This is a genomic window from Bacillus sp. ok061 (assembly GCF_900108285.1).
In the GTDB taxonomy this organism is placed as follows: domain Bacteria; phylum Bacillota; class Bacilli; order Bacillales; family Bacillaceae_G; genus Bacillus_A; species Bacillus_A thuringiensis_S.
Genome location: NZ_FNUW01000008.1, coordinates 173,015 through 217,182, shown reverse-complemented (window position 1 = coordinate 217,182; position 44,168 = coordinate 173,015). Strand labels below are relative to the sequence as shown.

Genomic DNA, 44,168 nt, shown 5'->3' with positions numbered 1-44,168 from the left:
TTTAATCTCTTTTTCCAATTGACGCTCCGAACGAATACCGTAAAAATATCCAATAAACATCATTTTAAATAAAACGATAGGATGGATTGAAGGACGTCCATTGTTTTCACAGTAATAAGGGCGTAACTTCTCTTCAATAAAATCAAAACTAATTGTCGCTTCGATCGCACGAAGGAAATGATCTTGTGGAACCAACTCTTCTACAGAAACAGATACACGTTCATCACGATGATTTTTTAAAGCACCCATCATAAAAAATCTCTCCTTTACCTCTTTTTATCAGTGTTGACACATAAAAAGAGGTTCAGACACAAAAACAGGCTGTGGAGAAGACTTTCTCCACAGCCTGAGAAACTATTAAACATAGTTTCTGTTTTTCATTTCACCTCACAACAGTAAGATTTTTTATACTGTTTGCATGATAAATAAATTCCTTGTAAAAAAACACCGCTCATTTATTTCTTATACTCGTAATAAAATAAATAGAATGATTCATAGCCAATAATCATGTTTAAATTTATGAAAAAGGGAGGTAACGGAATGGACCGAAGCAATTCAAATCATACATATAACGGACCTTCCAAAGCACTGCCTCTCTCCCTATTCGATGTAAAAAATGAATTGAAACAAAAAAGCAAGCTTATTCCTTCTGATACCGTGTATAAATTAACGAAAGAAGAGCAACTCATCATCAACAAAATAAAAATACAAACAGAACAGCTAAATAAAAATAATGTTACAAGAACACGCGCATACTACCAATTTTATATTCAATATCCAGAAATACATTGGGCACTGCTTGGACATATGGTATCACGTAACGGCGGTTGGAATATGACTGATTTAAAGGGCGATTTATATACGAGAATTTTATCAGAGAAAGATCAATTCATATTTTTTTCTTTTTTAGAAAGAGGGAATTGGCTTATTTTCCAAGATGTATACCCTCAATTTTTACTTTACGAACAAAGTGTAAAGAGATCACAAAAGTTATTTCACCTTCTCCCTCACCTAAATGTTTCTACATTTATGGAAACGATGTGGAACGATTTTTGGAAAACAGGCAACAAAAAAACATTAGCGATTGCAACTATTATTAATGAACAAAACTACTTAGAAAAAAGAGTGATTCAAAATGTACAATTTAAAAAGACTGTACTAAATAGTATTGGATTTAAACTCTTTGATTTCTTTCAGTTTAATCATATCCTTTTCCCATTCTACGAAAATGATAAGAAGCAAAAAGTATTACTATTTGGTGATACAATGAAACATTTCACTTCCTTACATGAACGGATATTAATTGGAAAAAGATTGTATTCATTATTATTTCGAGATACACATGTTTTATCTCAAATAATAAGCTGGGCCCAACACCATCCGCATACGGGATCAAGGAAAGATTACTGGCCCCATTTATTTTCAAGTGTAAATGAATCTTTTTCCCGTGAGTTTTATAAGCGCCGAATAAAGAAATGCCAGTTACGAAATGACGCTTATCGCATATACAGTCCTGCACTCATCTATGCATGGCGAGATATGAAGCATGAGGAAGTTGACAGTGAAGATTGGTTTACCGATTGGCAAGTTGTACATTACTTAGTTAATAAGGAGGAAAATATAAATGGACAAATTACAGAAGACTACTGCAAAACACTCGAAAAAATTGAACTCGCAATTCTCGCAAAGAAAAATGTCCTCCTCCGAGAAGAAGAATGAGTTTCTAGCATTAGTAGTTACAATCTTTCTCTCTTCTATTATTGGCACTTGTTTAGATGCTTTTTTTGTTCATAAACAAATATATTCCTTTCCAGCTAGGCCCTTCTCATCCATATTTTCGGTTAATATAGCTTTTACATTATTAGTACTGCCGATTTTAACAGTTATCTTTATACACATTTCAAAAAAATTATCTAAAGTTTCTAGAATTCTATTTATTATTTCAATTGGTATTTGTGCTAGCCTTTTTGAACAGATTGCTGAAAGTTTAGGTTTATTTGTACATAGTACGAATTGGAACCATACATATTCTTTATTTGGTTATATGATTTTCCATTCTTTTATTTGGAACATATATAATTGGATAAAAAAATAAAGAGACCATTATAGGTCCCTTCTTAAGCATACTCTTCCATTATTGCTAATGGTGCCAGTGTTTGTAGGCTTTTAGAGCGTAAACGATAGGCAACGACTTTCTTCTTATATTGCTTAATGACATCAATATGTTCCTCATAGCTATATAGAGAAAACCTAATCTCTTTATTCCCTTTCTTCGTATCAATGACTATTGGTGTCCCTTCTCCGTGCGGCGGGAAATAATGTTTATCTAAAAACAAAGCCTCATTAAATTCATGAATAACTTGTAGTTTCATTTCTCCCTCTATATTTTTTCCATCTATCGATATAGAAGTATTTTCTGTCTCAAGCTTTTGATGCAATTCAAATTTACTAATAATTGATTCTACAACAGAAGTGGGCATACTAGAAACTAATACTTTAATAGCTCCAAAAACAAATAATGTAACTATAAACCATGTTGTCATCGTTATCATCTCCATTACATTTAAAAAATAAATTTCGTTCCATACGGTATTAGTATACTAATGAGTATTCCAGTTACAATCATCGTTACCGAACCGATAGTCGCTTCTTTCTCGCCTTCCTTCACTAAACGACTCACACCGATAATATGTGATGCACAGCCCATTCCAACTCCTTTTCCAATCGTACTTGTTATACTGAAAAACTTAAGTACTGTCGGTCCGACAATAGCACCTGTTATCCCTGCAACAACTACAAAACTAGAAGTCATAGATGGAATACCACCAATTTGATCCGCCAATGAAAGGGCAATAGGCATCGTTGCTAACTGTGGTAAAGTAGTTAATATAAGTTCCTTATCTATATTTAAAATTCCGCCAATCACTACATTCATGCTCGTCACAGCCACTATACCTATCACTACTCCGATAAGTATCGATAAAAAATTTTTCATAAGTATCTTTCGCTCTTTAAATAGAGGTATGGCCAATGCTACAATTGCAGGGCTCAATAAGCTTGAAAGAATGTCTCCCCCATTTTCCCTATACTCATGATGAGAAATACCAAAAAGCAAAAATAAACAAATCATAATTGCCGTAACTGTTAACACCGGTAACGTAAATGCAAACGTAAATTTTTTATATAGCTTTGTCGCCAAGAAATAAATTGCTACAGTAATAATAATTAAGACCATTTGAATCGTGCACCTTGTCGATTTTATTTTTTTGATGTTACTAATAATTGACTTATATAACCTGAAATAATCAAAGTTACTATAGTACTTGCAACTACTAAAAGGAATATAATACTCCCCTTACTTAAAAGAAACGACCCGTATTCCATCAGCCCTGTTGTCGAAGGGATTAAAAATAACGGTAAAAACACGATTAACTTTTCCGCACCTAACTCAAACCATTTTAACGGTAAAACGCGAGTGGAAAGGAGCAGGAACAGTATTAACATCCCTATTAAACTTCCCGGTATTGATAGATGGAATATTTCCTGAATCCACGTACCCACTAAGCTAAATACATATAGCACGCCTACTTGAAGTAAAAGCGTCACGTACTTCATTTATTTCCCTCATTTCACTATCACACATCCATATTATGAAATCTCATTTAGCGTGTCGGCAAACCGTTTAATTCCAAGTTGAATTTGTTCTATATTCGCTCTACCAAACGTAAATCGTATATATTCATTTTTCGAACCTAAAACACTGCCCGGAACAAATGCGACACCATTCCGTATAGATTCACCTAATAAGTGATATTCATCAAACTTTCCTTTCACTTTACACCATACATGTATTCCACCCTCTGGCACGAAACATTCAACTCGGCCTCCCAATGTTCCTTCAAGCTCTGCAATTAATTCATCTCTTCTTTGCTTCAATTGTCCACGAAGTGTCGTAATATGTGTATGAAAATCCTTTGATTCTAAAAATTGATTTGCTACCCACTGCGTAAATACACTATGACCAAAATCAACTTGTTGCTTTGCATCTGCTAAACGCTCAATTACGCGTGTAGGACCAATTATCCATCCAATACGTAATCCTGATGCAACAATTTTTGATAATGAACTTATATAAAGAACATTTCCATTTTGGTCCATTGATTTTAATGTCGGGTTCACTTCTCCATTAAAAGAAATTAAACTATACGGATCATCTTCTACAATTGGTATACCGAACTCAGAAGACAGTTCTAAAATCTTTTTACGTCTCGCTAATGAAAGCACAGTACCCGTTGGATTCTGATAATCTGGATTCAAAAATACCATACGAATGCGATGCTTTTTGTGCAAATCGATTAAGTCATCTGGATTCATTCCATGCTCATCAACAGGTAAATGAAATATGTTTAAACCGGCCGATTTAAACATTGGAAGCGAAAAACAATACGAAGGATCTTCAATCGCGATCGCATCGCCAGGTTTTAATAAACATTGAACGATAAGATTAAGCGCCTGTTGTGCTCCAGACGTAATAAGAATAGAGCTTGAATCTGCTTCAATTTGTTTATATTGCTGAACATGTGCTGAAATTGTTTTTCTCAACATCTCATTTCCAAGTGGATGGTCATAACCGAGGTTTTCCATAAATGTTTTCTCCGACAAAATTGTTCGAAATCTATCACTTGGAATTAATTCTGGTGACAGTTCACCACTTGCTAAATTAATTAAATCATCTTTTTGTGTTTCCGTTCGAATTTGTTGAACGAGTGGTACGTTAGGTAAGAATGATCCGTCCTCCACGTACCTACCCCAGTTTGGTATTCGTTTATGTGAGACACCCCATATGTCTGTATTGACCCGTGTTCCGCTTCCCTTTTGTCGTTCTACTACTCCAAGTGATTTTAATTCTTCATACGCAGCTACTATTGTACTCCGGTTCACCTGTAATTCCTTTGCCAATATACGCTCAGAAGGTAACTTACTATCAGAAGGAAATTCACCTGAAGAAATGCCTCTTTCAATATAATCAGCAATTTGTTTATATACAGGTGTCTTATCTGCACGATTTGGTTTCCATTCCATCTAGTTCCCTCCTTTCAAAACGAACTATTCTCATTTTTTACTAACAGTATTCACCGTAAAAATAGTATTAATTAGTCACATTTTCTTATCCGTAAATGGATATATCCAAAATAGTTCTCTTTCTGATTACTCAATAGCTTCTGAAATTCCAACTTCATACTCTCATTTCAGTTCTTTCACAAACTATCAAATCATTACCACATACCATGTTACCCCAACCAGTAGAACAAAAAGAAGAAGAATATAGATTGCAGATAAGTTTTTCACATTTCTTTTTGTAGACTTGCCGTAATTCTCCTCCACGTTTCTTGCAACTAGTACAGTCCCAAATAGCGATACAATTACAATAATAACGACTAGTGAAATTGCAAAACTCATTGTCTTTTCACCTCTCTAAGACCCATCTATTTTAATTAAAGAACTTACATAAAAACCTTCCTCTTTAAAACGCTGATAACATACTACCTTTCTTCTCTTATCATAATAGATGTTTGTAAAAAGCGGACCAACCACTTTCGCGTTTTTTTGCTCATCCACTTTAAAAATAAAAAGCAGCTGATCACTTAGGACCAGTTGCTTTTTCGCAAGGTTAATTATATTCATTTTTCACTTGAAATTAATCCGATTTAAAAGTTTGATCTTTTCATAATGAAAAGTATCGTTCACACCATTTATAAAAAAAGAACCTATGAAGGTCCTTTTTCAAATTGTACAACACAGCACTATGTTGAATATCTTAAAGTTTATACTAATGATAAAGTGAAACTTTAATCAGCCCTCACCAATCGAGCTTTTACGGGCAGCAGGGCCCCCACCTAACTTCTTTGCTTCCGCTGAATTTTGAGGTAGAGGTCTTACTGCCCGGCAAATAGCGGGATAAATGTTAATAGACTTATTCTTCAATAATGAATTGTGAAATTAGCATTTCTAAATTTTCGACTTTCTTTTTCATTTCATTAGATTTCGTCGTTATTTCTTGAATCAATGTGGCTTGTGCTTGAATTGATTGTACCGTTCGATTCGTTTCTTGTGCGACTTGTGTTGCAGTTTCAGAAACTATTGACAAAGAGGCATTTACTTCTTCTGTCCCAGCAGACATTTCTTCTGTGGCAGCAGACACTTCTTGAATTTGGGTCGTTATTCTATTAATATCTTGCATAATAGATGAAAATGCGAGTTCTGCCTTATGCGCCGCTTCTTTACCACCACTAGCCTGTTGTTGACCTTTTTTCATTACATGAACTGTATCCTCTGTATCTTGATGTATAAAACGTATTAAATTATTTATATCATTTACAGATGTTTTAGATTTCTCAGCTAGACCTCTTACTTCAGCTGCAACTACTGCAAATCCTTTTCCATTTTCTCCAGCACGTGCTGCCTCAATTGCAGCATTTAAAGCAAGTAAATTCGTTTGTTCCGCAATATTAGTAATAACATCTAACGCTTCTTCAATTTGTTGTGTACGCGTAACAAGTCTATCAATGACCTTAGAAGTTTCTTCGACAACTTCATTCACGCTATTCATTTGACGAATAGATTGTTTTATAACTTCACTACCAGAATTTGCTTGGTCTATTGTTGCAACAGCAACTTCAGCAACCATCGCTGAAGATTCAGCTACTGTTTGAACACCAGTTGCAATTTCTTCCATTGAAGTTGAACTTTCTTGAATACTAGTCACTTGTCCCTCTATTTCTTTATTTATTTCAGAAGTAGTTCGAACAACCTCGTTTGATATATGTGCTGCCGTTTTCGTCTCTTGTAGCATATTTTCAGTTGAAACAATCACTTCTTTCGCCGTAACCTTCACCTGACCGACTAATTGTTGCAAGTTATCTAACATACTATTAAAGGATTGTACAATATGGCCTAATTCGTTCTCGGATTTATAAGAAGTTCGAATTGTTAAATCTCCAGCAGATACTCGTTCCATATCTTTTTGTAATAATACAATTGGTTTTTTTATAGCATTTTTTGTTATAAAACCAATAAAAATGATTATTATGATTCCAACAAATGAAATAATTACAAATGTTATAATTGTATTTTTCACACTATTAACATTCTCTTTTTGTAGCTGTTCAGCAGCATTATTATTATATAAAATAAGTTCACGAATAGACTGAATTGTTTTTTTCATATTAGGATCAATTTCTTTTAAATAATAGCTATAGGCTTCTTCATTATTAGTCAGTCCCAAATCCTGTGCTTTTTTCATTTGTACTCTTAAATCTTTAAATTGACTTTGAAACGCATTATACAAATCTTTTTCTTTATGAGAACTAATTCTAGTTTCAAATTGTTTTAACAGCTCATCATTTTCTTTTCTAGTCTTATCCATTTCTATTATGAGTTCTTTCATTCTTTTTTCATCTTTCGATATCATAATCTCCATAAAATTCATATTAACATGGTAAAAATTCGATTCTACAATTCCTATCCATTCAATTGGTAATAGTCTTTCTTCATACATACTAGAAGATGCATTTTCACCTTTTTGAAGTCCTAAAAACCCGAGTGAAGATAACATGATACAAGCCAAACTCGATATAATGACTAACACATTTAATTTCGTTCCAATTTTACTATTTTTAATAAAAGACAACAAAATCACTCCATCTATATATTATATTTACTTGTTTTATATTACAATAATTATCGACATTTATCGACATTTTTTTATTAATCTTATAATTATATTCGAAGAACTTGATTCTCATACTATCAAATACTAAAAAGTCTTATGGGAATTCCACAAGACTTTTAATAGAGTTATATTGTTTCTATGAAATTATGATAAAAATTAAAGCGACTTATTAGTTCTTATAACTTCTTGATAGAGAATCGGTGACCACTTATCACTAACATAATCTTGGATAACCCAACCAACTCTTTTTGGATTCTCTTGTTTAATATATGCCGCGATCTCGGGATTTATATAAGACGCATAATAATATGGACTATTCCATGCTGTACCACCAGAAGACAAGCTTGTAAAATTAATATATAGATGATTTAAATCCTCGCTATTGTTCATCGTTTCATTGATTGTATCTTTAATAGATTTTATTTTCTCATCATAACTCACTTTATATTTATCTTGTACTGTTATATTTACATTTTGGTTTACAGTTGTGGTAAATGTCTCATTATCTGGCCAATAAAAATTATTATATCCTCCAGATTCACTACTACCACTATATCTTTTTAGTAGGACAATTTTCCCACGAGCATCTCCAAGTTTTATATTTCCTTCTGTTTTTAAAAAGATAGGATCAACAAAATAATTTTTTTCAAACGTACTACTAAATGAACCTTCTGCCCCTTTCATATTCTCATACTCTTTTTTTAAAGACATAATAATTGTTTCACTCGGGTTATCTTTTAAAAATTGTTTTGCTTCATTTATGAATTCATGCAGTGTTACATAAAGATATAATGGCCCATGATGAAGAACTATCGTATTATCATCTGTTAAACGTCCTCTTATATCAAAAATGCGAGCTCCATGGTCCATTTGATAGCGAAAATCATATTCTTGCGTCATTCCCCACACTTGCTTAATCGGATTTTGCAACTTGAACGTCCCACTATCGTGTGTTCCTGGAATTGAAATTCGTGCTAACGGGATATTATCAGGTATAGGTTGCATCCATTTTGACCAATTTTCAAGCTCATTAATAGAGCTAGCTGCAACTACTTGCTTATCATGTAAAGCAAATACAAATGTGATAAATATTGTACTACATATGAATAATTTCAAAATTAACTTCTTATTGCTCATTATTATCCCTCTCTTTTTCTGTTTTTATATCAAACTTATTGAATATAATATAAGCTAGTTCATAAAAAATAAATAACATTTCATCAATATGAAATATTGCATAGAAGTAAAGTTAAAAAATCATTCACATATACTAAATTAGAAAAATTTAAAGGAACTTCATCTGAAGTTCCTTTGGCTTATTTTATGTTCAATACATATGAACCATCTTTATTCTCATATTTATAGACGTATAAATAATATTTACCTGGCTTTGCATTATAAATTCCTTTAACTACATTTCCTTCATTTTCACCATATGCTACATAGTTATTTAAATCTGATTCATGATGAAGTACCCATGTCATTCCGATATTTTGTTCATTTATTAGAGAAATATTAATATTTTCCGGCGAGTCAATTTGGAAAGTAAATACATCTACTCTATCACTATTATGTAGCGTTCCTTTCACCGGTGTATGAAAGTTAACTTTATTTGCCTGTCTAGGCTCATTATTTGGTTCATTTTCTGTTACTTGTAATTCATTCCCACCGTTTGGTTTTCTTTGTTCATAGCCTAAGTTTACTAGTATAGACTTCATATCTGGTAAAACACCAATTTTATCTGCATATGGATCTTTAGATTTTGTTCCTGTGCTCTGGTTGCTTAATATTGCTCTTAGTTCACTTGGTCTATATGGTTGTCCTAAATTTTCTTTAGCAATGCTTTGTACTAAAGTCGCTGCCCCAGCAATAATTGGCGAAGCACTAGATGTTCCGCTAAAGCTTGAAGTATAAAGATTTACGGCACTTCTACTTTGCTCAGCTGTAGTTGTATCTACATTTTCTCCCCATCCGTACACATCAATACGGCTTCCATAATTCGAAAACCACATACGTTCATGAGGGAAAGATGAAGAGCCAGCTCCTACCATAATTGCACCCGAATCTTTAAAATCTTTACTATTACGATTTAAGACTTGCTTACCCTTTCTATCTTTGAACTGATCTAAATCATTCCACCCATTTGCTCCGGCCTCTATAATTACAATCCCCTTATCTGTACCAGCACGAATTGCATCAAAGATATCTGGTTGTACTTCAACAGGTAAATATTTATCACCATATCCATCGAAAGATGCTTGCGCCTCTAACAATAAAACATCCCCAGCTTCTAACTGATTTACAGCACTTAATATTGCATCAGCTGTATTATACTGTCCGTTATCTCTTATTTGAGAGATAACCTTTGCTTTCGCTTTTGGCGCAATCCCAATATTCCCGACTTCATTGTCCTCAGAGGATACAATTCCTAGTACAGACGTCCCATGACCGACATGCTGATCTATATTTCTTCCAGACATTAATTCAATATTTTGATGTAATAAATCCTCATGATTTATTAGCCATCCGTATTCCATATCAACAAAAGTGATACCATTTCCATTACCGCCTTGAATTCCCCAGGCGAAAGACGCATTAATACCGTATGGGGCTGCTTCAAGATAACCTTGTTTTTTAAATCTAGGATTGTTATTAGGATTAAGAGCTACACTTGATGATTGCACTTCAGGTGGCATTATTTTCTCTTGTTTCTTCATATACGCATCTTCTATTAAAGAAGATGCCTTTAACTTATCTATTATTCCTTCTTCATATCCACTATTTTGATTTTGAAGAATATAGTAGTTTAATAAACTTGTAGATACATGATTAGGCGCTTTCACTTCAAGGTTTTGTATTTGTTCCGGGCTTACAGATGTGAATAAACGAGTAAATGTTACATCTGGATATTCTGTCAAAAAATCTTTTATTACTTTATCATTCGTTTGAGATTGTATTTGTTTTTCAATACCATCTTCATATGGGAAATCCAAATCCGCTTTAAATTTTACAATGATTTGCTTATCTGTTTCTTGTTCTATCCCTAATTTACTCTGCTGTTCTATAGAATCAGCATGTACACTATTGACAGTGCCTCCTGTTCCTAAAAGTGTTGTAATGATTACAGTTGACGCACACATTTTTTGAAATATTTTCATTACATCAATCCTCCTATTAATAATCATTAATCATTATATTAATCTATAATGTTTTCACCTATAACGTATTCCCTTTCTACTAAATAGATTATAGTAATCAGAAATATGAACTTCAATGTATTTTCATATGCAATATTTCATATTCGGACTCTACACGAATATGAAACTTATAGTGATTATTTATTTTATATGTGCTAATATACTTACATTAATATATTACGCGTATACACATTTAAAACTACATTACTTAATAGTTTCACCTTAATTTTTTCTTAGGAGGATTTACAATGAAATTACTAAAAATCAAACATATAATCCCTTTATCTGCGGCTGCAATTACATTCGTATGTAGTCAAAGTACAGCTGAAGCTTCTACCATTCATACAGTAAAAAAGAACGATACACTTTGGGGCATTAGTAAACAATACGGAGTTTCAATACAATCCATTAAACAGGCTAATAATAAAGGAAACGATCAAGCCTTTATTGGCGAACAGTTACATATTCCAGGTTCCGTGAAATCAAATGAAATCACTGTTCCTCAAAACGCCAAGCCTGCGAACATTTCTGGACAAATTATTTATCAAGTACAACCGGGAGATTCATTAGAAACGATAGCAAAGCGTTACAATGTAACCGTCCAATCTATAAAACAAATTAACAATACAGTCGGAAACAAGCTTTATACAGGACAACATTTAAAAATCAACTCAATCATTTCACAAAAAGAAAAAGACTTAATGGCACGCTTAGTTACTGCTGAAGCAGGTGGCGAATCCTATAAAGGAAAAGTAGCAGTAGCGAAAGTTATACTAAATCGTGTAAATGCAAAAGGTTTTCCAAATACAATAACAGGCGTTATTTATGAACCTATTAAATACGGATATGCATTTACTCCTGTTACAGATGGAAGAATTAATCAGCCTGCAAGCGTAGAGGCAAAAATGGCTGTAGAAGAGGCTATCTCCACAAATGGAGTACATTCTGACTGGCTTTATTTCTACAATCCAAAAACATCAACAGACAAGTGGATTACGACACGTCAAACAGTAGCAGTAATTGGTAACCATGTGTTTGCTAAATAAGATTTAAAATCATTAACAGACCTCTTCACTTAAAAGGTCTGTTTTTTTCTATGTAAGATGTTATTAATCATATGACATAGTGATTTTTTAAACTATTTCTTCTTTCAAATAAAAATTTTTGTATTTACTCCACCACTCGGAGAAATTAATAAAGCATCAAGTTCAAAAACTCTCACTTTATTAATAAAAGCTATTTCTTAACTTCATAAAATTGTTATACACTAGAAAAATAAAAAACAAACTATTCGTTAGCAGGTGAAAGAATATGTATGATGTTACAATTATCGGCGCTGGAGTAAGTAGCATTTTTATGGCTTATTCACTAGCTAAAAGTAACAAAAAAGTTTTAATTCTTGATAAAGGTAAAGCGCTAGAAGATCGCCATTGTCCTTTAGACGAAGAAAAAGTGTGTAATTGTACTACATGTGATAAATATTTCGGGTTTGGTGGTTTAGGAAAATCTGAAGGGAAATTTAATTATACAAACGGATTTGGCGGAGAACTTGAGCAAAAAGTCGGTAAAGAGGGCTTTATACAACTCATGGCTGAAGTAGATGAAATTCTATGTCAGTTTGGTGGAAGTTCGGTTTCAAAATATTCTACTGAAAATTCAAGTCTCACTAAAAGAGCTCAAGCGTCTGGTTTACAAATGCTAACAACAGAAGTAAGACATCTTGGTACTACACTTTCCAGTAATATTTTTCAGCAGCTCTATGAATTTTTACTGAAAAAAATAAAGATCCAATTTCATATAGATGTACAACATATTCTGAAACAGGAAGATCATTTTACAATAGAGACAAATCAAGGAACAGTTCAAACTAAGCAACTAGTATTTGCAACTGGGCGCTCTGGGGCCGATTGGTTAAAAGAAATGTGCAGTTCCCTAAATATTTCTCAAGAGCAAACACGTGTAGATTTAGGAATTAGAGTAGAAATGAAAGAACATCAATTACGTTCTATATTAAAAGATACTTTTGAAACAAAACTTTCTTATCAAGGTGAGCATTTCACAGCAACTACTTACTGTATGAATCCAAAAGGACGCATCATTCGAAAGTACGAAGAAGGTTTAGTTATGCCTGACGGTCAAAATTTTCGAGAGCAAGGAACTGGCACTTCTAACTTAAATTTCACTTTATTTATTCCTCGCCATTTTCCAACTCTCAAAGAAGCAAATGTATACGCAAGTTCAATTATTAAAGGCATTAACCAAGGACGAGATCGGATTGTTATACAGCGCTTAGAGGACTTACTAAAGAAACAACCTACGGCGGAAAACAGCATGGAACATAATCGTATACAGCCTACACTACAGGGGGATTATGGAGATTTGAATCAAGAAATTCCTCAATTATATATTGAAGGGCTGAAAGAATTTTTATTACGTTTAGAACAATTTATACAAGAGCCTATTGATCAACATACTTTACTATATGGAATTGACGGAAAGTTCTATGCTCCTACGATAAAAATTAATAATCATTTTGAAACTAGTATACATGGGCTATTTTTAATTGGAGATTGTTCAGGCGTTACGCATTCATTATCTCAAGCAGCTGCAAGTGGTCTGTATGTTGGAAAGTACTTATCTGACATTTATTTCTATCATTAAGATGTCAGTCAAATATTTTCAATTTCAAAACACTTTTACTTATATATAGTAAAAGTGTTTTAATAACCCCTCCTATCCTTCCCGGCTAATGATTAACTGACAAAGAATCGGAATTTTACAAAATACATATATAACATAACTGTATATTTAAAACGATTGGCATTCAATTTTAATAAATTGAATGTCAACAGTTTTAAAAGTCTCTATCCATTTTCACTTTCATTTGTTCAATATTTTGTAACATCATCATAGTGTTTAATATGGTAGGATGTCTATAAGTCAATTTCACTACAACAATGACTTGTTCTGCCCGTTTCTCAAAAAGAGTTATATTTATGCTACTACGCTTTAAAAATCCCCATTGTATGTATATGAATACTTCAAATTATTCCCTTTAGAAAACAGAGTCTAAATGGTTCATTACACTTTAATAGTTATAAAAACATAATATATAACTTCAATTAAATAAATTGTATAAAGAAGGTGTAAAAATGAAGAATAAAATAAATTTACAAATACAAAATATAAGCTTTGTTATAATAATGGCTTTAGCAGTATGGTTAAAAACATATCTTATTACGCGATTCAGTTTTGATTTAAAAATTGAGTCATCAACGCAAGAGCTTATTTTGTTTATTAGCCCTCTAGCCGCATCATTAGCATTTGTTGGATTAGCATTATTTGCAACTGGTGAAAAGCGAAATTATATAGCGCTATGTATTAATTTCTTATTAACGATCGTGCTTGTTGGAAATGTAATGTTCTATGATTTTTATAGTGATTTCGTTACATTACCAGTACTTGGACAAACCTCAAACTTTGGCCAATTAGGCGGCAGTATTATAGAAATATTAAACTACAAAATTATACTCGCATTCGTAGACATTGTTTTCTTCTTTATTTTATTAAAAAAGAAATCATTGGTCTTTAAAACAGAACGTGTAACTCATTCTACACGCTTGTTATACTTTCTTTTAACGATTGGTGTATTCTTTGCGAATCTACATCTTGCAGAAAAAGAGCGCCCTGAATTATTAACGAGATCATTCGACCGGGTAATGCTTGTCAAAAATTTAGGCTTATATACTCACCAAGTATATGACTTAACACTGCAAGTAAAAGCTGGGTCACAAAAAGCACTTGCTGATAGTAGTAAATTACAAGAAACTGAAAACTACGTAAAAGCAAACCAAAGCGAGCCAAACCCTAATATGTTTGGTGCAGCGAAAGGAAAAAACGTAATTGTCGTCACTCTTGAATCCTTGCAGACCTTCTTAATAGGCGCATCAGTCAATGGGCAAGAAGTTACACCATTCCTAAATGAATTCATAAATGAAAGTTATTACTTTGATAACTTTTTCCATCAAACTGGTCAAGGGAAAACATCCGATTCTGAATTTCTAATCGATACGTCGTTGTATCCATTAAATCGAGGGGCTGTATTCTTCACACACGGTAACAATGATTATACTGCGACTCCAGAAATTTTACGTCAGCAAGGTTATTTCACTTCTGTATTCCATGCGAATAACGCAACATTTTGGAATCGTAATATTATGTACTCTGCTCTTGGTTATGATCGTTACTATAATGAGCTTGATTACAAAATTACGCCAGAAACAAATTTAAATTGGGGATTAAAAGATATCGAATACTTTGATCAATCAGTAGATATATTAAAAACTGTTGATCAACCATTCTATGCTCGTTTCCTTACTTTAACAAACCATTATCCGTTTACGTATGATGAAGATACAAAATTCATTGAACCATACAACTCTGGTAATGGCGTATTTGATCGTTACATCGTAACTGCACGTTACTTAGACGAATCAATTAAAAAATTTATTGAGCGTTTAAAGGCCGAGGGAATGTATGATGATTCTATTATTGTGTTATACGGTGATCATTATGGCATTTCCGAAAAACATAATCGTGCAATGGCGCAGTTTTTAGAAAAAGATCAAATAACAGAATTTGATACTTTAAATTTACAACGTACACCTTTATATATTCATATTCCTGGACAAACAGAAGGTCAAACTATTTCAAAGCCTACGGGACAAATCGATATGAAACCTACTATTCTAAATTTATTAGGTGTTGATTCTACGAATGATATCCGTTTTGGCCATGATATGTTTTCAGATGAATATACTGGCTTTGTTGTTTTACGCGATGGTAGCTTCGTTACAGATAAGTATGCATACAAAAACAACACTTTCTACGACCGTATAACAGGTGAAATTGTAGATTTACCAAAAAAAGAAGCTCAAGCCCTCATTAAACGTGCACAAAATGAATTACTAATGTCTGACAAAATTATTGAAGGCGATTTATTACGCTTCTCAGAAAGCAATAAAATTAAAACTGGCGAAGTGCAAACTAAAATTAAAGAAACTGAAAAATAATCTATATATGAAAAAGGAGCAACTTATTACAGTTGCTCCCTTTTACTTTCTTATAACACATCATGCAATTTCATATGAAAAATCTGATGTATTTTACTTTTATTCTACACTTGTTTCTAAAGCTACATCCGTATAGGTATTATCATCACCTATATTTAAAATCACTTCACATTGACGCATTCTCAATTCAAAGAGCATGATAGAATCATGATAGATTTCAGGGTTTGATTTCATCTTATGTAATATCTCTTGTTTTTCTTTTATTTCTAAATGCGTGTTTTCTACAGCTTGCTTCAAGGAGTTAAATGGATTCCTAAAGAATATATTTATATCTCGCTCTTGTGTGTTTTCAAACAGCTCAAATTGCAAGAAAAATTTCTTCATAATAGAAGCCGTTACTTCAGTATAATCTTCATTTTCTACATACTGTTTGTATTTGTTATATAGCATAGATTTATTTTTAGGAAGAACTCCAAATAATTTACCGGCACTTTTCAGTAAAAATTGTGCTGGCGTAAATCGACGTAAAATATTTACTTCATCCATTTGTATTCTAGTCGTCATTCTGTCAGTATCCCTGCGCCAGTCATCAAGCACTTTAAAGTCACATTCTAACTGTATTCTATTTTCTCCAAATAGTGAATTAAGCCCTTCACTAAGTTCTTCTAAATACGTTTGACTTTGAAGAAGCTCATTATTAGAAGTTGCAATCCAATTTTGCATAGAAAGAGCAAGATTAGGTAATACAGTTTGTTCTAAATATTTATGCACTCTTTTATTCATTGCTTTATTTAGTTCCGTATCCATGTGCCCGAAATCACTTTCTTCACTAATTAAATTAGAACAGCTCTTTAATATCTTCGGAATATTTTCAGTAAGATCATTTGTAATTTCAGTTTTCATTGAACGATATGATTGTGTAATGAGATGAATTTTTTCCCTCTCAAATGCAGTAAGGTTATTAATGCTACCGTTTAGTTTCACTAGCATATCTTCATTCCAATTAATAGCATCCACTAGATTGTTTTCTTTCTCAACACGTTTATCCAAAAGATATGTAATTGTTTTTCGAATGAAATATAATAACTTTTCAGTACGTTCTGCATCTATATGTTTATGATTAAAGTTAAAATGAATAAACTCAGTTAAATCATTTAATTGTTGACTACTTGTATATAACGAAGAATAAGGGAAAATTCTCGCATGCGGGAAATATGTGTTTATTCTCGCTGCCGTATCATGTAATACCCTTTTTACTTCTGCTTCACTGTAAATGTTATCGATTTTATTTAATAAGAAATGAATTTGTAAATTTGGTGTATGTTCTTGAATACTTAATAGAATGTCACGTTCTTTATCAGTAAAAGGTGAATCCGCATTCAATACGAACAGTAATTTGTCTACAGAATTTAAATATTCGAATATCTCATCTCTAGTGTCGTTATTCCTATTAAAGCCCGGTGTCACTACAAATGTAAGTTTATTATCATTTAAAAATCTGCATGGTAATTTAAATTCAACACATGCTCTATCTCTATATGTTTGATAGTGCTGAGACATCATATTATGGTAATCAGAGACATCTTCCGTTGTTGTAATTGCTGAGTCTGTTATAGCGTTTATTTCTATATGAGCATCATTTTTTAAAACTACTACATTTGAAATTGATTTTTCTAATATATTTTCTCCTAATATAGAGTTAATAAATGTAGTTTTTCCGTTTCCTGAAGTTCCCGTTACTAAAATACGATTTGTTCTTAAATCTGCGAGCTCGTCAACTAGCCATTTAAATCGGTGACCTATTTCTATATTGTGCTTTTGTGCCCATTGTGTAATAGATTCAAAAAGGTGTAAGCTGTACTCTAAGCCATTTACATGATTAATAGAATGTGACAGTAAGTTTTCCGCATGTTCTATATTTGCTGAATCTATTTTGGAAGGGAAAATCTCATCCCATGCCAATACAGCTGCAGATGGAAATACAGCATAAGATGGATTGACCACCTTTAACCAATTTGCTAACAGATTTGGTATGATATCGTTTAATTGTCTAAGCGTATATTGACCTTGAATTAATGCAAAGTACGTTTCTTCGTAAAGAGCAGAAACTTTGTTCCATATATCGGACGAATGTATTTCAATATGTAAGAAAAATTCATTTATTGTGTTAAGCCACAATAAGTAATTTTTTTCATTTTTATAACTGTTCCAGAGTGATGAAACCATTTGCGTAAATTGTACTTGATCTACATTATTTAATGTAGCTAATGCATCATAAAAATAGTCTGGTGAAATATGTTTAGTAAACCCTTTATCGATATATCCTTTTAACACCTCAAACCAAGGATACGATTCTATGCGAATTAACTCATTCACAGCAAGCTCTACTGCACTATCAAAATCTTGCTGTTCCTCATAAAAGGAACGGGCAATTTTTGTGACATTCGGATAATCAGGATTTAAAGAAACTGCTTCTTTAATAACACCGAAAGCTGAGTCAAAATTATTTTGCTCAATGTAAAGAGAAAGTAATTGTAGTCTAATTTCGGTCATCAATATTTTATTATCAGTAGTAATGGAAGTATAAATATTTTCAGCATATGATAATTGATTAAGTTCGAAATAAGCATCCGCAATATTTTTTTGTGCCCATGGTGCTAATTCATTACTAACCTTCTCCCATTTAAAAATAGCTGCTTCAAAATCTTGATGACGATAATAAAATTCACCTTGTGCAAAACGAATATAAGACCCATCAGAAATCTCATTTTTTTCTTCGTTTACATAAGCTTGTCCAAGTACGTCAAGAGTTGGTTTTGTTTCATTCTCCATTAGGAATGTTTCATAATACATCTTTTTTATTAATTGTTTTTCTAATCTCATCTTTTCCCCCACTATATCTTGAAAATACATTTTTAAGATATGTCAATACTTTTTGTATGTATGCTTTTTATCTTAACAAAGAATATCTTTTGGAAAATTTCATTTTCCTTTCATTTTTCAAGTTAGATTGAATTTTTATGAGAAAAGTTTCAGTTTTTTTTCAATTCCCTTTCAGTTATGAAACAGCATTAAATGTTCCTAATAACCTAATAAGACTATAATCTCTTGCATTATATTATCAAGAAAAACCTATATGAATCATATTATAAAAACAATTTATAACGAATATATATGCAAAATTAACTTCAACTATATATAAAAGAGATCGTCACATAGTACTTGTTAGATAGACCGATATGGTACGTGAATTTCAAATACACCATAATAACTTAAAACAACAATAATAGTGAGCGGCTATTCATACAATATCTTTCTCGAATTGTTTTCCTTTAAAATACTTCAGTAGTTACATAATTAAATTCCATTAACCTCTATAAATAACTAGTCCAAAAAAAATCTATATGCATATCATGTTATAGTAAAGAATTCAGGAAATCCTAAAAGGAGGCATTTTCATGTTTGAAGATAAATCTAAAATCAACTACCCATATGAATTTACAGAAACTACAACAATCCCTCTAAAGAACCCCATTGATAAAAAATTCAAAAACGGCTCTGGTACACATACTTTCCCAATTAAAAAACACTATAAAGAACAGGTGTTATATACGGAAAAAATTAATAATAATAAAAATAAATAATCGTATAGATCCTTATGACAATTAACCAAATACGAATCAATATTGGGCCATGCATAGTTATGTCTTTAATAATGTAAAAATCTTCATTATACAATTCATGCACCTTTTAAAAAGTGCTGTATACAGCGCTTTTTTATACATAGATAAATGTAAGCTAACGCAGCCAAGAAATAAACTGCAAAATTACTTCACCATATTCTCGTTTAACAATTAAATCTACATATTAAAAGGGAGCAACAGTAAATGTTGCCCCCTTTTGAAATGTAATTTATTCACTCTACATAACCCTCTTAAACATCTTCTCCAATTCATAAGTAGAATGATGCACAAGAATCGGTCTTCCATGCGGACATGTGTATGGGTTTGTTGTTGTACGAAGTTCTTCAAGTAAAGCAAATATTTGATCGTTCGTTAAATATTGATTCGCTTTAATCGATGCTTTACAGCTCATCATAATAGCTGCTTCTTCACGTAATTTTTTAATATCAACTTTTTTTAGTTTGACGACTTGCTCCATCATTTCATCGATAATTTCTGTTTCTTGTCCTTTCGGGAACCACGTTGGGTGCGAGCGGACGATAAAAGATTGATGGCCGAATTGTTCTAAGAATAGACCAACTTTTTTCAGTTCTTCTAGCTGCTCTTCGACACGTAAAAATTCAGTAAGAGATAAGTCAATACGGTACGGTACAAGTAGTTCTTGTACTTCTTGCGCTACCCTTCCTACTTTATCACGGAAATATTCATAGTTGATACGTTCCTGCGCAGCATGTTGATCAATCATATATAAGCCTTTATCATTTTGAGCAAAAATATATGTTCCATGCATTTGTCCAATTGGGTAAAGCGGTGGTAAGTCATTACCGTTCATTTCAATCTCTTTTATTTCCTGAACTTCTACTTCTAATTCCTCTAGTTCAAAATCCTCTTCGTTACTGTCCCACGATTTTTCTTCTCGAATCGGTTCTTCCATTATCGGTTTAGTAGATGTTTGCCAACTTTGCTCTTCTCTTACTAGCGACTGTGGTGGTTGCCAATGTTGTGCTGGTTGTTTCACAGCCTGCGGTTCTTCTTGTTTTTCATCCATACCAGTCGGTAAAACGATGTCCGGCATGGATGATTCTTTCGGCTTCGCATGCTCAAACTGGAATTGTTCTTGCACACTTTCATCTTTTTCTTTTTTCTTCGTTGTTACACCTGCATCTGGGATGAGCTGTATTTTTTTGAATGCAGCTTGCAATGTTTCTTCGATAAGCTTTAGCAATTCTTGTTCTTTACTAAAACGAACTTCTAATTTCGCAGGATGTACGTTAACGTCAACAAGCATTGGATCCATTTCAATCGATAAAAATCCGATTGGATATCGTCCGACTGGCAGTAATGTATGATATCCTTGCTGAATTGCTTTCATTAATACAAAGTTTCGAACGTAACGGCCATTTACGATTGTTGACATATAATTTCGAGATGCTCTCGTTACTTCTGGTAATGTTACATAGCCTGTAATTGTGAAATCTAAAGATTCAGCTTCAATCGGAACAAGTTTCTTCGCAACTTGAATGCTGTAAATCGATGCAAGTACTTGTCTTACATCACCATTACCTGACGTATGAAGCAATTTTTTTTCATTATGAAACAGCTTTAACGATACTTCTGGATGTGACATTGCAATACGATACACAATATCTGTAATATTCCCAAGCTCTGTATGAATGGTTTTCATATATTTTAGACGAGCTGGTGTATTAAAGAATAAGTTTTGTACTGTAATATCTGTTCCTTTTCGGCTCGCTGTTTTTTCTTGTTTTATAATGTCTCCACCTTTAATAATAAGGTGTGTACCAGGTGCATCACCTGTGCTAGTGATTAATTCTAATTCACTAACTGAGGCGATACTCGGCAATGCCTCACCACGGAAACCGAGTGTTCTGATGCGAAACAGATCGTTTTCATCTTTAATTTTACTTGTCGCATGTCGTTCAAAAGCTACGATGCAATCTTCTTCTGCAATGCCATCTCCATTATCAATGATGCGAATTTTCGATAAACCAGCTTCTTCTAAGTGGATTTCAATAGATGTACTATTCGCATCGATAGAATTTTCCACAAGTTCTTTTACGACTGAAGCAGGACGCTCTACTACTTCTCCTGCCGCAATTAAGTTAGAGAGTTGGTCATCGAGTTTGCGAATTTTCCCCATCTACTTACTCATCCTTTCTTTAACTTTTTCTGTAAGCGATACAGTTCGTTCATCGCTTCTAAAGGCGTCATATCAAGTAAATCAATTTTTTTAATTTGCGCCAGTACTGCTGTTTCTTTTTGATCTAACGCAAGCTTGTCTTGTTTCTTCGAAGACTGTTCTCCTCCAAAGAAAGATAGTTGTGATTCTTCCTCAGTCTCTACTTTCGCCTCTGGTACTTCTACTGGCTCTTCTTTTACAACTACAGGTTCTGGAATAACTTCTTGCTCCTGCACTTTCACTTCTACACGCTTTGGAATAATAATTTCTTCTTGTCCTTCTAGTTGTGCTAACACTTCTTTCGCACGGGCAATTAAGCTATCTGGAAGCTCTGCAAGTTGCGCAACGTGGATTCCGTAACTTTTATCTGCTGCTCCATCTTGAATTTTATGAAGGAATACTACTTTACCATTCTCTTCAATTGCTGAAACGTGTACATTTTTCAGTTGATCTAAACTTTCTTCTAGCACCGTCAATTCATGATAATGCGTAGAGAATAACGTTTTCGCACCAATTTGGTCATGAATATGTTCAATGATTGCTTGCGCAAGTGCCATACCATCGTACGTAGATGTACCACGTCCAATTTCATCAAATAAAATTAAACTTCTTTCTGATGCGTTTGCAATTGCATTTTTCGCTTCTAACATTTCAACCATAAATGTACTTTGACCTGAAATTAAATCATCTGCTGCACCAATTCTCGTAAAGATTTGATCAAATACAGGTAATACTGCTTCTGTTGCTGGTACGAAACAACCGATTTGCGACATAACAGTTACAAGTGCTAATTGTCTCATATACGTACTTTTACCAGACATGTTCGGTCCTGTAATTAAAAAGACATCCATCTTCTCTGGCATAATACAATCATTCGGTACATACAATTTCCCGTTCAATACTTTTTCAACGACAGGATGACGACCATCCTTAATAAAGATTTCACGCTTCGTTGTTAGTACAGGTTTTACAAACTGTTCTTCTTCACTAACTGTCGCAAAACTTTGCAGTACGTCTAATTCACTAATTACTTTTGCTAAATGTTGTAATTTCGGAATAAATACTTTTACTTCTTCACGAAGCGCTGTAAATAAATCGTATTCTAGTTGTACAATTTTTTCTTCTGCTTCTAAAATTAACGTTTCTTTTTCTTTCAGTTCATCTGTAATGAAACGTTCAGCATTAGCAAGCGTTTGTTTTCGTTCGTAGCGGCCTTCTGGAAGTGCTGCAAGATTCGCCTTCGTCACTTCAATGTAGTAGCCGAAAATACGGTTGTACCCGATTTTTAACGATTTAACTCCTGTAATATCACGCTCTCGTTTTTCAAGCTCAGCGATCCACGTTTTTCCGTTTTTACTAACGTAACGATATTGATCAAGCTTGTCATTATAACCGTCTTTAATAATATCTCCATCTTTAATAGAAAGCGGTGGGTTTTCTTGAATACTTCTTCCTAGTAATTCAGTTAAGCTCTCACATGGATCCGCCCCTTGAATTAACCTTGCTGCATAAGCATTATCTAACAAACTAATCGCTTCTAAAATAGCTGGTACTTGAAGTAAAGATCGTCTTAACTGTAATAAGTCCCTTGCATTGACATTACCAAATGCAACTTTTCCTGCTAAACGTTCTAAATCATATACTTCTTTTAATTTTTCTTTTAAATCTTCACGTAAGAAGTAATCATTTACAAATGTTTCAACCATTTCTAAACGCTCTTCAACTTTTTCTTTCTGAATAAGTGGACGTTCCATCCACTGTTTTAACATACGACCACCCATAGCTGTTTTTGTTTTATCCAATAGCCATAATAATGATCCTGTTTTTTCTTTCGTTCGAAGTGTTTCTGTCAGCTCTAAATTTCGCTTTGAATGCACATCAATTTTCATAAATTGATTCGTATAATAAATTTCTACAGGTTGTAAATGATCTAATGAACGTTTTTGCGTTCTTATCACATAGTTAAATAAGCGTCCAATCGCTTTAATTAACTTTGCTTGCGAAACATTTTTCACAAGATGTTCTAATCCTTCAGGAATTGCCGTTGCATCTTCATATGAAATTGTCATTTTTAACGTTTCAGTTAATTTATTTAATTCATCTTTAGAAAATGAAGAATCTACAACAATTTCTTTCGAACCAGTTGCATACACTTCCAATAAAATATCTTCTACTGAACCAGTTAACAACGTTACTGTATTTTGTCCAGTCGTTAAATCATTACAAGCTAAAGCATATGATCCATCTTCAAAATGTGTTAATGCGGCTAAGAAATTGTTTTCTTTCTCATCAATTGTACGCCCTTCCATCATCGTTCCTGGCGTAATTAGTTGTACTACTTCACGGCGCACTACACCTTTAGCTGTTTTTGGATCTTCCACTTGCTCACAAACAGCAACTTTATATCCTTTTTCAACAAGTTGTTCAATATAGTTTTTAGCTGCATGATGCGGTACACCGCACATCGGTATACGATCACTACTGCCACCATCTCGGCTCGTTAATGTAATCTCAAGCTCATGAGCTGCTTTTACAGCATCCTCAAAGAACATTTCATAAAAATCGCCTAAGCGAAAAAATAAAAAGGCATCTTGATAATCTGCCTTAACCTTTAAATATTGCTGTATCATAGGGGTATATTGCGTCATACTTTTCCTCCATAATTCTTACATAATAATCTATATTCATATATGTCGCATTTCACGAACATCCATATCTCCTATTTCAGGAGTCTTTCTTCATTATAACATATTTCATAAAGAATCATGTTCATTCAGCGCCACTTATATAAAGTAAAAAGCTAGGAAGAACTTCTCCCTAGCTTTCTATTACTCTTCTTCTGCATCAACGATAAAGTTCGGATCTAATTCTTCAAATTCATCATCAGCAATTTGAAAATCATCATCTGATTCTACGCAGCCTTCAGGATTTACACTTACACAAATTTTCGTTTCTCCAACTACTTCTGTTACAAATTCACGTTCTACAGTTACAACAATTTTATTACCGTTTGGTGATACAAGCGCTTCTAAACAATTTGGTGGCTGAATAACACGAGCAATAATTTCTAAATCGTCACCAGAAAAGTTTTTATCACGATAACCAATGCTTACTTCGTCCGTGTAGTTCACACGTTCTGTTACAACTTCAGTCTTTGTATTTCCATCAAATGAATACCAAGTGTTCACATCATAGAAACCTTCAATTTCCACATGCTTCCCATTCTTTCTTGCTTCGTACGAGTGGTTAATTACCCAGCACCCTAAAATACTTGTTGGTTCATTATTCGATTCACATGTATGCGTTGACTTTGTATACTTACGTCCTTTTCCAACCACTGCTTTTGTAATAATCTCTCTAAATTCGGACATTCGTAACCCTCCTCAATCACTATTCACTTAATCATATGCGTGACAATAGCGGAATGTGTCATTCTTTTTTTGAGAAGAACTTACGTTTAATCCACAAAAAAAAGAGATGTCAATATGACATCTCTTTAACAACCACAATTTCCTTTTTTACTTTCTACCGCTGCGCCAGTTTCACCCTTAAGTACATCGCCACCAGTTGAAATTAATATTTCATCTGTTACGTTGTTAGAAATTGTACTAGCAACTAACTGTAATAAGTCATTTACGTATGTTTGTGAAGATTTAAATTCTTGTACGACTGGAATACTGTCTAACTTATCTTGCAATGCATCAATTTCAGCTTCTACCTTTTTTAAAGCTTCCCATTTCCCGTAATGTTGCAAGTTTACTGCTTGTTTTTGCAGTGCTTTAATTTCATCGATTGCGCGCTTTACATTTTCATTTTTATGAATTTGCGCCTCTGCTTTCTTAAAAAAATCAACCTCTTCTGTTTCAGAAATCATTTTTGCTAATTCTTTCGCTTGTTCAACAATTTCATCTTTCGAATATGCTTTCATCAATTATTTCACCTCAATCGGCTCTTCAACTAATTCCCCGTTAAGAGACCAAGTTTTTGCTTCCGTTACTTTTACTTTCACAAGCTGACCAATTAAAGATTTTGAAGCGACGAAGTTTACAAGTTTATTCGTACGAGTATAACCTGCAAGTACTTCCGGATTATTTTTACTTTCCCCATCAACTAACACTTCTACAATTTGACCTTTATAACGACTATTCTTTTCAATTGCCAACGTATTTACTAGTGTATTTAAGCGTTGAAGACGTTCTTTCTTTACTTCCATCGGTACATTATCTTTCATTTTTGCAGCTGGTGTACCTTCGCGAGGAGAATAAATAAATGTAAAGGCAGTATCAAATCCTACTTCACGATATAACGACATCGTTTCTTCAAATTGCTCATCTGTTTCATTTGGGAAACCAACGATAATATCTGTTGTTAATACTGCATCTGGAATTGCTTCTTTAATTTTTCTTACAAGTTCTAAATAATGCTCACGCGAATATTTACGCGCCATAATTTTCAACATATCTGTACTTCCAGATTGAACTGGTAAATGGATATGTTCTACTAGGTTGCCACCTTTGCCAAGTACTTCAATTAAGTGATCATCGAAATCACGTGGATGGCTCGTTGTAAAACGAATACGGGCTATATCAACTTTACGAAGTTCGTCCATTAAATCACCAAGACCGTATTCTACATCTTCAAAGTCTTTACCATATGCATTTACGTTCTGTCCAAGTAATGTAATTTCTTTATAACCATTCGCAGCTAAGTGACGAATCTCTTGGATAATATCTTCTGGACGTCTACTTCGCTCTTTTCCGCGTGTATACGGTACAATACAATACGTACAGAACTTATCACAGCCATACATAATATTTACCCAAGCTTTAATATCACCACGGCGTACTTTCGGAAGGTTTTCAATTACGTCCCCTTCTTTTGACCAAACTTCAACTACCGTTTCCTTCGAGAACATCGCATCTTTTAGAATGTACGGTAATCTATGAATATTATGCGTTCCAAACACCATATCTACATGCTGATTTTTTTGCATAATTTTATTTACAACAGATTCTTCTTGAGACATACAACCACATACACCAATTAAAAGGTCCGGATTTCTTCGTTTTAATGACTTTAAATGGCCTAGTTCACCAAACACTTTATTTTCAGCATTTTCACGAATCGCACAAGTATTTAATAAAACTACATCTGCATCCTCAGTTGAAAAAGTTGGTTCATATCCAAGCGTTGTGAAAATACCTGCCATTACTTCCGTATCATGCTCATTCATTTGACAACCATATGTACGAATATAGAACTTTCTTCCTGTACCAAAATTACGAAACTCTTCAGGTAAGCCAAAATCCCGTTCAATTTTAACTTCTTCTTTCCCTCGCTTTTTCGCATCCTTTAAGGAAGGTGGTTGATATACACTTTCAAAGTATTTACTATAATCTTTCTCTTCTTTTTTCGTAGAGGAATTTGCTTGTTGACTTGCTAATCGTTGTTGCTCGTTCATCGGTAATCTCCTTTCACCCTTAACTATACACACTCTATAGTCCATTTTAATGCGCTTAGACTCACCTCAAAAATGGTTAGATAGCTTGGAGATAACTTGTCCTTTGAAACTTGAGTAATCAATCTAATCATTCATAAGAATGAAGTCTTCCCCACGCAAATAGACATTCCCTTTTTATTATTTCTTGTTGTCCTACCCAAAAGCATATTGCTTTATCCCTATAAACATTACCATAGTATGACGTGTTTCGCCAATTTTAACAATCCAGAGGCCCTTTATTATCTTACATTTCATAAGCAATGAACTTGCCATTTTCATACAACGATTTACATATTATTTTACCATTCTGAATTTTCTAAGTAAATAAAACTACCCTATATTTTTTGCACATAAAAAAAGGTTACCAAATCGGCAACCTCCTCTTCCTACATTACATAAATTCAGCAACAAGCTCATCAAACATTTTCTGATCCATATTTAAATCAGATTTCACTAAAGGCTCTTCACTATAGCCTTTAACAAGTTCTTGATATGATGGTTGCTTAGTATTTTGATAAATTAAACCTGTTACTAAACCGTTATTTTCCATTAACGTTTGCATAGCCATCATGCGATTAGATGGATCATATCCCTCTACTGTGCTTAGTTTCGTTAAGTTCTCTTTAAACCAATCGTAAGTATTTACTTTATTGTAAGTAACACATGGGCTAAATACGTTAATTAATGAAAATCCTTTATGGTTAATACCAGCTTCAATAATTTGTGTTAATTCTTTTAAATCACTCGAAAAGCTTTGCGCCACAAATGTCGCACCAGCTGTTAAAGCCATTTCCATTACATTTAGTGATGGTTCAATTGAACCTTGTGGTGTGCTTTTCGTTTTAAACCCAGCTTCACTACGTGGTGAAGTTTGCCCTTTTGTTAACCCGTAAATTTGGTTATCCATTACGATGTACGTAATGTCGATATTACGACGAATAGAATGGATTGTATGTCCCATACCAATCGCAAATCCATCACCGTCACCACCTGAAGCGATAACTGTTAAATCACGATTTGCCATTTTCACACCTTGTGCAATCGGAAGGGCACGACCATGAATACTATGCACACCATACGAATTAATATAACCTGAAATACGGCCTGAACAGCCGATACCAGAAATAACAGCAAGTTCATCTGGATTTAAGCCAACGTTAGCTGCCGCACGTTGAATTGCAGCTTGCACCGAGAAGTCTCCGCAACCTGGGCACCAGTTCGGCTTTACACTGTTACGAAAGTCCTTAAATGTTGCCATTTAATACAACCCCTTTTTTGCATTCGTTGTAAATCTCTTTCGGCAAGAATGGGTTTCCATCATATTTTAAAAGACTAGAAATTTTCTCACCATTACCAAGATTCATTTTCATAATGTTAGCAAGCTGACCTGTTGCATTGTTTTCTACTACTACAACACGCTTCGCCTTTTTCACAAGTGGATCGATTTCAGCTGTTGGGAACGGGTGAATTAAACGCACATGAGCATGGTTTACTTTCATACCCTCTTGTTCTAAACGCGTCATTGCCTCTTCGATTGCACCACGAGTTGAGTTAAATCCAACAAGCAATACGTCTGCTTCTTCATGCTTAACATTTTTATAAACAGGGGTATTAAACTTCAAGTTCTCCATTTTACGGAAACGTTTGTCCATTTGATCTTTACGATTTATTGCTGATTCAGATGGTTTCCCAGTTTCATCATGTTCTACACCTGTAACATGGTGAACACCATTTTTCATACCCGGTAAAACACGCGGCGAAACGCCATCTTCTGTTACTTCATAACGCTTGAAGTATGCTTTATTTTCACGTTCTGGTAATTCCGCTTCTAAATCAAGCTTACCACGACGAATTTCCACTTTATCTAATTTAAGTGGTTCTACTGTTTGTTTTCCTAACGAAAGCTGTAAATCTGTTAAGAAAATAACAGGAACTTGATATTCTTCAGATAAGTTAAATGCTTCTACAATGTCATAGAAAGCTTCTTCAACTGTACTTGGCGCCATTACGATTTTTGGAATTTCACCATGCGTACCGTAAATCATCGCCATTAAGTCAGACTGTTCTTGTTTCGTTGGTAATCCCGTACTTGGACCGCCACGTTGTGTATCAACAATTACTAATGGGGTTTCTGTAATACCTGCTAAACCAATTGCTTCCATCATTAATGAAAGACCAGGACCAGCAGATGCAGTTAATGTACGAACACCTGCATAGTTTGCACCGATTGCCATTGTACAAGCTGCGATTTCATCCTCAGTTTGGATTACTGTTCCGCCGACTTTCGGTAATTTTTTAATTAAGTATTCCATAATTTCTGATGCAGGTGTGATTGGGTATGCTGACATAAAACGAGCACCACCAGCTACCGCACCAAATGCGATTGCATCGTTTCCAATCATAAACATGCGTTTTTTACCATCAGCTTTTTCAAGCTGCATCATGTTTACTTTCTCACCTAGTAATTCTTTCATATATTGAGAGCCGCGTTTAATTGCGTCCATATTCTTTTGAACGACTTGCTCTCCTTTACGACCAAAGATTTCTTCAACAACATCTAAATAAGCTGTTTCGTCTAATCCTAATACTGCACTTGATGCTCCAACAGCAACCATGTTTTTCATTAATGATGTGCCTAATTCTGAAGCAATATCTGTAAACGGTATCACATATAGATTTACATCTGTATTATCAGGTATTGTTGGATTAAATTTCGCATCCGCAACTACAATTCCACCTGGACGTAGTTCGTGGAAGTTAAAATCAATTGTTTCTTGGTCAAAAGCAATTAAAATATCTAAATCATCTGAGATCGCTCGTACTTCTGTTGTACTTACACGAATTTTATTATTTGTATGGCCGCCTTTTATACGTGATGAGAAGTGGCGGTAACCGTATAGGTAATATCCTAATCGGTTTAATGCAATACAGAAGATTTCTCCTGTACTTTCAATTCCTTCACCTTGTTGGCCTCCAACTTTCCATGAAAGTTGACTAATCATCTCCTACACCCCTTTTGGCTGCATTCATTGTAGTGTATTTTTTTACAGTAATAGTTTAGCATTTTTTATGCAAATAAACTACAACGGACGCAAATTATGCCTCTTCTGATTTCCCTGAATCTTTAGTATAAAGCTATTTTGTTTTTCATTCTAGTATTAGGTCTTAAAAAAAGCAATAAAATCAAATGAATTATTTTTGATTATTCTGAATTTTAAACCAAAAACTTAAAAACTCATATGTTCAACAAAATTATCATATAAAAATCTTTCTACAGTAGATGCAGCATAGTATTTATAAAGCTCATTCATGACATTTTCATAATCTCCGTAGGCAGATACATTGACAACCGTATCTACAATCCCATCAAAATCTGAACCAAACCCTATATTGTTTTCTCCACCTAGCAAGCAAATATATTCGATATGTTTTACTATATCTGTTATATTTGCTTGTCTTTCACTTGTTAGAAACTGCGGTACAAAAGTAACACCGATTATGCTATTTCTCTGTATAAGCGCTTTAATTTGTTCGTCATTTAAATTGCGTGGATGCTCACACAGTTTATAACAATTTGAGTGGGATGCAATTGGGTTATTTGCAATTTCTATCACATCCCAAAAACTTCTCTCATTTAAATGTGATAGATCCGTCCATAATTGCAAAGTATTCAACTCTTGTACAACTTGTCTACCAACAGTAGTTAAACCTGCTCCACGCGTCTCTAGCGCCCCATCAGCTAACAAATTCGCATAGTTCCATGTTAATCCGAAAGAACGTACACCTAACCGATAAAACAAACGTAATTTCATCGCTTCTTTGCCAATTGCTTCGCACCCTTCTAACGTTAATAGCGCGCCAACCTCGTCTTGTTTTAATCTATTTATATCCTCTTTCGTTCGGATAAATCTCACACCTGGTAGCGATAGAATTTCATTATAAAAAATATCTATCATTTGTAATGCCGCTTCAAATCGTTTTTCATACGTCACTGTTTCTGGCACATATACAGCAAAACATTGTATACTTCCTTTTCTTTCTTTTAACTGTTCAAATGTAATATGTAATTGCGGATCGTTTTTAAAATTCTTTTTTCCCTTTGCACTCCATAACTGAAAGAGCACATCACAATGAGCATCAAAAATTTTCATTTTCATTCCTCCATTATAAAAACAACCTGTTTGCATACTGCAAACAGGTTGTTTAAACTTAACGAGGTTCTACAATTAATTTTATTGCTGTACGCTCTTCGCCATCAATCATAATATCTGTAAACGCTGGGATACAAATCAGGTCCAAACCACTAGGCGCTACAAATCCTCTTGCAATTGCTACTGCCTTTACCGCTTGGTTCAATGCACCTGCACCAATAGCTTGAATTTCTGCTGTTCCGCGTTCGCGAATAACACCTGCAAGTGCACCAGCTACAGAATTAGGGACCGACGTTGCTTTAACTTTTAATATTTCCATTCCGCGTTTCCTCCTCGTTTCTTTAAAAAGTATTAGCAATTATTTCACTTTAACTTATATTCACGAGGAATGGCGCGTATTCCTGCTAAATTTTCGTAATTTATCTAAAAAATTAAAATATAATAACTTATCTAAAATTTAACGGAAATTTACTCAAAAAATGGTTGATCGTCATTAATTAAAATGCGCTCAATTTTCTTTGCTTTTCCTGTATTTGGATCCACATCAATTAACACTGCACTTAATTGCGTTCTACCACTTGTTACTTCAAATCGTACCGGTAAGTTCGTTAAAAACTTCTTCAATACTGCTTCTCGGTCCATACCTAATATTCCATCATATGGCCCTGTCATCCCAACATCTGTAATATATGCCGTTCCGCTTGGTAAAATACGGTTATCCGCTGTAGGGACATGCGTATGCGTACCTACTACTGCTGTAGCACGTCCATCTACATACCAACCTAACGCTTGTTTTTCACTTGTAGTCTCCGCATGGAAATCAATAAAGATAATATTCGTACGTTTTTTCGCAATATTAATTAATTCATCCACTTTACGGAATGGACAATCAATCGGAGGAAGGAAAGTACGCCCCTGTAAGTTAATAACTGCAACTTCTGTTCCATTACAGTTCACAAAGATAAGTCCTTTTCCTGGAGTTCCTTCTGGGAAGTTAGCTGGTCTTGCAAGATATTTTGCATCATCGATGAATTCAAATACTTCACGATTATCCCAAGCATGGTTTCCAAGTGTAACTGCTTGTGCCCCACACTCTAAAAAGTTTCGATATATTTTTTCTGTAATCCCACGGCCACCTGCTGCGTTTTCTCCATTAATGATTGTTACTGTAGGTGTATATTTTTTCTTTAATGCCGGTACGTACTGTTGAATCATACCTCTACCAGGAGATCCTACTACATCCCCAACAAATAATATTCTCATATGTCTTACCCTTTCTATGTACTGCATTTTTTATTGCTGTAGCATCAAGTAAATTCCTTATAATATGTTTATTATAAGTTTGTTTCACTTTTATGCTAAATAACTAACTGTCTTTATTTTATCCAATTCCAACACAAAAAAATAAAGTGGTGTTCACCACTTTATTTTGCGTATTCCACTGCACGTGTTTCACGAATAACAGTTACTTTAATATGTCCTGGGTAATCCAGTTCATTTTCAATACGTTTTCGGATATCACGAGCTAAACGATGAGCTTCTAAGTCATCAATTGTATCTGGTTTTACCAAAATACGAACTTCACGTCCTGCTTGAATTGCAAATGATTTTTCAACGCCTTCATAAGACTCTGAAATCTCTTCTAACTTTTCAAGACGACGAATGTAGTTTTCAAGCGTTTCACTACGAGCTCCCGGTCTTGCAGCTGATAAAGCATCTGCTGCTGCAACTAAAACTGCAATGATAGAAGTTGGTTCTGTGTCACCATGGTGAGATGCGATACTGTTTATAACTACAGGATGCTCTTTATATTTCGTTGCGAGTTCAACACCAATTTCAACGTGGCTACCTTCTACTTCATGGTCAATCGCTTTTCCGATATCATGTAATAGACCAGCACGTCTTGCTAGTTTTTCATCCTCGCCAAGCTCTGCTGCCATAAGTCCAGTTAAATATGCAACTTCCATAGAGTGTTTTAAGACGTTTTGTCCATAACTTGTACGGTATTTTAAACGACCTAAAATTTTAATTAAATCTGGGTGTAATCCGTGAACACCCACTTCAAACGTTGTTTGCTCTCCGACTTCGCGAATATACTCGTCCACTTCACGTCTTGATTTTTCGACCATCTCTTCAATACGCGCTGGGTGAATACGTCCGTCCTGTACTAGTTTATCAAGAGCGATACGAGCTGTTTCACGACGAATTGGATCGAATCCAGAAAGGATTACCGCCTCTGGTGTATCATCGATAATTAAGTCAATACCCGTTAAAGTTTCTAACGTACGAATATTACGACCTTCACGCCCGATAATACGTCCCTTCATTTCGTCATTTGGAAGATTTACAACCGAAACGGTTGTTTCAGCAACATGATCAGCTGCACATCTTTGCATTGCAAGAGATAAAATCTCTTTTGCTTTCTTATCCGCTTCTTCTTTCGCGCGAACTTCACTTTCTTTTACCATAACAGCGATTTCATGAGAAACTTCATTTTCTACTTTACCAAGAATAATTGCTTTCGCTTGTTCGCGTGTCAGATTGGAAATGCGCTCTAATTCTGTTTGTTGCTTTTGAACTAACTCTCCCACTTTGCTTTCCAACTCTTCAATCTGTTGTTGTCTCGCTAAAAGAGAATCCTCTTTCTTCTCTAACTGCTGCTCGCGTTTATCGAGCGTTTCGTCTTTACGATCAAGGTTCTCTTCTTTTTGCATTAAACGATTTTCTTGTTTTTGTAATTCGCTTCTACGGTCACGAATTTCTAATTCAGCTTCTGTACGAAGTGTATGAATTTCATCCTTTGCTTCTAAAAGCGCTTCTTTCTTAAGTGCTTCAGCCTCACGATTCGCTTCGTCTAGAATACGTTTCGCTTCATTAGCCGCACCATTAATCTTCGCTTCAGCAATAGACTTTCGAACAAAAAAGCCAACAACTGCACCGACTGTTGTTGCAAGCAAAATGGAGATGAGTATCCAAACTGTACTACTCATGATTTCACCTCCCCTTGCTATGAATGAAAAAAGACTGTCGGCATGTACATTAAATTACAACATACAGCAAAGACCGTCGTCCCGCTTTTTTAAGGGACTTTCTTCATTTCACAATTAAAATGTCATATTATTATTTCGGTAAGATTTAAACCTTACTCCGAATATTACTTCTCTTCTTGAGAAGAGTATATCGTATATAAGAAAAAATATACATTCTCATTGTATCTATCGTAATTTTCATTGTCAAGCGTTGTCTACTTTTACTTTCTTTACCTTCAGTCCTGAATGTTATCTGAATTTGAAAAATTGATAGCATATTATCCTGGAAAACCTTAGTAAATACCATTTTATTCCCTTAAAACGTATGAATATTCCTCTTTACACATCCCATTTGAGTCAAAAAATATTTTAACCACTACGATAGATGCCCCTTTAATAGAAAGTAAAAAAATAAAAGACACGGGACCCGTGTCTTTTATTTTTTAATCTTGAAGAGTTGAATCTTCCGTGTCTTCCACACCAGAATCTTCACCAATTCCGTGATGATCACGAACAAAGAAGGCAATTTCCTCTCTTAAGTCCGTATTCTCTTTTAAGAATTGCTTCGAATTTTCACGACCTTGTCCTAAACGTTCTTCATTATAAGAATACCAAGCACCGCTCTTTTGAACGATATCAAGCTCAGAAGCCATATCCAAGATTTCACCTTCTCTTGAAATACCTTCTCCGTACATAATATCAACTTCAGCAACACGGAATGGTGGCGCTACTTTATTTTTCACTACTTTTACTTTTGTTTTATTACCAACGATGTCGTTACCTTGCTTTAATTGCTCCGCACGACGCACTTCAAGACGGACAGTTGAATAGAATTTCAACGCACGACCACCTGGAGTTGTTTCTGGCACTATCTATAGATTTTCCATCTCTATAGTCCGGACTATCTCTTCATCTCTTTACAGAGAGCCTTGCACTTCCAGCAGTAGCCTATCATCTGCCGTACCCTACTCAGTTAACTAAAAGTCCTTTTCGGTAGTCTCTACACCTTCCCCATATCACTATGGAGCTTGGCACGGTATTACCCTAAATAATGGTGGGCTTCACCGTTAGCAACTATATGGATAGTTACACCCTTAGGCAATAAGGTTCACAAGGTTTTTTAACATGCTATCACTAGCAAGGGAAACCCATGGTAAACTCCTTAATCTTTTCGATTAAGCAACTTGTAGTTGATTTCCGAACATAACCCCAACTTTTTCACGAATTTGGTTAATAAAGATTGCAATTGTTTTTGATTTGTTGATTGCTCCTGAAAGCTTACGAAGTGCTTGTGACATTAAACGTGCTTGTAAACCTACGTGTGAGTCACCCATGTCGCCTTCAATCTCTGCTTTCGGTACAAGAGCTGCTACAGAGTCAATTACGATAATGTCAACCGCACCACTTCGTACAAGTGCTTCCGCGATTTCTAATCCTTGCTCCCCTGTATCAGGCTGTGATAATAGTAATTCATCTATGTTAACGCCTAATTTTTGTGCATATACAGGATCCATTGCGTGCTCCGCATCGATGAATGCTGCTTGTCCACCTTGACGTTGCACTTCTGCAATTGCATGTAATGAAACTGTCGTTTTACCTGAACTTTCAGGTCCGTAAATTTCGATAATACGGCCACGTGGGTATCCGCCTACCCCTAGTGCCACATCAAGTGCTAAAGAACCACTTGAAATTGTAGAAATTCTACGTTCCGCTTGTTCTCCTAATTTCATAATTGAACCTTTACCGAATTGCTTCTCTATTTGTTTTAACGCCATATCTAATGCCGCTTGACGATCACTCATTCAAAATTCCTCCTTAACTGAATTGCTAATCTTATTATACCTATTTTCAATTCAATTTGCCAACAAAAATCGAACATTTATTCGATTTTTTTATTTTCCATTACATAAATACGGAATTTAACTATAAAAAAAGCTAGAAGAACTTATATCTCTTCTAGCTTTTTATATAAATGATAAAATCCATATTTTGTCGAGCGTTCTCTAATTTGTTGACGACTTCCACTTAAATTAAGAGGAAAGACTGCAGTTTGTTCACCTTTAATCGCCAATCCAACAAATACTGTTCCTGGCTCTTTCTGTTCTGAAGCATCTGGCCCTGCTACCCCAGTGAAACTAATTCCGATATCCGCTTTTAATAAATCCTTAACATTTTCAGCAAGATAACGAGCACATTCTTTACTAACTGCACCATCAGTATGCAACACTTCTTCAGGCACACGTAATACATGTTGCTTCACATCATTATGATAACAAATGACACCGCCTTTAAATACAGAAGAAACACCAGCATTTTCAGTTACTTGATTTCCAAAAAGACCACCTGTTAAACTTTCTGCACATGCTAAAGTTAACCCTTTTCTCTTCAATAACTCGATTGCCTTATAATGCAAAAATTCTTGGTCATATCCGTAGAAAAATTCTCCTACTCTTTCTAAAATCAAATCTTCCACATGTTGAATTAGTTTCTCCGCTTCGCTAACATTTTGATGCTTAGCGGTTAAACGTAATGTCACTTCTCCATCATTTGCTAGCGGGGCGATTGTTGGGTTTGTTTGTCCATCAATTAAATCTTGAACTTTCACCTCTAATTGGGACTCCCCAATACCGAAGAAACGAAGCACACGAGAATAAATGTTTTCTCCTGTTGTAAAATTACGTAAAAAAGGCTCCACGTAACTTACATACATTGGTTTCATTTCTTTTGGCGGCCCTGGTAATAAAATATAAACTTTTCCGTTCTTATTTATCCCCATACCAGGCGCCATACCGTGGTCATTTGCAAATACTGTTGCTCCATTTAAAACGAGCGCTTGCTTTTTATTATTCTCCGTAAATTCACGGCCTGTACGCTTAAAGTAATTACTTATTAAGGCTAATGCCTTTTCATCATACACAAGCTCTTCATCTAAACTAGCCGCTATCGTTTCTTTCGTTAAATCATCTTTTGTCGGTCCTAATCCACCTGTAAAAATAAGTATATCAGCACGTTCTTCCGCAGCTTCAATCGCCTTTTGCAGTCGCTTATTATTATCACCAACAACAGTATGATAGTACACGTTAATTCCAATTAAAGCTAACTTTTCAGATAAAAACTGGGCATTTGTATTTGCAATTTGTCCAAGTAATAATTCAGTTCCAACCGCAATAATCTCAGCATTCATCCCAATTCCCCCATAAACTTCTATTTTGAGTTTACAAAAGCAGCTCTATTTTTCCAGAAATAATCCCATCCTGAAATAACAGTAAAGATTAATGCAATCCATATGAAGATATCAGCAACTGGAATATGGATTAAATTTAAAGGTACATCGTGTAATAAATATGCTGCAATCGCAATAATTTGTGTCCATGTCTTAATTTTCCCTAGCTGATTTGCTGCAACTACTTCCCCTGTTCCAGCAAGTACAAGACGTAAACCCGTTACAGCAAACTCACGACTGATAATTACAATAACAATCCAAGCCGGTACATATTGCATCTCTACCAATGTAATAAGTGCTGCTGAAACAAGTAATTTATCAGCTAACGGGTCAAGAAACTTTCCTAAATTCGTTACAAGATTATACTTTCTTGCGTAATGTCCATCAATCCAATCTGTAGCTGAAGCAATGATAAAGATAAGTGCCCCTACTAAATGTTGAATTGGCAAATCAACATCACCAATTTTGTATGAACCCCAATCAAAGGGCGCTAACATAATTACCATAAAAATTGGAATTAAGAAGATTCTAGATATTGTAATTTTATTTGGTAAATTCACAGCTATTCCTCCATCATATCAAAAACATTTGTTCATCGAAAAAAAGTCATCGAAGCGATGACTGTTATTGTGCAGGTTGCTCTATCCCTTGGTTTTTAATCACCAATCTTTGGTGATATTCTTTTTGTGGATCTAACGGGAAAGCAAGCACTTGGCCATTCAGTTTAATTTCAACATTCGGTGCACTTCCAATATTAAGTCGTACTTCTTTTAATGTTGATACATCGCGTTTCTCTGTTTGACCGCTTTGTACTGTAGTGTTTAGAATTTCGTTACCCGCATCATCCTTAACATCTACATAACTTGCACCCTTCGCTGAAATTTCTAATTCTAACGTTTTATTATTATGAATTTCCAAAGTAGATACCTTACCAGTTGTTCCAACTACTTTCACTTCTTGCTGTCCAGTTGGTGGTGCTGGCTGCTCCTCTTTCTTTGGTTCTTCTTTCTTTGGTTCCTCTTTTTTTTGCTCTTCCGCTTTCGCTTCATCTTTCTTCGTATCTAACGGAGAATCTTTCGCTTTTTGAACTTCAATTTTCTCACTTTGAGCACTCGGAACTTTTTCATCATCTTTTCCAGTTAACGCTTGAAACACAAACCAGATTACGACTCCAACCGCGATTACTAACAGCGCAACTAAGATTTTCGGCATGTGATCTGCAACTGGCCATGATGAAGATTTTTGCATTGTTTCTTGTGTTTTTTGTCCCGTTGATACTTGTGGAACTTCACGCTTTTCAGATTGTGGTATCGTACTCTGATGCTCTACAAGCAGTTCCTCTCCATTTAATCCAACCGCATCTGCGTACTGTTTAATGAATGCACGCGCATAAAAAGCTCCTGGCAATACATCATAATTGCCTTCTTCAATTGCCACTAAATGGCGTTTTTGAATTTTTGTAATCTCATGCAGCTGATCAATAGACAAGCCTTTCGCTTCTCTTGCTTCTTTCAGCTTTTGTCCCAATTCCGTCACTACTAACACCTCAATATTTCTTTAAAAGTCAAACATAGAGAAATTATTTTGCGTACCTTGCTCAATTTCATCTACTAAATTATATTGAATTTCTTCATCATAATCGTTACGCAACTCGATAATATAATCAAAATCATCCAATGTGTATTCTGACTGACTCACAAATACATCAGGATGTTCCACAACTTTCGTTGCAGGCAATCTCATAATTTCACGAACGAGCTGCCAATGTCTTTCGTTGGCACGCTTCGTTGACACAATTCCATCTAGGATGAAAATATTGTCATCGCTATACTCATCTTCAATTAATTGACTACGAACAGTTTGCTTAATAAGAGTAGATGATACAAATAACCACCTTTTATTTGCACAAACACTTGCAGCAACAATGGATTCTGTTTTTCCGACACGAGGCATTCCGCGTATCCCAATTAGTTTATGGCCTTCTTTTTTCATAATTTCTGCCATAAAGTCTACAAGTAAGCCTAATTCATCACGCACAAATCGAAATGTTTTCTTATCATCTGCATCTCGTTGTATGTACCTACCATGCCTAACCGCTAGCTTATCTCTTAGCTTTGGCGGACGATATTTCGTTACCGTTATGTTATCCATCGTATTTAAAATTGATTCAAGTCTAGAGATTTGCTCTTGATTATCACACATAAGAAGTAACCCACGTCGTGCATTATCTACACCATTAATTGTGACAATATTAATGCCGAGCATACCGATTAACGAAGAAACGTCACCAAGCAAGCCAGGTCGGTTTTTATGTATTTCATATTCAAAATACCATTCAATCATCCAAGATCACTCCCCTTGCTTACTTTACACCTACGTACTATATTATATGATTTCACCTTAATAGGGAAGCTAAATGTATAATCTATCCTGTGTAATTATTATACAAAAAAAGTAGAGAGGAGAATCTCCTCTCTACTTTTACTTATGTTGTACAAACTTAACCATTAAGTTTGCAATTGTATGTTGCTCCTGTTCATCAGCAACTTTCCAAAGCTCAGCTAATAATTTCTCTTGGTCATTGCGTCCTTCTACTTCATTAGCAAGGTAGTCGCCAACACGAAATGCCATATCTGATACCGCACCGCCGTCTAAACCTTTTCCTTGCGCTTGCTCTAAACGATCTCCTAAAAAGCTCTTCCACTGATCAAAATTATCTAATACTGACATAATTAAGCACCTCACTATTGAGTAATAAAATCATGCTTAATTTGTGCAACTGTTCATTTTTTATGTAAGAAATTTTTAGCAGTGCCAACCGCCATTCACTCCGATGATTTGTCCAGTTATGTAAGATGCTCCTGGTGATACGAGGAATGAAACTGTTTTTGCTACTTCTTCTGGTAATCCAATTCTACCTAATGGTATATCTTCAGCAATTCCCATTTTATCTTCTTCAGAAAAAACACTTAACATTTCCGTTTCAATTGCTCCTGGTGCTACTGCATTCACACGTAATCCACTTAAAGAAACTTCTTTCGCTAAAGCTTTCACATATGAATTTTGCGCCCCTTTTACCATTGAATAAAGCACTTCACAAGAAGCCCCTATTTGTCCCCATATAGATGAAACAATTACAATATTACCACTTCTCCTCCCGATCATAGGCGGAAGTGCCATTGAAAGTAATTTATATACGTTCTTCACTTGAAGTTCTACCATATAATCCAATTCTTCGTTTGTTACATCTGTTACTAGTCCAAAAATACTCTTCCCAGCCGCGTATACAATAACATCAATAGGATGTTCAATTTGTCTCCACAATTGCTCTGCTCCATCACTAGAAGCCAAATTCGCTTGAACAGGGATAACTTCTCCCCATGCTTTCTGCAATTCCAATACCTTTCCTTCACTGTTATTGTAATGAACATAAACTGTATATCCATCTTGAATTAATTGTTTCGAAATAGCAGAGCCAATCCCTCCACTCCCTCCAGTTACTAACGCATACTTTTTCATAAATTCCCTCTCTTATCTCTACAAGTTCAATTTTCACACAACTAAATAATACCCTCATCTTACAATTTTTCAATGATAAGATGAGGGTATCTTTAAAATGTTATTTTTTCGGTAACACCTGACAAACACTCATTTTTTCTTCTGATAACAATAATTTTGCTACTTCTTGTAAATCTTGAACGGTTAGTCCTTCTAATACAGTCAACGCATCAAATAGGCTAGATTCATTAAACGCATATCGTGTAAATTGATTTGCAATATATTCTGGTGAATTCAACGAGCGTAAAAAACCACCAATTTTCTTTTTCTTCACTCGTTCTAATGCCGCCGCATCTAATTGATCATAATCTGTTTTTAATAAAATATCTTTTAAACGATCTGCCAATTCATCAGGTTGTTTCGTATCACCACCAACCATTGCAAAACCGAAGTTATTTTCTTCTGTATAGTCATACGAGAATGAATCATCAATAAGCCCTTCATTATATAAAGCTTCGTAATGAACAGAACTTTTTCCAAATAAATAATCTAAGAGTAACGTAAGCGCAATTTCTTGTTTTAAAAGCGCTTGCCCTTTTTCTTTTAAATTAGTCGCTTTAATACCAACTAAACATTTCGGTGTTTGCACAGGCATTGAAATAATTTTTTTCTTTTCATTTACCTCATTTGGTTCTTCTTCAAATGAACGCACAATTTCTGGCTGATTTTTATAATCTTTTTTCGCTTGATTTTCACGTACTAAATCCATTGTTTTCTCTGGATCAATTGCACCCACAACAAATAATAACATATTGCTCGGATGATAAAATGTTTCATAACATTCATATAATAAATCTTTCGTAATTTTACTAATAGATTCGATTGTCCCTGCAATATCAATTTTAATTGGGTGTTTTACAAACAAGCTATCAATTAACCCAAAGTACAAACGCCAATCTGGGTTATCTTGATACATTTGAATTTCTTGCCCAATAATCCCCTTCTCTTTTTCAACTGTTTTTTCAGAGAAATAAGGCTCTTGCACGAAGTTTAGCAATGTATTTAAATTTTGTTCTACGTTTGAAGTACATGAAAAAAGGTAAGCTGTTCGTGTGAAGGATGTAAAAGCATTTGCCGATGCTCCTTGTTTACTAAACAATTGGAAAGCATCGTGATCTTCTTTTTCAAATAATTTATGCTCAAGAAAATGTGCAATCCCATCAGGCACACGAATCATTTCTTCTTTCCCTAATGGTACAAATGTATTATCTACTGAACCATATTTCGTCGTAAACGTCGCAAATGTTTTATTAAATCCTTGTTTCGGTAAAACATATACATCTAATCCATTAGGAAGTTTTTCATAATAGAGTGTTTCTTTTAATTGCTCATAAACAATTTTCTCCATTTACTCTCCCTCCGTTCCTTGTAAAAAGTAAATTGTATCTAGTTCAATATTTTTAGCAACTTTTACAATTTCTTCTTTTGTCACACTTTCTATACCTGTAAGCCATTCTTCAACTGGACGTGTACGATCTGAAATAATACCATGATATAGCATTTCTACAAATCCACGCGGTGTATCAATCGCCTCTAATATTTGATTTTGGATGACACTTTTTGTTTGATGTATTTCTTCTTCAGAAAACTCTCCGTTTTGCATCGCAAGCATTTGTTCTTTAATAATCTCAACTGCTTTTTCATAATTTTTCGCTTCGATTCCTGACATAACAAATAATAAACCTTTATGACTTTCAAAGCGCGATGCTGCATAGTACGCTAAACTATTTTTTTCACGCACATTTACGAATAACTTCGAATGAGAAAAACCACCAAACAATCCATTGAACAATTGCAATGCAAAATAATCTTCATCTTTATATGTGACAAATGTACGATAACCGATGTGTAATTTACTTTGTTTTAATTCTTGTTTTTCAACAACTTCTTTTTCTTCATTATTTCGTCTATGAAGGAGTACATTTCTTTCTCTCACTGGACGAGCTGAAACAGAAAAATATTTACTTACAAGATCAACGGCGTTTTCTGAAATATCACCAATAATATATAGATCCATTTCATCTTCCGCTAACACCTTTTGATAATATTGATACAGACTTTCATTTGTAATAGACGTAACACTCTCTTTTTTTCCATTTGCACTTAAACGATACGGTTCTACTTTGCACATTTCTTCAATTAAACGCTCGTTTGCATAACGCATTTTATCATCATAAGTAGCTTCAATTCTCTGTAACAGTGCTCTTTTTTCACTTTCTACGATAGAAGATAGGAAACCGTTCCCCTCCGTTGCTGGATGTAACACAATATCAGACAACATAGAAAGCGCTTTTTCAAATAACGGTGGTGCATCATGTAAATAAACTTCATTTGCAATGTCTACATAAATGGAGATAATATGGTCTTCCCCTTTTTTACTTACATCTACCGCTAAAGAAGACCCGTATAATTCTTCTAAATATTGACGAAGACGAATTACAGAAGGTAATTTTTCTGTCGCACTTTGCAATACGTATGGCAATAGGGCACGCTCTGTCACCGTCTCCTCATTTAAAGGCGCTTTAAAACGAAATACAAAGGTATTCGTTTTATATTTATCAGTCGGAATAATATGTACGCGCAAACCACCTAACTCATGTAGTTGTTGTTCCATTAGTTTCATTTATAGCCCTCCTTTACGTATATAGGAATATTCCTCTTCAATATACAGTTTTTAGAAATAAAAAATCAACTTTTCTCCCTTATTATGCTTACATATGTTTCTTTCTAAAAACTTTAATATGTAAGGAACATAGTAAAATTCCGTATTAAATATATTCTATGTAAAAAAGCCCACACTAATGTGCGAGCTTTTTTATACTT

General features: G+C 34.5%; 35 protein-coding genes and 2 pseudogenes. 6 read left to right on the top strand and 31 right to left on the bottom strand.

All coding sequences use genetic code 11. From position 1 onward, the window contains the following. Nucleotides 1–252 (bottom strand): transposase (locus C4S65_RS13890; RefSeq protein WP_141195401.1); only part of this gene is annotated, 252 nt, incomplete at its 3' end. A gap of 288 nt (nucleotides 253–540) precedes the next feature. On the opposite strand from C4S65_RS13890, the gene C4S65_RS13885 reads away from it, so the two are divergent. Together C4S65_RS13885 and C4S65_RS13880 are read left to right on the top strand one after the other, a co-directional pair. Continuing rightward, a complete protein-coding gene (locus C4S65_RS13885; RefSeq protein ID WP_000376167.1) occupies nucleotides 541–1,719 on the top strand; it encodes a DUF2515 domain-containing protein in 1,179 nt (392 codons plus the stop codon). Continuing rightward, nucleotides 1,694–2,095 carry a CBO0543 family protein gene (locus tag C4S65_RS13880; RefSeq protein ID WP_140338025.1) on the top strand — a complete coding sequence of 134 codons (402 nt, stop codon included), beginning with the start codon at nucleotides 1,694–1,696 and terminating at the stop codon, nucleotides 2,093–2,095. The genes C4S65_RS13885 and C4S65_RS13880 overlap by 26 nt, the downstream gene beginning before the upstream one ends. 22 nt (nucleotides 2,096–2,117) lie before the next feature. On the opposite strand, the gene C4S65_RS13875 is transcribed toward C4S65_RS13880, so the two are convergent. The 8 genes from C4S65_RS13875 to C4S65_RS13835 form a co-directional block, all read right to left on the bottom strand. Next, on the bottom strand, nucleotides 2,118–2,543 hold the full coding sequence (locus C4S65_RS13875) for a YfmQ family protein (protein ID WP_000214642.1): 426 nt from the start codon (nucleotides 2,541–2,543) through the stop codon (nucleotides 2,118–2,120). A gap of 20 nt (nucleotides 2,544–2,563) precedes the next feature. Next, nucleotides 2,564–3,235: an LrgB family protein gene (locus tag C4S65_RS13870; RefSeq protein ID WP_000242947.1), complete on the bottom strand. Its 672-nt coding sequence runs from the start codon at nucleotides 3,233–3,235 to the stop codon at nucleotides 2,564–2,566. Between the two features lie 23 nt (nucleotides 3,236–3,258). Beyond that, nucleotides 3,259–3,615: a CidA/LrgA family holin-like protein gene (locus C4S65_RS13865; RefSeq protein WP_061666415.1), complete on the bottom strand. Its 357-nt coding sequence runs from the start codon at nucleotides 3,613–3,615 to the stop codon at nucleotides 3,259–3,261. A gap of 33 nt (nucleotides 3,616–3,648) precedes the next feature. Next, the gene (locus tag C4S65_RS13860) at nucleotides 3,649–5,082 is read right to left on the bottom strand and encodes a PLP-dependent aminotransferase family protein (protein WP_000454958.1); all 1,434 of its coding nucleotides are present in this window, start codon (nucleotides 5,080–5,082) and stop codon (nucleotides 3,649–3,651) included. Nucleotides 5,083–5,268: 186 nt separating this feature from the next. Further along, nucleotides 5,269–5,460: a hypothetical protein gene (locus tag C4S65_RS13855; protein WP_000006462.1), complete on the bottom strand. Its 192-nt coding sequence runs from the start codon at nucleotides 5,458–5,460 to the stop codon at nucleotides 5,269–5,271. A gap of 514 nt (nucleotides 5,461–5,974) precedes the next feature. Beyond that, a complete protein-coding gene (locus tag C4S65_RS13845; protein ID WP_061666413.1) occupies nucleotides 5,975–7,690 on the bottom strand; it encodes a methyl-accepting chemotaxis protein in 1,716 nt (571 codons plus the stop codon). 198 nt (nucleotides 7,691–7,888) lie between these two features. Beyond that, a complete protein-coding gene (plcA, locus tag C4S65_RS13840; protein ID WP_000066286.1) occupies nucleotides 7,889–8,869 on the bottom strand; it encodes a phosphatidylinositol diacylglycerol-lyase in 981 nt (326 codons plus the stop codon). A 179-nt stretch (nucleotides 8,870–9,048) separates the two neighbouring features. Further along, nucleotides 9,049–10,890, bottom strand: coding sequence for a S8 family serine peptidase (locus C4S65_RS13835; RefSeq protein ID WP_061666412.1), 1,842 nt, complete (start codon nucleotides 10,888–10,890; stop codon nucleotides 9,049–9,051). 287 nt (nucleotides 10,891–11,177) lie between these two features. On the opposite strand from C4S65_RS13835, the gene C4S65_RS13830 reads away from it, so the two are divergent. From C4S65_RS13830 to C4S65_RS13820, 3 genes are all read left to right on the top strand, one after another. Continuing rightward, nucleotides 11,178–11,975, top strand: a complete 798-nt coding sequence (locus tag C4S65_RS13830; protein WP_000771011.1) for a cell wall hydrolase — start codon at nucleotides 11,178–11,180, stop codon at nucleotides 11,973–11,975. A 265-nt stretch (nucleotides 11,976–12,240) separates the two neighbouring features. Beyond that, nucleotides 12,241–13,590 (top strand): NAD(P)-binding protein, encoded by a 1,350-nt coding sequence (locus C4S65_RS13825; RefSeq protein ID WP_086407577.1) that lies wholly within the window; start codon nucleotides 12,241–12,243, stop codon nucleotides 13,588–13,590. A 491-nt stretch (nucleotides 13,591–14,081) separates the two neighbouring features. Continuing rightward, complete coding sequence (locus C4S65_RS13820) at nucleotides 14,082–16,001, top strand: LTA synthase family protein (RefSeq protein WP_086407578.1); 1,920 nt, start codon at nucleotides 14,082–14,084, stop codon at nucleotides 15,999–16,001. Between the two features lie 99 nt (nucleotides 16,002–16,100). Here C4S65_RS13820 and C4S65_RS13815 read toward each other — a convergent pair whose 3' ends face one another. Further along, a complete protein-coding gene (locus tag C4S65_RS13815) occupies nucleotides 16,101–18,884 on the bottom strand; it encodes a dynamin family protein (protein ID WP_061666408.1) in 2,784 nt (927 codons plus the stop codon). A 575-nt stretch (nucleotides 18,885–19,459) separates the two neighbouring features. On the opposite strand from C4S65_RS13815, the gene C4S65_RS13810 reads away from it, so the two are divergent. Continuing rightward, on the top strand, nucleotides 19,460–19,645 hold the full coding sequence (locus C4S65_RS13810) for a hypothetical protein (protein ID WP_000461126.1): 186 nt from the start codon (nucleotides 19,460–19,462) through the stop codon (nucleotides 19,643–19,645). A gap of 277 nt (nucleotides 19,646–19,922) precedes the next feature. Here C4S65_RS13810 and mutL read toward each other — a convergent pair whose 3' ends face one another. The 21 genes and pseudogenes from mutL to C4S65_RS13700 form a co-directional block, all read right to left on the bottom strand. Further along, nucleotides 19,923–21,845 (bottom strand): DNA mismatch repair endonuclease MutL, encoded by a 1,923-nt coding sequence (gene mutL, locus C4S65_RS13805; protein ID WP_086407579.1) that lies wholly within the window; start codon nucleotides 21,843–21,845, stop codon nucleotides 19,923–19,925. Between the two features lie 8 nt (nucleotides 21,846–21,853). After that, on the bottom strand, nucleotides 21,854–24,532 hold the full coding sequence (mutS, locus tag C4S65_RS13800) for a DNA mismatch repair protein MutS (protein ID WP_000195992.1): 2,679 nt from the start codon (nucleotides 24,530–24,532) through the stop codon (nucleotides 21,854–21,856). Between the two features lie 180 nt (nucleotides 24,533–24,712). Continuing rightward, nucleotides 24,713–25,255 (bottom strand): outer spore coat protein CotE, encoded by a 543-nt coding sequence (gene cotE, locus C4S65_RS13795; protein ID WP_001288799.1) that lies wholly within the window; start codon nucleotides 25,253–25,255, stop codon nucleotides 24,713–24,715. A gap of 125 nt (nucleotides 25,256–25,380) precedes the next feature. Then, on the bottom strand, nucleotides 25,381–25,812 hold the full coding sequence (locus tag C4S65_RS13790; RefSeq protein ID WP_000649387.1) for a RicAFT regulatory complex protein RicA family protein: 432 nt from the start codon (nucleotides 25,810–25,812) through the stop codon (nucleotides 25,381–25,383). Nucleotides 25,813–25,815: 3 nt separating this feature from the next. After that, a complete protein-coding gene (miaB, locus tag C4S65_RS13785) occupies nucleotides 25,816–27,345 on the bottom strand; it encodes a tRNA (N6-isopentenyl adenosine(37)-C2)-methylthiotransferase MiaB (RefSeq protein WP_001005392.1) in 1,530 nt (509 codons plus the stop codon). Nucleotides 27,346–27,775: 430 nt separating this feature from the next. Beyond that, nucleotides 27,776–28,642 (bottom strand): 2-oxoacid:ferredoxin oxidoreductase subunit beta, encoded by an 867-nt coding sequence (locus tag C4S65_RS13780; protein ID WP_000190155.1) that lies wholly within the window; start codon nucleotides 28,640–28,642, stop codon nucleotides 27,776–27,778. Beyond that, entirely contained in the window at nucleotides 28,629–30,386 is a 1,758-nt protein-coding gene (locus C4S65_RS13775) for a 2-oxoacid:acceptor oxidoreductase subunit alpha (protein WP_000625417.1), read from the bottom strand. Before C4S65_RS13775 ends, C4S65_RS13780 begins: the two co-directional genes overlap by 14 nt. A gap of 225 nt (nucleotides 30,387–30,611) precedes the next feature. Next, a complete protein-coding gene (locus C4S65_RS13770; RefSeq protein WP_176281150.1) occupies nucleotides 30,612–31,571 on the bottom strand; it encodes a dipeptidase in 960 nt (319 codons plus the stop codon). Between the two features lie 22 nt (nucleotides 31,572–31,593). Continuing rightward, nucleotides 31,594–31,854: a stage V sporulation protein SpoVS gene (gene spoVS, locus C4S65_RS13765; RefSeq protein WP_000404341.1), complete on the bottom strand. Its 261-nt coding sequence runs from the start codon at nucleotides 31,852–31,854 to the stop codon at nucleotides 31,594–31,596. 149 nt (nucleotides 31,855–32,003) lie between these two features. After that, nucleotides 32,004–32,798: a TIGR00282 family metallophosphoesterase gene (locus tag C4S65_RS13760; RefSeq protein ID WP_001221092.1), complete on the bottom strand. Its 795-nt coding sequence runs from the start codon at nucleotides 32,796–32,798 to the stop codon at nucleotides 32,004–32,006. Between the two features lie 161 nt (nucleotides 32,799–32,959). Continuing rightward, nucleotides 32,960–34,525: a ribonuclease Y gene (gene rny / locus C4S65_RS13755; protein ID WP_086407581.1), complete on the bottom strand. Its 1,566-nt coding sequence runs from the start codon at nucleotides 34,523–34,525 to the stop codon at nucleotides 32,960–32,962. A gap of 482 nt (nucleotides 34,526–35,007) precedes the next feature. Then, nucleotides 35,008–35,430: pseudogene (locus C4S65_RS13745) on the bottom strand (recombinase RecA); the annotation flags it as partial. 327 nt (nucleotides 35,431–35,757) lie between these two features. Then, nucleotides 35,758–36,366: pseudogene (gene recA, locus C4S65_RS13740) on the bottom strand (recombinase RecA); the annotation flags it as partial. Between the two features lie 143 nt (nucleotides 36,367–36,509). Further along, entirely contained in the window at nucleotides 36,510–37,748 is a 1,239-nt protein-coding gene (locus C4S65_RS13735; protein WP_000990682.1) for a competence/damage-inducible protein A, read from the bottom strand. Between the two features lie 20 nt (nucleotides 37,749–37,768). Then, nucleotides 37,769–38,347, bottom strand: coding sequence for a CDP-diacylglycerol--glycerol-3-phosphate 3-phosphatidyltransferase (gene pgsA, locus C4S65_RS13730; protein WP_001052967.1), 579 nt, complete (start codon nucleotides 38,345–38,347; stop codon nucleotides 37,769–37,771). Between the two features lie 64 nt (nucleotides 38,348–38,411). Beyond that, entirely contained in the window at nucleotides 38,412–39,323 is a 912-nt protein-coding gene (locus tag C4S65_RS13725) for a RodZ domain-containing protein (protein WP_086407583.1), read from the bottom strand. A 21-nt stretch (nucleotides 39,324–39,344) separates the two neighbouring features. Further along, nucleotides 39,345–40,130 (bottom strand): DUF3388 domain-containing protein, encoded by a 786-nt coding sequence (locus C4S65_RS13720; RefSeq protein WP_000574107.1) that lies wholly within the window; start codon nucleotides 40,128–40,130, stop codon nucleotides 39,345–39,347. Nucleotides 40,131–40,268: 138 nt separating this feature from the next. After that, complete coding sequence (locus tag C4S65_RS13715) at nucleotides 40,269–40,517, bottom strand: DUF3243 domain-containing protein (RefSeq protein ID WP_000114444.1); 249 nt, start codon at nucleotides 40,515–40,517, stop codon at nucleotides 40,269–40,271. Nucleotides 40,518–40,592: 75 nt separating this feature from the next. Next, nucleotides 40,593–41,306 (bottom strand): SDR family oxidoreductase, encoded by a 714-nt coding sequence (locus C4S65_RS13710; RefSeq protein WP_000759627.1) that lies wholly within the window; start codon nucleotides 41,304–41,306, stop codon nucleotides 40,593–40,595. 100 nt (nucleotides 41,307–41,406) lie between these two features. After that, nucleotides 41,407–42,693, bottom strand: coding sequence for a pitrilysin family protein (locus C4S65_RS13705; RefSeq protein WP_000411973.1), 1,287 nt, complete (start codon nucleotides 42,691–42,693; stop codon nucleotides 41,407–41,409). Next, nucleotides 42,694–43,968, bottom strand: a complete 1,275-nt coding sequence (locus C4S65_RS13700; RefSeq protein WP_086407584.1) for a pitrilysin family protein — start codon at nucleotides 43,966–43,968, stop codon at nucleotides 42,694–42,696. Nucleotides 43,969–44,168 lie beyond the last annotated feature (200 nt).

Coding starts and splice junctions, on each gene's coding strand:
- C4S65_RS13810 (WP_000461126.1), top strand. CDS start 19,460: ATGTTTGAAGATAAATCTAAAATCAACTACCCATATGAATTTACAGAA.
- C4S65_RS13820 (WP_086407578.1), top strand. CDS start 14,082: ATGAAGAATAAAATAAATTTACAAATACAAAATATAAGCTTTGTTATA.
- C4S65_RS13825 (WP_086407577.1), top strand. CDS start 12,241: ATGTATGATGTTACAATTATCGGCGCTGGAGTAAGTAGCATTTTTATG.
- mutS (WP_000195992.1), bottom strand. CDS start 24,532: ATGACGCAATATACCCCTATGATACAGCAATATTTAAAGGTTAAGGCA.
- C4S65_RS13885 (WP_000376167.1), top strand. CDS start 541: ATGGACCGAAGCAATTCAAATCATACATATAACGGACCTTCCAAAGCA.
- spoVS (WP_000404341.1), bottom strand. CDS start 31,854: ATGGAAATATTAAAAGTTAAAGCAACGTCGGTCCCTAATTCTGTAGCT.
- plcA (WP_000066286.1), bottom strand. CDS start 8,869: ATGAGCAATAAGAAGTTAATTTTGAAATTATTCATATGTAGTACAATA.
- cotE (WP_001288799.1), bottom strand. CDS start 25,255: ATGTCCGAATTTAGAGAGATTATTACAAAAGCAGTGGTTGGAAAAGGA.
- C4S65_RS13815 (WP_061666408.1), bottom strand. CDS start 18,884: ATGAGATTAGAAAAACAATTAATAAAAAAGATGTATTATGAAACATTC.
- C4S65_RS13855 (WP_000006462.1), bottom strand. CDS start 5,460: ATGAGTTTTGCAATTTCACTAGTCGTTATTATTGTAATTGTATCGCTA.
- C4S65_RS13880 (WP_140338025.1), top strand. CDS start 1,694: ATGTCCTCCTCCGAGAAGAAGAATGAGTTTCTAGCATTAGTAGTTACA.
- rny (WP_086407581.1), bottom strand. CDS start 34,525: ATGAGTAGTACAGTTTGGATACTCATCTCCATTTTGCTTGCAACAACA.
- C4S65_RS13770 (WP_176281150.1), bottom strand. CDS start 31,571: ATGCAAACAGGTTGTTTTTATAATGGAGGAATGAAAATGAAAATTTTT.
- C4S65_RS13830 (WP_000771011.1), top strand. CDS start 11,178: ATGAAATTACTAAAAATCAAACATATAATCCCTTTATCTGCGGCTGCA.
- C4S65_RS13710 (WP_000759627.1), bottom strand. CDS start 41,306: ATGAAAAAGTATGCGTTAGTAACTGGAGGGAGTGGAGGGATTGGCTCT.
- C4S65_RS13775 (WP_000625417.1), bottom strand. CDS start 30,386: ATGATTAGTCAACTTTCATGGAAAGTTGGAGGCCAACAAGGTGAAGGA.
- C4S65_RS13875 (WP_000214642.1), bottom strand. CDS start 2,543: ATGACAACATGGTTTATAGTTACATTATTTGTTTTTGGAGCTATTAAA.
- C4S65_RS13870 (WP_000242947.1), bottom strand. CDS start 3,235: ATGGTCTTAATTATTATTACTGTAGCAATTTATTTCTTGGCGACAAAG.
- C4S65_RS13735 (WP_000990682.1), bottom strand. CDS start 37,748: ATGAATGCTGAGATTATTGCGGTTGGAACTGAATTATTACTTGGACAA.
- C4S65_RS13705 (WP_000411973.1), bottom strand. CDS start 42,693: ATGGAGAAAATTGTTTATGAGCAATTAAAAGAAACACTCTATTATGAA.
- C4S65_RS13835 (WP_061666412.1), bottom strand. CDS start 10,890: ATGAAAATATTTCAAAAAATGTGTGCGTCAACTGTAATCATTACAACA.
- C4S65_RS13700 (WP_086407584.1), bottom strand. CDS start 43,968: ATGAAACTAATGGAACAACAACTACATGAGTTAGGTGGTTTGCGCGTA.
- C4S65_RS13790 (WP_000649387.1), bottom strand. CDS start 25,812: ATGAAAGCATATTCGAAAGATGAAATTGTTGAACAAGCGAAAGAATTA.
- C4S65_RS13865 (WP_061666415.1), bottom strand. CDS start 3,615: ATGAAGTACGTGACGCTTTTACTTCAAGTAGGCGTGCTATATGTATTT.
- C4S65_RS13715 (WP_000114444.1), bottom strand. CDS start 40,517: ATGTCAGTATTAGATAATTTTGATCAGTGGAAGAGCTTTTTAGGAGAT.
- C4S65_RS13860 (WP_000454958.1), bottom strand. CDS start 5,082: ATGGAATGGAAACCAAATCGTGCAGATAAGACACCTGTATATAAACAA.
- C4S65_RS13720 (WP_000574107.1), bottom strand. CDS start 40,130: ATGATTGAATGGTATTTTGAATATGAAATACATAAAAACCGACCTGGC.
- miaB (WP_001005392.1), bottom strand. CDS start 27,345: ATGAACGAGCAACAACGATTAGCAAGTCAACAAGCAAATTCCTCTACG.
- mutL (WP_086407579.1), bottom strand. CDS start 21,845: ATGGGGAAAATTCGCAAACTCGATGACCAACTCTCTAACTTAATTGCG.
- C4S65_RS13760 (WP_001221092.1), bottom strand. CDS start 32,798: ATGAGAATATTATTTGTTGGGGATGTAGTAGGATCTCCTGGTAGAGGT.
- C4S65_RS13780 (WP_000190155.1), bottom strand. CDS start 28,642: ATGGCAACATTTAAGGACTTTCGTAACAGTGTAAAGCCGAACTGGTGC.